The sequence below is a fragment of the Myxococcus guangdongensis genome (assembly GCF_024198255.1).
Lineage (GTDB): Bacteria > Myxococcota > Myxococcia > Myxococcales > Myxococcaceae > Myxococcus > Myxococcus guangdongensis.
Genome location: NZ_JAJVKW010000002.1, coordinates 171,503 through 229,173, shown reverse-complemented (window position 1 = coordinate 229,173; position 57,671 = coordinate 171,503). Strand labels below are relative to the sequence as shown.

General features: G+C 70.3%; 34 protein-coding genes (2 of these 34 running past the window's edge). 14 read left to right on the top strand and 20 right to left on the bottom strand.

Features of this window, described 5'->3' with window-relative positions:
• Positions 1-1,902, top strand: the 3' portion of a protein-coding gene (locus tag LXT21_RS05775) for a c-type cytochrome (protein ID WP_254037085.1). Its footprint begins 93 nt before the window's first position; the window shows 1,902 of its 1,995 coding nt (coding positions 94-1,995); the start codon falls outside the window, past its left edge; its stop codon occupies positions 1,900-1,902.
• A 15-nt stretch (positions 1,903-1,917) separates the two neighbouring features.
• Here LXT21_RS05775 and LXT21_RS05770 read toward each other — a convergent pair whose 3' ends face one another.
• Genes LXT21_RS05770 through LXT21_RS05760 form a run of 3 tightly spaced genes read right to left on the bottom strand, consistent with a single transcriptional unit; the run spans position 1,918 to position 3,439 of the window.
• Positions 1,918-2,295 carry a hypothetical protein gene (locus tag LXT21_RS05770; protein WP_254037084.1) on the bottom strand — a complete coding sequence of 126 codons (378 nt, stop codon included), beginning with the start codon at positions 2,293-2,295 and terminating at the stop codon, positions 1,918-1,920.
• 24 nt (positions 2,296-2,319) lie between these two features.
• Entirely contained in the window at positions 2,320-2,799 is a 480-nt protein-coding gene (locus tag LXT21_RS05765) for a hypothetical protein (RefSeq protein WP_254037083.1), read from the bottom strand.
• A gap of 58 nt (positions 2,800-2,857) precedes the next feature.
• Positions 2,858-3,439: a hypothetical protein gene (locus LXT21_RS05760; protein WP_254037082.1), complete on the bottom strand. Its 582-nt coding sequence runs from the start codon at positions 3,437-3,439 to the stop codon at positions 2,858-2,860.
• 186 nt (positions 3,440-3,625) lie between these two features.
• Between LXT21_RS05760 and LXT21_RS05755 the strand changes: the two genes are divergently transcribed.
• The 3 genes from LXT21_RS05755 to LXT21_RS05745 all read left to right on the top strand — a co-directional run bounded on the left by LXT21_RS05755 (position 3,626) and on the right by LXT21_RS05745 (position 6,932).
• The gene (locus LXT21_RS05755) at positions 3,626-4,585 is read left to right on the top strand and encodes a hypothetical protein (RefSeq protein ID WP_254037081.1); all 960 of its coding nucleotides are present in this window, start codon (positions 3,626-3,628) and stop codon (positions 4,583-4,585) included.
• A 36-nt stretch (positions 4,586-4,621) separates the two neighbouring features.
• Entirely contained in the window at positions 4,622-5,623 is a 1,002-nt protein-coding gene (locus tag LXT21_RS05750) for an NAD(P)H-dependent glycerol-3-phosphate dehydrogenase (protein ID WP_254037080.1), read from the top strand.
• 70 nt (positions 5,624-5,693) lie between these two features.
• Entirely contained in the window at positions 5,694-6,932 is a 1,239-nt protein-coding gene (locus LXT21_RS05745; RefSeq protein WP_323394133.1) for an MFS transporter, read from the top strand.
• A gap of 4 nt (positions 6,933-6,936) precedes the next feature.
• Here LXT21_RS05745 and LXT21_RS05740 read toward each other — a convergent pair whose 3' ends face one another.
• The 8 genes from LXT21_RS05740 to LXT21_RS05705 are packed head-to-tail and all read right to left on the bottom strand — an operon-like array spanning position 6,937 to position 14,380.
• On the bottom strand, positions 6,937-8,010 hold the full coding sequence (locus LXT21_RS05740) for a M20/M25/M40 family metallo-hydrolase (RefSeq protein ID WP_254037079.1): 1,074 nt from the start codon (positions 8,008-8,010) through the stop codon (positions 6,937-6,939).
• Positions 7,997-8,854 carry a [LysW]-aminoadipate kinase gene (locus LXT21_RS05735; RefSeq protein WP_254037078.1) on the bottom strand — a complete coding sequence of 286 codons (858 nt, stop codon included), beginning with the start codon at positions 8,852-8,854 and terminating at the stop codon, positions 7,997-7,999. The genes LXT21_RS05740 and LXT21_RS05735 overlap by 14 nt, the downstream gene beginning before the upstream one ends.
• Complete coding sequence (locus tag LXT21_RS05730) at positions 8,851-9,633, bottom strand: SDR family oxidoreductase (protein WP_254037077.1); 783 nt, start codon at positions 9,631-9,633, stop codon at positions 8,851-8,853. Before LXT21_RS05730 ends, LXT21_RS05735 begins: the two co-directional genes overlap by 4 nt.
• On the bottom strand, positions 9,611-10,609 hold the full coding sequence (locus tag LXT21_RS05725; RefSeq protein WP_254037076.1) for a sulfotransferase: 999 nt from the start codon (positions 10,607-10,609) through the stop codon (positions 9,611-9,613). The genes LXT21_RS05730 and LXT21_RS05725 overlap by 23 nt, the downstream gene beginning before the upstream one ends.
• 45 nt (positions 10,610-10,654) lie before the next feature.
• The gene (argC, locus tag LXT21_RS05720; RefSeq protein ID WP_254037075.1) at positions 10,655-11,695 is read right to left on the bottom strand and encodes an N-acetyl-gamma-glutamyl-phosphate reductase; all 1,041 of its coding nucleotides are present in this window, start codon (positions 11,693-11,695) and stop codon (positions 10,655-10,657) included.
• Positions 11,692-12,543: a RimK family alpha-L-glutamate ligase gene (locus LXT21_RS05715; protein WP_254037074.1), complete on the bottom strand. Its 852-nt coding sequence runs from the start codon at positions 12,541-12,543 to the stop codon at positions 11,692-11,694. The genes argC and LXT21_RS05715 overlap by 4 nt, the downstream gene beginning before the upstream one ends.
• Complete coding sequence (locus tag LXT21_RS05710) at positions 12,540-13,574, bottom strand: transketolase family protein (RefSeq protein ID WP_254037073.1); 1,035 nt, start codon at positions 13,572-13,574, stop codon at positions 12,540-12,542. The genes LXT21_RS05715 and LXT21_RS05710 overlap by 4 nt, the downstream gene beginning before the upstream one ends.
• On the bottom strand, positions 13,571-14,380 hold the full coding sequence (locus LXT21_RS05705; RefSeq protein ID WP_254037072.1) for a 1-deoxy-D-xylulose-5-phosphate synthase N-terminal domain-containing protein: 810 nt from the start codon (positions 14,378-14,380) through the stop codon (positions 13,571-13,573). Before LXT21_RS05705 ends, LXT21_RS05710 begins: the two co-directional genes overlap by 4 nt.
• Before the next feature lie 221 nt (positions 14,381-14,601).
• Here LXT21_RS05705 and LXT21_RS05700 point away from each other — a divergent pair, with 221 nt between their 5' ends.
• From LXT21_RS05700 to LXT21_RS05690, 3 genes are all read left to right on the top strand, one after another.
• On the top strand, positions 14,602-16,290 hold the full coding sequence (locus LXT21_RS05700) for an AMP-binding protein (protein WP_254037071.1): 1,689 nt from the start codon (positions 14,602-14,604) through the stop codon (positions 16,288-16,290).
• A gap of 33 nt (positions 16,291-16,323) precedes the next feature.
• Entirely contained in the window at positions 16,324-16,590 is a 267-nt protein-coding gene (locus tag LXT21_RS05695) for a phosphopantetheine-binding protein (RefSeq protein WP_254037070.1), read from the top strand.
• Positions 16,591-16,706: 116 nt separating this feature from the next.
• A complete protein-coding gene (locus LXT21_RS05690) occupies positions 16,707-31,328 on the top strand; it encodes a non-ribosomal peptide synthase/polyketide synthase (RefSeq protein WP_254037069.1) in 14,622 nt (4,873 codons plus the stop codon).
• Here the strand turns inward: LXT21_RS05690 and LXT21_RS05685 are convergent.
• Positions 31,325-35,053, bottom strand: coding sequence for a type I polyketide synthase (locus tag LXT21_RS05685; protein WP_254037068.1), 3,729 nt, complete (start codon positions 35,051-35,053; stop codon positions 31,325-31,327). The genes LXT21_RS05690 and LXT21_RS05685 overlap by 4 nt on opposite strands.
• 95 nt (positions 35,054-35,148) lie before the next feature.
• Between LXT21_RS05685 and LXT21_RS05680 the strand changes: the two genes are divergently transcribed.
• On the top strand, positions 35,149-39,150 hold the full coding sequence (locus LXT21_RS05680) for a non-ribosomal peptide synthetase (RefSeq protein WP_254037067.1): 4,002 nt from the start codon (positions 35,149-35,151) through the stop codon (positions 39,148-39,150).
• A gap of 6 nt (positions 39,151-39,156) precedes the next feature.
• Here the strand turns inward: LXT21_RS05680 and LXT21_RS05675 are convergent, their stop codons facing one another.
• Positions 39,157-39,597 carry a hypothetical protein gene (locus LXT21_RS05675; protein WP_046711455.1) on the bottom strand — a complete coding sequence of 147 codons (441 nt, stop codon included), beginning with the start codon at positions 39,595-39,597 and terminating at the stop codon, positions 39,157-39,159.
• Between the two features lie 52 nt (positions 39,598-39,649).
• Positions 39,650-41,302: a GTPase HflX gene (gene hflX, locus LXT21_RS05670; RefSeq protein ID WP_254037066.1), complete on the bottom strand. Its 1,653-nt coding sequence runs from the start codon at positions 41,300-41,302 to the stop codon at positions 39,650-39,652.
• A 163-nt stretch (positions 41,303-41,465) separates the two neighbouring features.
• Here hflX and proB point away from each other — a divergent pair, with 163 nt between their 5' ends.
• A complete protein-coding gene (gene proB / locus LXT21_RS05665; protein WP_254037065.1) occupies positions 41,466-42,593 on the top strand; it encodes a glutamate 5-kinase in 1,128 nt (375 codons plus the stop codon).
• 10 nt (positions 42,594-42,603) lie between these two features.
• Here proB and LXT21_RS05660 read toward each other — a convergent pair whose 3' ends face one another.
• Positions 42,604-43,068: a hypothetical protein gene (locus tag LXT21_RS05660; RefSeq protein WP_254037064.1), complete on the bottom strand. Its 465-nt coding sequence runs from the start codon at positions 43,066-43,068 to the stop codon at positions 42,604-42,606.
• 246 nt (positions 43,069-43,314) lie between these two features.
• On the opposite strand from LXT21_RS05660, the gene LXT21_RS05655 reads away from it, so the two are divergent.
• The 5 genes from LXT21_RS05655 (at position 43,315) to acnA (ending at position 51,219) form a co-directional block, all read left to right on the top strand.
• Complete coding sequence (locus tag LXT21_RS05655) at positions 43,315-44,343, top strand: helix-turn-helix transcriptional regulator (protein ID WP_254037063.1); 1,029 nt, start codon at positions 43,315-43,317, stop codon at positions 44,341-44,343.
• A complete protein-coding gene (locus LXT21_RS05650) occupies positions 44,340-45,269 on the top strand; it encodes a helix-turn-helix transcriptional regulator (RefSeq protein ID WP_254037062.1) in 930 nt (309 codons plus the stop codon). The genes LXT21_RS05655 and LXT21_RS05650 overlap by 4 nt, the downstream gene beginning before the upstream one ends.
• 6 nt (positions 45,270-45,275) lie before the next feature.
• A complete protein-coding gene (locus LXT21_RS05645; RefSeq protein WP_254037061.1) occupies positions 45,276-46,883 on the top strand; it encodes an FHA domain-containing protein in 1,608 nt (535 codons plus the stop codon).
• 120 nt (positions 46,884-47,003) lie between these two features.
• Positions 47,004-48,269 carry a phospholipase D-like domain-containing protein gene (locus LXT21_RS05640; RefSeq protein ID WP_323394129.1) on the top strand — a complete coding sequence of 422 codons (1,266 nt, stop codon included), beginning with the start codon at positions 47,004-47,006 and terminating at the stop codon, positions 48,267-48,269.
• A gap of 214 nt (positions 48,270-48,483) precedes the next feature.
• On the top strand, positions 48,484-51,219 hold the full coding sequence (gene acnA / locus LXT21_RS05635; protein WP_254037059.1) for an aconitate hydratase AcnA: 2,736 nt from the start codon (positions 48,484-48,486) through the stop codon (positions 51,217-51,219).
• Between the two features lie 110 nt (positions 51,220-51,329).
• On the opposite strand, the gene LXT21_RS05630 is transcribed toward acnA, so the two are convergent.
• From LXT21_RS05630 to LXT21_RS05610, 5 genes are all read right to left on the bottom strand, one after another.
• Positions 51,330-51,746, bottom strand: a complete 417-nt coding sequence (locus LXT21_RS05630; RefSeq protein ID WP_254037058.1) for an HD domain-containing protein — start codon at positions 51,744-51,746, stop codon at positions 51,330-51,332.
• Between the two features lie 91 nt (positions 51,747-51,837).
• Positions 51,838-52,437 carry a hypothetical protein gene (locus tag LXT21_RS05625; protein WP_254037057.1) on the bottom strand — a complete coding sequence of 200 codons (600 nt, stop codon included), beginning with the start codon at positions 52,435-52,437 and terminating at the stop codon, positions 51,838-51,840.
• A 14-nt stretch (positions 52,438-52,451) separates the two neighbouring features.
• The gene (locus LXT21_RS05620) at positions 52,452-53,528 is read right to left on the bottom strand and encodes a PilW family protein (protein WP_254037056.1); all 1,077 of its coding nucleotides are present in this window, start codon (positions 53,526-53,528) and stop codon (positions 52,452-52,454) included.
• Positions 53,525-54,103: a type II secretion system protein gene (locus tag LXT21_RS05615; protein WP_254037055.1), complete on the bottom strand. Its 579-nt coding sequence runs from the start codon at positions 54,101-54,103 to the stop codon at positions 53,525-53,527. The genes LXT21_RS05620 and LXT21_RS05615 overlap by 4 nt, the downstream gene beginning before the upstream one ends.
• A protein-coding gene (locus LXT21_RS05610) for a pilus assembly protein (protein ID WP_254037054.1) crosses the window boundary here: on the bottom strand, positions 54,100-57,671 show its 3' portion. The gene runs 667 nt beyond the window's last position; the window shows 3,572 of its 4,239 coding nt (coding positions 668-4,239); the start codon falls outside the window, past its right edge; it ends in the stop codon at positions 54,100-54,102. The genes LXT21_RS05615 and LXT21_RS05610 overlap by 4 nt, the downstream gene beginning before the upstream one ends.

Below are 57,671 nucleotides of genomic sequence, written 5' to 3'. Positions count from 1 at the left end.
TCGGGCTCGGTGGCGCTCAGCCGGGATGACGCCTTCCTGTACGTGGTGGACGCGGACACCGGCGTGCTCGCCGTGGTGGAGACCGCGAGCGGACAGAAGGTGGGCGAGGTGAAGGTCGGCACCGGGCCGGAGCGGGTGGTGGTGGGCCCGGACGACACCGTCTACGTCTCCAACCGTGGAGCCCGCAGCGTGTCCGTCATCCGTCGGGGTGACTGGAACGAGGCCGCGCGGGTGGCGGTGGGCGTGGAGCCCATGGGCATGACGGTGTCTCCCAACGGGGACACGCTCTACGTGGTGAACAGCACGGCGCTGGACTCCTCGGTGTACGGCACGTTGATGGCCGTGGACACGCGCACGTTGGAGGTGCGCTGGGAGTTGCCGGTGGGCGAGGAGCCGCGCGGCGTCGCGCTGGTGGACGGTGGGCGCCGGGCGCTCGTCAGTCTGTTCCGGCACGCGGACCTGGTGACGGTGGACCTGTCGGACGCGCACCAGCCGCGCATGCAGCGTGAGGGCACGGACCTGTACACGCGGGCGAATACGCAGCAGGGCATGGCGGCGGATGAGCCGTTTCCCATGCCCTTGTCGAACGCGCTCTTCCGTCCGAGGGGCATGGCGGACGTGGTGGTGTCGCCGGAGGGCGCGCGGGCCTTCGCGCCGACCTTGTGGGCGCGCGAGGACTCGCTCACCAGTGATGGCCGGGGCCCTGGGGGCTCGCTCTACGGTGGAGGTGGGCCGTGCAACACGGCGGGCGTGGTGGCGCCGGGCCTGTTGACGTTCAACACGGAGGACGGCTCGCCCCGGGTGGATGACCTGGACCGGTGTCGGCCGCCGCCGAGCGAGGAGCCGGACTTCCCGCCGTCGACCATCGTCAGCCCGGAGTCGAGTCACCCCATCCAGGGGCCGGTGGCGGCGGTGGTGGACCCGTCGGGGCAGTGGCTGTTCCTGGTGAACCGCGAGACGGACAACGTGGCGGTCCTCCCGACGCAGCGGCGCACGGGGCTGGACTTGACGGGGGAGCGGGCCAGCACGGTGCGGCAGTTGGTGCGAGTGGGCTCGGGGCCCAGCGGCATCGCGATGACGCGGGACGGGCGCAAGGTGTACGTCTACAACGCGTTCGACCACACGGTGACGACGCTGGTGAACGACGGCTCGGGGAACGTGGCGAACGTGCGCACGCAGGGGGCGCCGATTCCGGTGGTGGGGGAGGACGTGCTGACGGCGCAGGAGGCGGCGGGGCGCAAGCTGTTCTACTCGGCGTTGGATTCACGGATGACGAGTGCGGGGGTGGCGGCGTCGTGTGCGTCGTGTCACCTGGACGGGCGGGATGACGGACACGTGTGGGGCTTCCCGGACGGGCCGCGTCAGACGCCGAGCCTGGCGGGGCGGAAGGTGACCGAGACGGGGCCGTTCCACTGGAGCGGAGAGTTCCCCTCGATGAGGGACTTCCTGGACGCGACGGTGCGAGGGCGGATGGGCGGCACGTCGCTGGATGGGGTGATGGTGGCGCAGCTGTCCGCGTTCATCGACGTGATTCCCACGCCGGACAATCCGTATCGGGGCTCGGCGCTGACGGCGGCGCAGGCGCGGGGTGAGCAGGTGTTCAAGAAGGCCGCGTGTGACACGTGTCACGAGGGCGAGCACTTCACGAACAACAAGCAGGCGGACGTGGGGACCTTCATCACCACGGGGCCAATGCGCGACGACGACAACACGCGCAAGCGCGGGTTGAACACGCCGTCGCTGTTGGGTCTGGCGCGCACGGCGCCGTACCTGCACGACGGCAGCGCGCTGTCACTCAAGGGCCGGCTGATGCAGGGACGTGAGTCCAACAAGCACGGCACCACCGCGGACCTCACCGAGACCGAGGTCGACGACCTGGTGGAGTACCTGCGCACGCTGTGAGGTGTGCGCGGCTCGTCAGGGGCGGGGCGTGCCCAGTTCCTCGGGGAGCGGTGTCCGGAGGAATCGCTTTCCCGTGGGGAGGACCACGACCTGGAAGCCCTGTCCCACGATACGCACGAGTTCTCCGTGTGAACCCGCTCCGCTGGCGAGCCATTCATCCGCCAGTGCTCGTGTCGCGAAGTCCTGGGTGACGCGAACCTCGGAGGCCGGGTCCGAGAACTCTGCTCGATACTGGAGGAACGCATCCATCTGATGCGTGTGTCTGAGATAGAGCAGGGCGATGCCAGCCAGTTGGAGGGCCTCGTCCTCCTTGGACCCAGGCTCGTAATGGCCACCGGCCTCGTCGAGGAGGCGCAGCGTCGTCTCCATGTCGAAGTTCTTGGGAGTCGTCATGGTGCGTCTTGCTCTTTTCTAGGGTTAGAGCGCGAGCGGCGCGAGGACCAGCGCGCCACTGCCTCCCGTCGAGATGATGAACGCAACGCCAGCGACGACCACGACGGTGCCGATGAGCACCTCGGTCTTGTGTTCGCCGAGCCAGTCGATGGCGCTCTCCATGCTGGAGAACCGAAGTGTTGTCGGTTGAGGGCGTCTCGCGGACTGCTCCGCTGCCTGGGTACAGTCCATATAGGCCTCGCGGCATTTCTCCGTGCAGTACTCATGATGCTTGCCGGTGCCGGGCTTGATGCTTCTCAGGGGTGGAGTGGAGTTCCAGCATCGGTCGAAGCACGCGACGTGTTCGGCATCGCAGTCACGTGAACCAGAGCCACCAAAGCCCGACCAGTCTTCAGCAATGACGTAGATGCGACGCTCGGGCCGCGGGGCATGAGCGCAGCCTCCAGCCAGCAGGGTCGGGGTCAGTAGAAGTGCAGGCCAGCCGCGAAGGATGAGGCGAAGCATCTTGGCTTCTCCAGGGAGAGGGCCGCATCCAACTGGAAAGCCATGATTTCTTGCCAGATCAATTCGTCCCGGAGTCCAGCTCGGGCTCCGGTGGTGGCGGTGCGCGGAAGGAGTCCGGACGCGTGGCGCCGAGCGCGAGGCGGGCCACGTCCAGCGCCTGCTCCGGCGAGCCCCCGAGCCACGTGACGATGAGCGCGCACGGCGTGTCGTCATCCCACGCCATCACCTGCAACATCCCCTGCGCCGGAGCCCTGCGCGCCGCCGCCTTGCCGAGCGCCGGAATCTCCTCGCCGCCCAGGTTCAACGTCGGCTGCAACAGCGCCTGCGTGTCCGCTTGTGAATAGTGCGGCTTGCAGTCCCACGTCACCGACACCGTGACGTCCTTCTCCGACGCCGAGCGGAACGTGCACAGCGGACCGCACGTCGGACACGCCCGGTCCTCCTTCATCGTGAAGCCCGGCAGCATGGACTCGCGCACGTCCGAGGGCAGCAGCACCTCGCACGCGGGCAGCGTCGCGTTGACCGTCGCCACCCGCGTCCCCGCTCCCGCATCCGCGTCCGCCTCCGTCGTCGCGCGCGAGCGACACGCCAACCCCATGGCCAGTGTCACCCACAACGCCACGCGCCCTCCTGCCCTCATCCCGTAGCTCTCCTCGGTCGCCCACCGTCCGGCGCGCCGCGGATGGTAGACCGGTGCGGCGCCGCCGAGGACACGTTTCCCACCGCCCCCTGCCCACCAGCCAACGGGGCATACCCAGGGTCGCGCTCCGTCCCGCACCCGGCTCGTGTCCCTCCCGCGCCGTGGACTAAGCTTGCGGCCGTCTCCATGCCCTCCGTCCGCTTCCTCCTGGTGCCGCTCGCCCTCACCCTGGGGCATGCCACCTCCTGGGCCCAGGTCCCGGTGGTCCGCACCCCTCCGCCCGAGAAGCGACCGTGGGACCCCTCGGCTCCACAGCCCTCCGAGCAGGTGCCCGCGCCTTCCAGGAACGACGCCCCGGACGCCGCCTGGACCGGCTTCCCCGGCGCCACCTCCGCGCCCACCGGCCCGGACGCCGCGCCGCTGCCTCGCCTGCCCGAGGTCCCACCCCTCGTCCCCGTGCCGGACGACGAGGAGCCCGTCTCCGTCGCCCCCTCGACCCCGCGCCTCCCCGAGCCCCCACCCGGTCCTCCCCCTGTCCCCAACCGCGTCAGCCTCCTGGGCGCGCGCTCCGTGGGCCCGGGTGGCGTGGCCGTGGGCCTGTCACTCGGCTTCCCCGTCGTCTCCGCCCGCGCCGCGCTGGGCGTGCTGCCCCGCGTCGACGTGCTCGCGGGCTTCGACACCCTCTACGGGATGATGAACGAGCCGCGCCTGGGGCTGCGCTGGACGGCGCTGGACGGTGGCCCGCGCTGGAGCCTGGGCGTGGTGGTGGAGGGCAGCCACGCGTTCTTCCTGCGCTCGGCCAGCATGGAGGACCGGGGCGCGCGCTACCTGAGCGGACGCCGTAACTGGAACGTCATGCCCGGCCTCGTCGGCACCTTCCAGATGCGAGGCCCCCGCGCCCCGCGCCTCTTCGCCGACGTGCGTTATCACGTGGCCCTGGACACCGAGCCCATCCAGCGCACGCCCCTGGGCGGACTGCCGCCGGACCTGGTGTCCTCCGGCTCCGTGCCCGTGCGCCTGGGCGCCGAAGTGCCGCTGAGCGAGAAAACGTCCTACTCTGTCTCCCTGGGCGGCGACTTCCGCGGCCGCTCCGAGGACGCGACCTTCATGCCGGTCGTCTCCATCGGCATCGTCACCGGCCTCTAGCGCCGGTGCCCTCCACCCCCTCGAACGAGGTCTTCCATGCGTGGCAGTGTCATCGGCTCAGGCTCCTTCGGTACCGCCCTGGCGAACGTGCTGGCTGCGAACTGCGAGGACGTCCGCCTCTGGGGCCGTGAGCCGACGGTGGTGGACGCCATCAACACGCGGCACGAGAACCCCACCTACCTGCCTGGCATCCCCATCTCCGAGCGCGTGCGCGCCACGCTGGACCTGCAGGATGCGCTCGACGGCGCGGAGTTGGTGGTGCTCGCCACGCCCAGCCACGCCACGCGCCAGGTGCTCGCGCGCGCCAAGGACTTCCTGCCGCGCAACGTGCCCATCATCACCGTGTCCAAGGGCATCGAGAACGAGACGCTCCTGACGATGACGGAGCTGCTCGAGGACTGTCTGCCCGAGGAGTTCCACCCGTACATCGCCGTGCTGTCCGGCCCCAGCTTCGCCAAGGAGCTGGCGCGGCGCATGCCCACGGTGGTCACCATCGCCTCGCACTGGGACAAGGTGGCGGTGCGCTGCCAGAAGGCGCTGCAGACGGAGACCTTCCGCAGCTACACCTCCACCGACGTGGTGGGCGTGCAGTACGGCGGCGCGCTGAAGAACGTCATCGCCATCGCCGCGGGCATGGCGGACGGCCTGGGCATGGGCCACAACGCGCGCGCGGCCATCATCACGCGCGGCCTGGCGGAAATCACCCGGCTGGCGGTGCGCAAGGGCGCCAACCCCCTGACGCTCTCGGGCCTGTCCGGCATGGGCGACCTGGTCCTCACGTGCACCGGCGAGCTCAGCCGCAACCGGCACGTGGGCATGGAGCTGGGCAAGGGCAAGAAGCTGGCGGACATCCTCGGGCAGATGAAGGAGGTCGCCGAGGGCGTGAAGACGGCGCGCAGCGCGCGTGACCTGTCGCTCAAGACGGGCGTGGAGCTGCCCATCTGCCATCAGGTCTACCTGATTGCCTACGAGGACAAGAACGCCAAGATGGCGGTGGTGGACCTGATGACGCGTCAGCCCAAGTCCGAGCTCGTCTGAGGCGTGTCCGCATGTGGGCCCCGCGCGCTGTTCCGGCGCGCGCCGGGGTGCTGTTAGAAACCGGGCTCGCGTGTCCATCTCGAGCCTGGCGTCCCTGCCGTCCTTCCGTGCCTTCCGTCACCGGGAGTTCCTCGCGGTGTGGTCGGGGGCGCTCGTCTCCAACGTGGGCACGTGGATGGAGGTGCTCGCGCTGGGCGTCTTCGTCACGAAGGTGACGGGGCGCGCGGAGTGGACGGGCGGGGTGGCGGCGCTGACGTACCTGCCCTCGCTCATCCTGTCGCCCTTGGGCGGCGCGCTGGCGGACCGGTTCGACCGGCGCAAGTACGTCGCGGTGTGCGCCGCGTCCCAGGCGCTGCTCGCGGCGGTGCTGGCGACGCTGGCCTTCACGGGGAACCTCACCGTGCAGGCGGTGGCGGCAATCTCCCTCCTCAACGGCTGCGTGCACGTGCTGTCGGGGCCGGCGTACACGGCGCTGGTGGCGGGGCTGGTGGCGAAGGAGGACCTGCACAGCGCGATGACGCTGATGTCGGCGCAGTTCAACCTGGGGCGCATCGTGGGGCCGGTGCTGGCGGCGGGGTTGCTCGCGGCGGGCAACGTGGCCTGGGTGATGGTGGCGAACACGCTGTCGTTCTTCGCGGTGTTGTTCGCGGTGGCGCAGGTGCGCGCGGAGCCCAAGGCTTCGCTGCCCGCGTCCTCCCGAGGGCTGTGGGGCGACATCCTGGAGGGCGCGCGGCTGGCGCGGGGTGACTCGGGCATCCGCCTGGCGATGGTGGCGTTGTTCCTGCTCGCGTTGTTCATCTCGCCCTTCATCGCGTTGGTGCCGGTGTTCGCGCTCCAGGTGTTCGGCGCGGATGCGTCCGCCGCGTCGGTGCTCATCGCGGTGCAGGGCGTGGGAGCGCTCGTCGCGTCGGGGCTGGTGGGCGGCTTCGCGGTGCGTTGGGGCAAGGACCGGGTGGTGGACCTGTCCATGATGTTGATGGGGCCGGTGACGATGGCGTACTGGCTGTCGCCCACGCTGCCCGTGGCGATGGGGACGATGTTCTTCCTGGGCGCGGTGTATCTGGTGGTGATGACGGGGCTGAGCACGCGCAACCAGGAGCGCACGCCGCGCGAGCTGCAGGGCCGGGTGAGCAGCCTCGCGATGCTGCTCATCAACGTGGGCTACTCGGTGGGCGTCTGGGCGCAGGGCGCGCTCGCGGACCGGGTGGGCGTGCGCGGAGTCACGGCGACGGCGGCGGCGCTGTTCTTCCTGTCGATGGTGGGGCTGCGTTGGCAGCGCCCTCGCACGGCGGACGTCGCGAGCACCTGACGGTTCAGCCCGGGGTGCTGGCCTTGTTCGGCAGGAGCGCGAGCACGCGGGCCAGCACGGCGACGCCTTCTTCGTACTCGCCCAGTTCGATGTGCTCGTCGGGCGTGTGGTCCAGCGCCGAGTCACCCGGGCCGTAGGCGACGGTGGGCACGGCCCAGGTGTCCGCGACGGTGTTCCAGTCGGAGGTGCCCGTCTTCACGCGAAGGGTGGGGCGCGCGCCGCGCTCGCGGATGGACTGCTTGAAGGCGCGGGTGAGCGGGTCATTGCCCTCGGCGGACACGGCGCCCTTGCGGGACACCGTCTTCACCGAGATGTCGGGCACGCGGGTGAGGCACGCGAGCAGTGCGTCCACGTCGCTGGTGGGGCCGGTGCGGATGTTGATGTTCGCGGTGGCCCACTCGGTGTCGTGGTCGGTGCCCGTGTGGAAGGACAGGAGCGAGGGCAGGTCCTGCTCGAAGAGGGTGCAGCCCGCGTTGCGCTCGTCGCAGCGGCGGCGCAGGGCGTTCCAGGCGTCGACGAGGTGCTCGGCGGGGGCGCGATAGTTGCGGCTGGCGGTGTGCTTGCGCGCGGCGCGGTACTCGAGCTCCAGCCGGACGAGGCCCTTGTAGCCGAGGGTGATGGCGTGAGCGCCGCTGGGCTCGCCGTTGACGACGAAGTCCGGACGGTGGTGCTCGCGAGCGTGGAGCGCGCCTCGGGTGATGGCGACCTCTTCCTCCACACAGCCGAGGAGGAGGAAGCGCTTGCCGGCGCGCTCGGTGTCGTCGAGCAGCTCCGCGGCTTCGATGAACGCGGCCAGCGCGCCCTTGGCGTCCACCGCGCCACGGCCGAACAGGCGTGTACCTTCGAGGCGCACGGGGATGTCGCCGGGCACGGTGTCGATGTGGCCCAGCAGCGCGACGCAGGTGTCGCCGTCACCGAGGCTGGCCACGGTGTTGCCCATCTCGTCGACATGGGCGCGCCAGCCGCGCCGCTCCAGGCGGTCCGCGAGCGCGCGGGAGAAGTCGCGCTCCTGGTGGCTGGGGCTGTAGTGCTCCAGCATCCACCGCAACAGCTCCGAGCTCGCCTCACGCACCCGCATCAGCCACCTTCACACCCGAAGAAGTGAGCTTCGTTCCCGCCTCGCCCGCCAGCGCGGACAGCACGGGGCGAGGCGCCGCCGAGGCCGTGACGTGCGCGGACAGCACGCCTCCCGCGAGCGCACGCCGCGCGGCCTCCAGCTTGTAGCGCATGCGCCCCCGCGCGAAGCCCATGACCCGCTCGACATCCGCACTTTCACGGATGAGCGACGTGGGGTCCGCTGGGTCCTCGAGCAGCCCCGCCACATTGGACAGCATCACCAGCGCGCGAGCCCCCAGCGCGGAGGCGATGGCGGCGGCCACCTGGTCCGCGTCCACGTTCACCAGCGTCCCATCCTCCGTCACCGCCGGAGGACACACGACCGGCGTCTGGCCCGCGTCGAGCAGTACGCCGAGCAGCCGCGTGTTCACCTCGACAATCTCGCCAGCCAGGTGCGTACGGTCGATGCGCGTGCGAGTGCCGTCCTGGAGCTTCAAGGGCGGCCTGCGCCGCGCCACCAGCACCCGCCCATCCGCGCCGCACATCCCCATCGCGGGGACACTGCGCGACAGCAGCGCGAGCACCGCGCGCTTGTTGACGTCCCCCACCCACGCCATCGTCAGCACGCGCAGCGTGGCCTCGTTCGTCAGCCGCACCACGTTGCCGGAGGCCGTCAGCGCCTCCGTGCGCTCCATGCCCAACGAGGCCAGCAGCGAGTCACCGGCCTCCGAACCACCATTCACCACGATGACGCGCTCGCCACGCTGACGCAGCTCCGCCACGTCGGCGCAGACGTTCTCCAGGTCCACGCCCGCGGCGCCGCCAATCTTCACCACCAGCGGCGCGGGCTGGGACACGGTGCTCATCCGATGACGCTCGCGCCGCCGTCGATGAGCTGCACCGTGCCCGTGATGAACGACGCTCGCTCGCTGGCGAGGAACGCGGCCGCCGCGGCGAACTCCTCCGGCTCGCCCACCCGGCGCAGCGGAATGTGCGCGGCCATGGCCCGAAGCCCCGCCTCCACATCGCCCGAGGTGTTGGTCCCCGCCGTGCGCTCCACGGGCGGCGTGCGCGTATAGCCCGGCGCGAGCACGTTGACGGTGACGCCGCAGTCCCCCAGCTCCTGCACCAGCGCGGAAGCGAAGCCCACGATGCCCAGCCGCGCCGTCGCGGACAGGGCGAAGCGCGCCACCGGCCGCACCACCGTCTCCGACGTGATGAGCAAGAGCCGTCCCCACTTCGCGGCCTTCATGTACGGCAGCGAGGCCAGGGCCAGGTTGATGGCCGGCAGCATCACCGTGTCGACGGCCTCCTGGTACGCGGTGATGTCGAACTTCGTCGCCGGCCCCGGCGGAGGCCCCGCGCTGTTCGTCACCACGATGTGGGGACCGCCCAGCCGGCTGGCCACGTCCTCCACCCACGCCTTCGCGGCGCCGTGCTCCTTCAGGTCCACGCGCGTGGCGAGCACCTTGCCGCCGCGCGACAGCGAGCGCAGGTGCGCCTCGGCTCGCGCCAGCCGCTCGGCGTCCCGCGCGCCGATGGCGACATGCGCGCCCTCCTTCACCAGCTCCTCGGCCACCGCCAGCCCCAGTCCACTGGAGCCACCGGCGATGAGCGCGACCTTATGACTGAGTCCCAGTTCCAAGGCTCCCCCTCCCAGTGTCCGACGTGTTCTTGGCGGGCTCGGCTCCAGAGCCGACGTCCACGGGGGCCGGCGGTCCCCGGTACTGGTAGCGCCCCGTCAGCGGCCACGCGAGCGCGGACACCAACGTCTTCACCTTCGCCGGCAGCTCCTTGCGCCACGCATCGTCGCCGGGCCGCAGCAGCGTCGAGCCACTGAGGAACCGGTCCGGGTTGCCGGTGACGGTGTGGTTGCGGCCCAGCACCACCGTGCGCCCCTTCACCGGATTCACCGAGCGGTCCACCTGGATGAGCTCCAGCAGCGAATCGAGGGTGGCCTGCGGCGACGCGATGAAGTCCTCGTAGCGCAGGAACAGCGAGCGCTCCGGGTGACGCCGGGTGACCAGCTCCGAGGCCACGTTGAAGCCCAGCCAGTACGCGGTGCTGCGCGCGGCGGACATCGGGACGACGTACTGCTTCGTCTTCGTCCACGAGTGCGCCACCGCGCGAGGGTCTCGCACCAGGTGCAGGTAGTACGGCGTGATTCCGTCCACGTGCGGAAGCAGCGCCGCCTCGGAGGGGAACTTCCCGCTGTCCACGATGATGTGGCTGCCAGTCGCGTCCGCGATGGTGCGGTACGTCCGCGCGAGCAGCTCCGCGTGCTCGTACAACTCAGGCGAGGGCATCCGCTGACGCAGCACGCGCCAGGTGTGCCGCGTGCGCACCGTGTCCAGCTGTCGGCGCACCACCCGCGCGGCGTGGCCCTGGGGGGACTCACCCGGCGCCACGCCCTGCTCCAGCACCTTGGCCCAGAGGGCGCACTGCACCAGCGGCGTGCCGCAGCCGCACATCGTGTTGGAGCCGTTCCCGTAGGCGTTCTTCCACAGGAAGCTCAGCTCGCCGGTGTGGAAGCAGCCCTCCACCTCGTTGAGCACGTTGCCGATGATGGTGCTGCCGCTGCGGCACCAGCCGGTGATGTAGAGGACGGTCAGCGTGCTCATGGGCGGACACCGAGGGGGAGGTGGCGCATGGGGGAGTCTTTCACGTCAGAGGGGGTGGAGGCCGCGGAAGCCGAGGCCCTCCGTTTCAGGTCTGCCCAGCATCAGGTTCAGCGCATGTACGGCCGTGCCCGCCGCGCCCTTCACCAGGTTGTCCAGCGCCGCGTTCACCACGATGCGCCCGCGCTCGGCGTCCACGTCCACCGACAAGTCACAGTGGTTCGTGCCCGACAGCGGGCCCGGCTCGGGGAACGGTGACGCGCTCGCGTTGGCGCGCAGCACGTTCACGAACGGATGCTCACGGTACGTCGAGGCGAGCGCGCGCAGCGGCTCGTTGGCGTCCTCGAGCGGCCGCGCGGCGAAGGCGTGCACCGTGGCCAGGATGCCCCGGACGCTGGGCACCGCCGTCGCGCTGAAGTGCACGGTGGCGCGCGTGCCGGTGAAGCGCTCCGTCGCGGCCTCGATTTCTCCCGTGTGGCGATGGCCCGTGGGCCGATAGCAGCGCAGGGCCGAGGCCCGCTCGGGGTGATGCGAGGAGCGGTCCGGCGTCGCGCCGCCACCGGACGAGCCCGTCTTCGCGTCCACCACGACCTCAGGGCGCACCAGCCCCGCGCGCACCAGGGGCAACAACCCGAGCAGCGCCGCGTGGGCCATGCACCCGGGCACCGCCACCAGTCGCGCGTCCTTCAAGCGCGCGCCCGCCCACTCCGGCAGGCCGTAGACGAACTCGGGCAGCTCCGCGGAACGCGGCGCGCGCGGATACCAGCGCGCATGTTCGACGGGCCCGAGCCGGAAGTCCGCGCTCAGGTCGATGATGCGCGCGGCGAGCGGGCTCACCTGCGCCCAGCGGCGGATGAGCTCACCGGAGGGCATGCAGGAGACGAGCACGTCGCACGGCTCCAGCGCGTCGTGTGGCGCGAAGCGCAGCGTGCTCGCGCCGCGCAGGTGCGGGTGGGGGAAGTCGAGCCGCTTGCCGGCGTGCTGCTCGGACGTGGCCTGGGCCACCTCCACCGCCGGGTGGGCGAGCAACAACCGCAGCACCTCGCCGCCCGCGTAGCCCCCGGCCCCCAGCACCGCGACGCGTGTCATCGCAACGTCTCCCGCACGTAGTCCGCCATCAGCTCCGGCAGGGGGATGCCGGTGAACTCGATGCTCCGCGCGAACTCCACGCAGTGGTTGATTTCGTTCACCATCACCTCGCCTGCCCGGGTCTCCAGCAGGTCCACCGCCACCATCTCCCCGCCCACGGCGCGGGCCGCCTGCTCGGCGAGCCGGGCGTGGGACTCCGGCACCTCGTAGCGCTCCGGCACCGCGCCCCGGGCGGTGTTCGTCACCCAGTGCTCGGAGCGTCGGCGCATGCCGCCCACCGCCTTGCCGATGACGTACACGCGCAAGTCGTACCCCGGCTTGTCGATGTACTGCTGCACCAGCGCCACGTGGTCCTGCGCGCCGCCCATCTCGAAGCGCATGGACATCATGCCCTCCGCCGCGTGGACGCCATCCACGCGCGCCACCATCCGCCCCCACGAGCCGAGCACGGGCTTGGTCACCACGGGGAAGCCGCGCTCCTGCATCTGCGCGACGCAGGCCTCCTCCTCGAAGCCGACGAAGGCCCAGGGGATGGGCACCTCCGCCTTGGCGAGCGCGAGCGTGGTGAGCGCCTTGTCCCCGCACGTCGAGATGCAGTGCGCGGTGTTGAGCACCCGGGCGCCCTTCACCTCCAGGATGGAGGCCAGGTAGCGCGCCCGGGTGAAGGACATGCTGCGCATCAGCACGGGCCCGCCGTCCTGCCAGCGCTCGCGGCTCAGCGGGAGCACCAGCTGCGAGTCCGCGTGTGTCCGCACCCCGAAGCCCCGCGCGCGCAGCGCGTCCGCGAGCATCCGCTCCTCGGTGCGCAGGCGGGTGTAGACCAGGTGGACCTCGTGGCCTTGCATCATCCCCTCCTGGAGGGTGCCAGCGCCGCCAGCCGGGGGCGGGGCAGGGCGCCGAGAATCGTCTCCACCAGCGCGCCCGCCTCCAGGCCGTGGCGCTGCAGCAGCGACTCGTGGGTGCCGGCCGCCGAGTCGTAGCGGTCCTGGATGCCCGCGCGCACCACGCGCCGGCCCAACCCGTGACTCGCCACGCTCTCGCACACCGCGCCGCCCAGGCCGCCGAGGATGGAGTGCTCCTCCACGGTGACGAGCAGCCGGGTGCGCTCGGCCGTCTCCAGGAGCGCCTCCTCGTCGAAGGGCTTGAGCGTGTGCAGGTTCACCACGCGCGCGGAGATGCCCTGGGTCTCCAGCCGCGCCGCCACGTCCAGCGCCATGCTCACGCCCACTTCTCCGTGCGCGATGATGCCCACGTCGCTGCCCTCGCGCAGGCACATGGCGCGCCCCAGGGCGAAGGCGGGCCGGGCCACGTCCAGCCGCGTGACGCGGTTGCGGCCCAGCCGCAGGTACACCGGGCCCTCCATCTCCAGCACCGCCCGCGTCGCCTGAATCGTCTCCAGCCCGTCCGCGGGCGACACCACCGTCATGTTCGGCATGGCGCGCAGGATGGCCAGGTCCTCGATGGCGTGGTGCGTGGGGCCGAAGAACGCGCCGGACAGGCCGCCGTAGTCGCACACCAGCTTCACGTTGGCGCGCGCATACGCCAGGCCCAACCGCACCTGCTCGCACGCGCGCATCGCCCCGAAGGGCGCGAACGTGTGGGCGAAGACGACGTGGCCGGTGGCCGCCATGCCGCTGGCGATGTCCAGCATCGCCGCCTCGCAGATGCCCAGGTTGAGGAAACGCTCCGGGTGGCGCGCGGCGTACGGGTCTCCACCCCCCGCCAGGTCCGCCTCCAGCAGCACCACGCGCTCATCCTGGTCCGCGAGCCTGGCCAGCGCGTGCCGGAACACGAGCCGGTTCGACAGGCCCGGCTGCTCCGCGAGCCAGTCCGAGGGCGCCGTCAGCAGGTCCGCGCCGCTGGAGGTGGAGCTCGTCACGGCGTCACCTCACCCAGCGACGCGAGCGCCCGCTTGAGCTGCTCCGGGTTGAACGTCGCGTAGTGCGGCCCCTTGCCGCGCAGCATCGGCACCCCCGCGCCCTTCTTCGTGTTCGCCACAATCGCGCGAGGCCCCTCGGCGGGCGCCTCCAACACCCGCGCCAGCGCCTCCATGTCGTGCCCGTCCACCTCCACGGTGCCCAGACCGAACGCGGACAGCCGCTGCACCAGCGCGCCCTGGGAGAGGATGCTCTCCGTGGGCCCGTCGTTCTGTCCGCCGTTGCGGTCCACCAACACGGTGAGTCCGGACAGCTCGTGCTGCGCCGCGATTTGCAGCGCCTCCCAGTTCGAGCCCTCGCCCATCTCCCCGTCTCCACAGACGACGAACACGCGGTTGGCGCGCTGCCGCAGCCGATGCCCCAGCGCCATCCCCACTCCCAGTCCCAGTCCGTGCCCCAGGCTCCCCGTGGGGAACTCCACGCCCGGCACCGCCGCGCTCACGTGTCCGGTATAGGGACTGCCCTCCGCGTTGTAGCGTTGCACCAGTTCTTCAGTATCGATGAAGCCGAACTCGGCCAGGGCGGCGTAGAGCCCGGCGGCGGCGTGGCCCTTGGAGAGGATGAGCGAGTCGCGCTCCTCCCAGCGGGGCTCCTGGGGCCGCACGTTCATCACCCGCCCGAGCAGCACCACGAGCAGCTCCACCATGGAGAGCGAGCCCCCCAGGTGGCAGCCCACGGGCGTGGCGGCGAGCCGGAGAATGGTCCGGCGGATGCGACGGGCGCGCTCCTCGAGGGGTACCTGGACCATGGGTGTCATGCCGGTGGAAGCGGGCCCGTTGTCATCATCCGGTGGGGCGCACATTCCTGGCGATCCATTCCAAAGTAGGAAACCGAGAGCGGCCCCGTCAATGTGAGTGAGGGTCCTTGGGGTGCAGACATGTGAGCTTTCGCAGCCTTGCTGGTTTTACACGCGAATCGGTATGGTTCGCGCGGTCCGGAAAGTCACGCGGTCCATGGAGGATGTGGACGATGGACGCACGGTTCGGAAGCGGCCCCACGCGGGAGCAGTCGGCGCTGTACCGGAGCAGGGGCTGGTGGCGTGACGAGACGGTGCTGGACGACCTGCGTCGAGCCATCCAGAAGCACCCGGACAAGCCGGCCATCGTCGCGGCGCGCTACTTCGCCAAGGACGTCACGCGCATCAGCTACGCGCAGCTGGGACGGTACGCGGAGCGCTTCGCGGGCGCGCTCGTGTCGCTGGGCGTGGCCCGGGGCGAGCTGGTGGCGGTGCAGCTGCCCAACTGGTGGCAGTTCACCGCGCTGGCGCTGGCGTGCGCGCGCATCGGCGCCGTCGTCGCGCCGATTCCCCCGGACTACCGACGCCGCGAGGTGGAGTTCATCCTCGGCAGGACGGAATCCTCCGTCTACATCGGACCGCTGAGCTGGAGCGGGCACTCGCACCGGGACATGCTGCGCGAGGCCGCGTCGTCGCTGCCGGCGCTGAAGCACCGCGTCTTCATCGGAGCGGGCGCGGACGGTGCCACGCAGGAGGGCGAGCTGGCCTTCGAGGCGTACTTCGTCGAGCGGCGCTGGGAGGACGAGGTCGACCAGGCGACGCTGGACGTCAGGTCCGCGCGCGCCGACGACATCTGCAACGTCCTCTACACCTCCGGCACCACGGGCGAGCCCAAGGGCGTCGTCCACTCGCACAACACCAACTTCGGCATCACCCGCGCCATCGCGGACGTCATGGCCCTGGGCGAGGACGACGTGGTGTGCCTGCCGTCGCTGCTCACCGCCTCCAGCGGATTTACTTACCTGTACTTGATGGCGGTGAACCTGGGGGCGACGGCTGTCTACATGGACGTGGGGGACCCGGAGCTCACGCTGCGCTGCATCCAGGAGCACGGCGTCACGTTCATGTATGGGATTCCCACGTATGTGATGAACGTCATCGCGGCGAAGAAGAAGCGCGGCGGTGAAACATCTTCGTTGCGTCGGCTGTCCACCGGCTCCATCCCCGTGCCGCCGCACCTCATCGCCGCGGTCCGCGAGAGTTTTGGCGTGCCACTGCACACGCTGTGGGGGATGACGGAGAACGGCGCGGTGACGATTACGCGACGGGACGACCCGCCGGACTGGCCGTCCCACAGCGACGGGCGACCGGTGGAGTGGATGGAGGTGAGAATCGTCCCCGCGCTGGCCGAGGACGGCTCGCCCTACCCGGAGGGCACCGGAAGGCTGCTCGTCCGGGGCGCGAGCCAGTGCCTGGGCTACTTCAAGCGGGAGGACATCTACCGCGCGAGCGTGGACGCGGAGGGTTGGTTCGACACGGGGGACCTCGCGCGGGACGACGGGCGTGGGGGCATCCGCATCGTCGGGCGGCTCAAGGACGTCATCTTCCGCTACGGCCAGAAGGTGCCGGTGGTGGAGGTGGAGTCGGCGCTGTACTCGCATCCGAAGGTGAAGGAGGTGGCCGTCATCGGGCACTCCGACGACCGCATCGGCGGGGAGCGGGTGTGCGCGGTGGTGGTGGCGCGCGACGAGGCGCCGACGCTGGACGAGCTGCGCGCGCACTTGAAGGGCCTGGGCATGTCCAACCAGTACTGGCCGGACCGGCTGGAGGTGGTGGAGGAGATGCCCAAGACGCCGTCGGGAAAGATTCGAAAGTACCTGCTGCGCGAGCGGCTCCAGGGCCCCACCGCCAAGGTGGGCTGAGACCCTCTCGCCACGTCACCATGAGGAGCACACGTGAGCACTGACACGAGCACCACGCCCCTTCAGCGCCAGCTCGCCGCGTACTGGCGCGAGCTGCTCGGGGCGGAGGTGGTGAGGCCGCAGGACCACTTCCTGGAGGTGGGCGGCAACTCGCTGATGGCGACGATGCTGGCCAACCGCATCGAGGAGGAACTGGGCGTCCAGCTCTCCATGGTGGACCTGTTCGATACGCTGGAGCACGTCACCGCGGTCTGCGAGGAGCAGCTCCGCGAGCAGGGCCGCACCTTCCCCGCGGCTTGAAGTCCCGCCCGGCTTCATCCGGGCACACGCCTCACGCCTTCGCGAAGTGCAGCGACCTGTCCGGGTCGCGGGGCTTCGTGTCTTCGAGATCTGCTTCCTTGAGTTGAGGTGTCGACATGTCCGCGAATGAGTCGAAGCCCGCGAGCCCTCGTGCTCGCAGGCCTCCCCCCGTGGTGCCCGTCCGCCGCGAGGGCGCGCCGCCGCTCTCCTTCGCTCAGCGCCGCATGTGGTTCCTCTCGCGGCTGGACCCCTCGGGCTTCGCCTACAACGCGCCGTTCTTCTCGCGACTGAAGGGCCGGCTGGACGTGGCCGCGCTGGAGCGGGCGCTCACGGAGGTGGTGCGCCGCCACGAGGCGCTGCGGACCACCTTCTCCGAGGTGGCGGGCGAGCCGGTGCAGCACATCGCGCCCGAGGCGACGGTGACGCTGGCGGTGGAGCGCGTGGAGGGTGAAGCCGAGGCGCGTCGGCACGCGGAGGAGGAGGCGAGGCGTCCGTTCGACCTGGGCACCGGGCCGATGCTGCGCGCCCGGCTGCTGCGGCTGGGCGACGACGACCATGTTCTGCTGCTGACCCTGCACCACATCGCGTGCGACGGGTGGTCGCTGTCGCTGCTGGAGCAGGAGCTTCGCGCGCTGTACGGGGCGTTCGTCGAGGGCCGCGAGCCCGCGCTGCCAGCGCTGACGGTGCAGTACGCGGACCATGCGGTGTGGCAGCGGGAGTGGTTGACGGGCGAGGTGTTGGAGACGCAGCTGGCGTGGTGGCGGGAGCATCTGTCAGGAGCCTCGCCCGCGCTGGAGTTGCCCACGGACAGGCCGAGGCCCGCGGTGCAGTCGTCGCGGGGCGCGGTGCTGGGCGTGCCGCTGCCCTCCGAGTTGATGCGGGCGTTGCACGAGCGGTGCAAGCAGGAGTCGGTGACGCCGTTCATGTGGTTGCTCGCGAGCCTGCAGGCATTGCTGTCGCGGCACAGCGGTCAGCCGGACGTGGTGGTGGGCACGCCCATCGCGGGGCGCACGCGGCGCGAGGTGGAGGGGCTCATCGGGTTCTTCGCCAACACGCTCGCGCTGCGCACGGACGTGGACGGGAGCGAGACCTTCAAGTCGCTGCTCGCGCGGGTGCGTCGCTCGTGCCTGGGGGCGTATCAGCACCAGGACGTACCCTTCGAGCGACTGGTGGACGCGCTGCGGCCGGTGCGAGACCTGAGCCGCTCGCCGCTGTTCCAGGTGTTGCTCGTGCTCCAGAGCGCGCCGCCGCTGGTGCGACTGCCGGGGCTGGAGTCGCGTGACGCGGACTTCGAGCCCGGCGTGGCCAAGTTCGACCTCACGCTCTTCGTGCGCGAGACGCCGGACGGTTGGATGGGCCTGTGGGAGTACAGCACCGCGCTCTTCGATGAGGCGACGGTGCGCAGGCTCGCGGGACACTTCGTCCGCTTCCTGCAGTGCGTGGTGGGCGACCCGGAGGCTCGGGTGGGGGCAGTTCCGCTCCTGGATGCCGAGGAGCGACGGACGGTGGTGCAGGAGTGGGACTGGAGGCAGGCGTCCAGGTCTCCGCCCTGGTTGATGCATCGGCGCGTGGAAGCCCAGGTGGCGCGCACGCCGCACGCGGTGGCGGTGACGGATGGACGCGAAACGCTGACGTACGCGCGATTCGAGGCGCGGGCGAATCAGCTCGCGCACCACCTGAAGACGGTGGGCGTGCTCCCGGGTGACGTGGTGGGCCTGTGTCTGGAGCGGGACAGCCTGGACCTGCCCGTGGCGGTGCTCGCGACGTTGAAGGCGGGCGCGGCGTGCATGCCCCTGGATGCGAGCTATCCACGGGAGCGACTGGCCCGGATGCTCGAGGACGTGGGCGCGCCGGTGGTGCTGATGCACTCCTCGCTGGAGGCCGTGCTTCCGCCGGAGAGCGCGTCGCGTCGGGTGCGATTGGATGAGGAGGCCGGGCGAATCGCAGCGGCTTCCACGCTGGCGCCCGCGTGGGTGCTGTCTCCCGCCACGCCCTGTTACGTCCTCTTCACGTCCGGGAGCACGGGGCGCCCCAAGGGCGTGACGATGTCCCACGGCGCGCTGGACACGTTGGTGCGCTGGCAGCTCGAGAACACGGCGGCGCCGCGCGCGCGGACGTTGCAGTTCAGCGCGTTGAGCTTCGATGTGTCGTTCCAGGAGATGCTGTGCACGTGGTGTGAGGGCGGGACGCTGGTGCTCGTCTCGGCCACGACGCGGCAGGACCCGGCCCTGCTGCTCGCGCACATGCGGGAGCACGGCGTGGAGCGGCTCTTCCTGCCGTACGTCGCGCTCCAGTCACTGGCCGAGCGCGCCCGGCACGAGTCCGCGCTCCCTCCGTTGAAGCAGGTGGTGACGGCGGGCGAGCCGCTGCAGGTGACGCCCGCGGTGGTGTCGTTCTTCGAGCGGTTGCCCGGGTGCGTACTGGAGAACCAGTACGGGCCGACGGAGTCGCACGTGGTGACGGCCTGGAGGGCGGAGGGCCCGCCGTCGACGTGGCCCGCGCTCCCTCCGGTGGGCAAGCCCATCACGCTCGCGAAGGTGTTCGTGCTGGACGCGTTCGGCGCACCGTGCCCCATCGGCGTCACGGGCGAGCTGTATCTGGGAGAGCGGAGCCTCGCGCACGGTTACTGGGGGCGTCCAGAGCTGACGGCGGAGCGCTTCGTCCCCAATGCTGTGCAGGGCCACCGAGACGAGAGTCGCCTGTACCGCACGGGGGACCGGGGACGGTGGCTCGCGGATGGGAACCTGGAGCTGCAGGGGCGCTTGGACGAGCAGGTGAAGGTGCGTGGCTTCCGCGTGGAGCCCGGCGAAGTCGAAATCGCCCTGAAGGAAGTGGAGGGCGTGGAGGACGCGGCGGTGGTGGCGCGCGTCTCGGAGCGGGGTGGGAAGCAGTTGGTGGGCTACGTCGTCGCGACGGGCGCCTGGGATGCCGAGGCGCTGAAGCGTCGCCTCGCGAAGCGGCTGCCTGAGTACATGGTGCCCTCGGTGCTGGTGCCGCTGGAGGCCCTGCCGCTGACGCCGAGCGGGAAGGTGAACCGCCGGGCACTGCCCCAACTGGAGTCCTCGCGAGAGGAGCCGGGCACGCGCTACGAGGCGCCGCGCACCGGGATGGAGCAGACGCTCGCGAACGTGTGGCGCGAGGTGTTGGGAGTGCCGCGCGTCGGCGTGCGAGACGACTTCTTCGCGCTGGGGGGGCACTCGCTGCTGGCGACGCGCGTGGTGTCTCGTCTCCGGGATGAGCTGGGGCAGGACGTCCCGGTGCGATTGTTGTTCGAGGCGCCCACGGTGGAGGCGCTGGCCGAGCGACTGGGCACGGCGGTCGGGCGTACGCGGCTGCCCTCCCTGACGCGCGCGGGACGGCCGGTGGACCCGCCGCTGTCATTCGCGCAGCGACGGCTGTGGTTCCTCGCACAGCTGGATGCGGGAGGACACTCGTACAACCTGCCCTTCGTCGTCCGTCTCCACGGCGCGGTGGACGCGCGTGCGTTGGAGCAGGCCCTCGTCCAGGTGGTGCGCAGGCACGAGGCGCTGCGCACGAGCTTCGTGGAGGTGGGCGGAGAGCCCGTGCAGCGCATCGCCCCGGACGCGGCGCTGTCCCTGCGCGTGGCGTCCGTCGAGAACGCTGCCGACATGGAAGCAGCGGTGCGTGAGCAGGTGGTGCACGAGGTCCAGGCGCCCTTCGATGTGACGCGAGGTCCACTGCTCCGAGCGACCCTGTTGAGGACGGGCCGGGACGAGCAGGTGCTGGTGGTGGTGCTGCACCACCTGGTGGCGGATGGCTGGTCGCTCGGCGTGCTCACGCGGGAGCTGGAGTCGCTGTACGTCGCGGCCGCACTGCCCGAGTTGCCGGTGCAGTACGCGGACTATTCGGTGTGGCAGCAGGACTGGTTGAAGGGCGAGGTGGAGTCCGCGCAGCTCGCGTGGTGGGGCGAGGTGCTGAAGGGCGCGCCGCCGGTGTTGGAGTTGCCGACGGACCGACCGAGGCCGCCGGTGCAGGGCTACCGGGGCGCGAGCGTGCCGGTGCGCTTGTCCACCGAACTCAGCGAGTCCCTGCGTCAGCTGGGGCGGCGAGAAGGCGCGACGCTGTACATGACGCTGCTCGCGGGCTTCCAGGTGTTGCTGGCGCGCTACAGCGGACAGTGGGACGTGGTGGTGGGGACGCCGGTGTCAGGCCGCACGGCGAAGGAGACGGAGGGGCTGATGGGCTTCTTCGTCAACACGCTGGCCCTGCGGGCACAGCCGGACTCATCGCGCTCCTTCGAGGTGTTCCTGCGTCAGACGAAGGAGTCGGTGCTCGGGGCGCTCGCGCACCAGGACGTGCCCTTCGAACGGTTGGTGGAGCACCTGCGTCCCGAACGGGACCTGAGCCGCTCGCCGCTGTTCCAGGTGCTCTTCACGCTGCAGGACGCCGCGCCGCTGCTGTCGTTGCCCGGCGTCACCGCGAGCCCCTGGGACTTCGCGAGCACCATCGCCAAGTTCGACCTGGAGTTGCTGCTGGTGGACGCCCCCGGCGCGAGCGTCGAGGGCCAGCTCATCTACAACGCGGACCTCTTCGAGTCGTCCACGGTGCAGCGGCTCGCCGCGTGCTTCCTGGAGCTGTTGTCGAACCTGTCCGCCCGGCCCCAGGCCCGGTTGTCGACGCTGTCCCTGCTGCCCGCGGAGGACCGCGCGCGGCTGTTGGTGGAGTGGAACCAGACGGCGGTCGACTTCCCGCGCGAGGCCTGTGTCCACCACCTCTTCGAGGAGCAGGTGGCGCTGCGCCCCGACGCGGTGGCGCTGGAGTTCGGCGACGAGCGGCTCACCTACCGCGAGCTGGAGTCACGCGCCAACCAGCTCGCCTGGGCACTGCGCGCGCGCGGTGTCGGCGTGGATGTGCTGGTGGCGGTGTGTCTGGACCGCTCGGTGGAGCTCATCGTGTCGCTGTTGGCCATCCTCAAGGCCGGCGGTGCGTACGTGCCGCTCGACTCCAGCTATCCGGCGAAGCGACTGGAGCAGATGCTGGAGGACTCGGCGCCGCGGTTGCTCATCACCACCCGGGTCCTCCTGGAGCAACTGCCTCGCGAGGGACGTCCCGAGCTGATGCTGTTGGAGGAGGAGCGGCTCGACGGACAGCCGACGACGGCGCCGCGCATGCCGGTGTCGGGACGCAATCTGGCGTACGTGGACTTCACGTCCGGGAGCACCGGGCGCCCCAAGGGCGTGGCGGTGGAGCACCGAGGTGTGCTGCGGCTCTTGTACGGCGCGCCCTACGCGAAGCTGGGGCCCGAGGAGACCTTCCTGCTCATCGCGCCCATCTCCTTCGACGCGTCGACGTTGGAGGTCTGGGGCCCCCTGTGTCTTGGTGGAAGACTGGTGGTCTTCCCGCCGCGCTCGCCCAGCGACCTGGACCTCCTGTCCGAGGTGCTCCGTCGACACTCGGTGACGTTGCTGCACCTGACGGCGGGTTTGTTCAGCCAGATGGTGGAGCTGGGGTTGGAGGGGCTGAAGACGGTGCGTCAGCTCCTGACGGGTGGCGACGTGGTGTCCGCGCCGCACGTGAGGCGCTCGTTGGAGGAGCTGCGCATCCCGGTGACGGCCTGCTACGGGCCCACGGAGAGCACGCTCTTCACGTCGACGCATCGGATGACGCGGGTGGAGGACGTGGGGACGTCGGTGCCCATCGGCCGGCCCATCGGCAACACGCAGGTCTACATCCTGGACGAGGGGATGGAGCCGGTGCCCGTGGGTGTGGCGGGAGAGCTGTTCATCGGCGGCGACGGACTGGCCCGTGGTTACCTGCGCCAGCCGGATGTGACGGCGGACCGCTTCATCCCGAACCCCTTCAGCGCGGCGCCGGGAGAGCGCCTCTATCGCACGGGTGACCTGGCGCGGTGGCGCCCGGACGGGGTGCTGGAGTTCCTGGGGCGACGCGACAGTCAGGTGAAGGTGCGGGGCTACCGCATCGAGCTGGCCGAGGTGGAGGCGGCGTTGCTCGCACATCCCTCTGTGAAGGAGGGGCTCGTGGTGGTGCGGGACGGAGCCGGGGGCAAGCGGCTGGTCGCGTACTACGTCGAGCAGCAAGGGCCTGAGACTCTGAAGGTGCGCGACTGGCTGAAGCAGAAGCTGCCCGAGTTCATGGTGCCCTCGGCCTTCGTGCGACTGCAGGCGTTGCCGCTGACGGCGAACGGGAAGGTGGACCGCAGGGCCTTGCCGTCGCCGGACCAGGAGGGGCCGGGGGGCGAGGAGGTGCAGAGTCCTCGGACGGTGATGGAGTCGCTGGTCGCGCGCATCTGGACGCCGCTGCTCGGCGTGGCGCGGGTGGGCGTGAAGGATGACTTCTTCGCGTTGGGTGGGCACTCGTTGCTGGCGACGCGCGTGGTGTCGCGACTGCGGGAGGCGCTGGGGCGCGACGTGCCGGTGCGGTGGTTGTTCGAGGCATCCACGGTGGAGTCCTTGGCGGAGCGACTGGAGGGACTCACGGCGCGAGGTTCCGGCGCGAGCCTCTCCAGGCCGTCACGCGTGCCGAGGCTCGCGGGGATGCCGCTGTCGTTCGCGCAGCAGCGCCTGTGGTTCCTGGGGAAGCTCGACGCGGGGGGCTATTCGTACAACCTGCCGTTCGTCGTGGGCCTGAGTGGCTTGCTGGACGTGGGGCAGTTGGAGCGGGCGTTCGCGGAGGTCGTACGTCGACACGAGTCGCTGAGGACGACGTTCGAGGAGGTGGAGGGACAGCCGGTGCAGCGCATCGCCTCCGAGGCGGCGGTGCGGCTCGCGGTGGTCGCGATGCAGGGCGCACTGCGTGACGAGGTGGAGAAGCTCGCGCGCGAACCGTTCGACCTGGGCACGGGGTCGCTGCTGAGAGTGACGTTGTTGAAGTCGAGCGAGCGTGAGCACGTGCTGGTGCTGGTGGTGCACCACATCGTGGCGGACGGCTGGTCGATGGGCGTGCTCGCGAAGGAGCTGGAGTCGCTCTATGGCGCGTTCGTCAGGAGAGAGGCCGCGGCGCTGCCCGAACTGCCGGTGCAGTACGCGGACTACGCGGTCTGGCAGCGCGAAGGGTTGAAGGGGGAGGTGCTGGAGGAGCAGCTGTCGTGGTGGAGGGCGAGGCTGACGGGAGCACCCGAGGTCTTGGAGGTGCCGACGGACCGCCCGAGGCCCGCGGTGCAGCGCTACCGGGGCGCGACCGTGGCGGTGGGTCTGCCCGCCGCGCTGAGCGAGAAGCTGAAGCGCCTGAGCCGGCAGGAGGGCGCGACGCTGTACATGACGCTGCTGGCGGGCTTCCAGGTGCTGCTGGCGCGCTACAGCGGACAGTGGGACGTGGTGGTGGGCTCTCCGGTGTCGGGCCGCACGGTGAAGGAGGTCGAAGGGCTCATCGGCTTCTTCGTGAACACGCTGGTGGTGAGGACGGAGGCGGCGGGGGAGCTGACGTTCCGCGAGATGTTGGGGCGGGTGAAGGAGTCGGTGCTCGGCGCGTTCGGTCACCAGGAAGTGCCGTTCGAGAAGCTGGTGGAGGCGCTGCAGTCGACGCGTGACACGAGCCGGGCTCCATTGGTCCAGGTGGCCTTCGGCCTGAACGGGCCTGCGCGACTGCCCGCGTTGCCGGGGCTGAGTGCGTCGGAGGTGAAGTACGAGCCGGGGATGGCGAAGTTCGACTTCGCGCTCTCCGTCCGTGAGGACGCGGAGGACCTCACGGGCTTCTGGGAGCTGAACACGGACCTGTTCGATGCCTCCACCGTGGAGCGCATGGCCGCGCACTACCAGCAGGTGCTGGAGTCGGCCGTGGCGGACCCCGAGGCGCGCGTGGGGACGCTGCCCCTGTCGGGACATCGTGAGGTCCCGAAGAAGGTGGATGTGGCGCGCATCCAGGCGCGTCGGCTCGAGCGTGTGGCGCGTGATTCCGTGCCCGAGGGGTTCATCGCGTCTCGGACGGGCTTCGAGGAGCTGGTGGCGGGCGTCTGGGCGCCGCTGCTGGGCGTGAAGCACGTGAGCGCGGAGGCCCACTTCTTCGAGCAGGGTGGTCACTCGCTGCTGGTGATGCAGGTGGCTTCGCGGCTGCGAGACGTGCTCGGGCGAGACGTCCCCGTGCGGATGCTGTTCGAGAACCCCACGGTGTCTTCGCTCGCGAGGAGCCTGGAGACCTTGGTTCGCGGCGGTCCTGGAGCGGAGCGTTCCGCGCTGGTGCCTGTGCCGCGCAGCGGGGCCTTGCCGCAGTCGTTCGCGCAGCAGCGTTTGTGGTTCCTGGACCGCTTGGAGCCCGACAGCCCTCTCTACAACATCCCCCTCGCGCTGCGACTCGAGGGGGCGCTCGATGTCAGTGCGCTGGCGCGAGCATTCGAAGCGCTGGTTCGTCGTCACGAATCCCTGCGGACGACCTTCCAACAGGAAGGGCAGGGCGCGGTTCAGTCCATCCAGGCCTCGGGCCCCGTGGCGCTGCCGGTGGTGGACCTGGGAGGCGTGTCCGTGGTGCGCCGTGAGCAGGAGGCGGTGCGGCTCGCCCTGGAGGAGGGGCGTCGTCCGTTCGACCTGGGCACGGGACCGCTGCTGCGAGCGACGTTGTTGAAGCTGGGCGAGCGCGAGCACGTGTTGGTGCTGGTGGTGCACCACATCGTGGCGGACGGCTGGTCGATGGGCGTGCTCACGAAGGAGCTGGAAGCGCTCTACGGCGCGTACGTGAGCGGTGAAGCCGCGACGTTGCCGGAGCTGCCGGTGCAGTACGCGGACTACGCGGTGTGGCAACGCGAGTGGCTGCAGGGCGAGGTGTTGGAGGAGCAGTTGTCGTGGTGGAGGGCGAGGCTGGCCGGAGCACCGGAAGCGCTGGAGGTGCCGACGGACCGACCGAGGCCGAAGGTGCAGAGCTACCGAGGCGCGAGCGTCCCGGTGCGATTCTCTCGCGAGCTGAGCGAGAAGCTGAAGCGCCTGAGCCGACAGGAAGGCGTGACGCTGTACATGGCGCTGCTGGCGGGCTTCCAGGTGCTGCTGGCGCGCTACAGCGGACAGTGGGACGTGGTGGTGGGCTCACCGGTGTCCGGGCGCACGGTGAAGGAGGTCGAAGGACTCATCGGCTTCTTCGTGAACACGCTGGTGGTGAGGACGGAGGCGGCGGAGGAGCTGACGTTCCGGGAGATGTTGGGACGGGTGAAGGACGCGGTCCTCGGGGCGCTGACGCATCAAGAGGTGCCGTTCGAGAAGCTGGTGGACGCGTTGCAGTTGAGTCGAGACCTGAGCCGCTCGCCGTTGGTGCAGGTGTCCTTCGCGCTCCAGACGGCGCCCGCGGGAGCGCTGTCCTTGCCGGGGCTCACGACGCGCGCGCTGGACCTGGGGACGCGGACCGCCAAGTTCGACCTCGCCCTGGCGCTGAGAGAGGACGAGGAGGGACTGGTCGGCGCCTGGGAGTTCAACACGGACCTGTTCAAGACGGCGACCGTGGAGCGGATGACGGCGCATCTCCTGCGCTTGCTGGACGTGGCGGCGGAGGTGCCCGAGGCGAAGCTGAATGCGCTCCCGATGCCGGGTCATCGCGAGCCGCAGCGGAAGCTCACAGGTGCGCGGATTTCAGCCCGGGGCAAGGCGCAGGGCACGCAGTCGGAGGACTTCATCGCGCCGAGGACGGAGATGGAGACGCGGGTCGCGGAGATCTGGGCGCCCTTGTTGGGCGTGGGGCGCATCGGCGCCGAGGACCACTTCTTCGAGAAGGGCGGACACTCGTTGCTGGTGATGCAGGCGGCGTCCCGTCTGCGTGAGGCGCTGGGGCTCGAGGTCCCGGTGCGGATGCTGTTCGAGTCCCCCACGGTGTCCTCGCTCGCGCAGAGCCTGGAGGTGCTGGTCCGAGGAGGCACGACGCCTCGGAGTCCGGTGCTCGTCCAGTCGACCCGAGACGAAGCCCCGCCGCTCTCCTTCGCCCAGCAACGCCTGTGGTTCCTGGACCGGCTGGAGCCGAACAGTCCGCTCTACAACATCGCCCTCGCGTTGACGTTGGAGGGTGCGCTCGATGTCGGAGCGTTGGAGCGCTCGTTCCAGGAGCTGGTCCGACGGCACGAGTCCCTGCGGACGACCATCCGCCAGGGCGAGCAGGGGGCGGTGCAGCACATCCACTCCGCCGCCTCCGTCCCTGTGTCCCAGGTGGACCTGACAGGTCTGCCCTCGGAAGAGCGAGCACGGGAAGCCCTGCGGCTGGGAACCCAGGAGGAGCAGCGTCCGTTCGACCTCGTCACGGGGCCGCTGCTGCGAGTGACGCTGCTGAAGCTGAGCGAGCGCGAGCACGTGCTGGTGCTGGTGGTGCACCACATCGTGTCCGACGGCTGGTCGATGGGCGTGCTCACGCGGGAGCTGGAAGCGCTCTACAGCGCGTACGTGAGCGGGGACGCAGCGGCGCTGCCAGAGCTGCCGGTGCAGTACGCGGACTACGCGGTCTGGCAGCGCGAGCGACTGAAGGGCGAAGTATTGGAAGAGCAGTTGTCGTGGTGGAAGGAGCGACTGACGGGAGCACCCGAGTACCTGGAGGTCTCGACGGACCGCCCGAGGCCCGCGGTGCAGAGCTTCCGAGGCGCCACCGTCCCAGCGCGGCTCTCCTCGCACTTGAGCGAGAAGTTGAAGCGCTTGGGCCAGGAGGAGGGCACGACGTTGTACATGACGCTGCTGGCGGGCTTCCAGGTGCTGCTGGCGCGCTACAGCGGACAGTGGGACGTGGTGGTGGGCTCGCCGGTATCGGGCCGCACGGTGAAGGAAGTCGAAGGGCTCATCGGCTTCTTCGTGAACACGTTGGTGGTGAGGACGGAGGCGGTGGGGGAGCTCACGTTCCGCGAGATGCTGGGACGGGTGAAGGAGTCGGTGCTCGGCGCGTTCGGTCACCAGGAAGTACCGTTCGAGAAGCTGGTGGACGCGTTGCAGCTGAGTCGTGACCTGAGCCGCTCGCCGTTGGTGCAGGTGTCCTTCGCGCTCCAGACGGCGCCAGTGGGGGAACTGTCCTTGCCGGGGCTCACGCTGCGGCCGCTGGACCTGGGTTCGCAGGTGGCCAAGTTCGATCTCTCCCTGGCGATGCGCGAGGACGCGGAGGGCCTGGCGGGGTACTGGGTCTTCAACACGGACCTGTTCGACAGTGCGCTGGTGGAGCGCATGGCGGACCACTTCCAGCGACTGCTGGAGTCCGCGGTCGATGTGCCGGAGACGAAGCTGAGCGAGCTTGCGATGCCAGGACATCGCGAGGTGCCCGTGAAGCAACCCGCGTCTCTCATCCAGGCCGAGGACTCTTCGAGTCGGGAGTCGCGACAGGTGACGGAGGGCTTCATCGCGCCGAGGACCACGATGGAGGAACTGGTCGCGGAGACGTGGGCGCCCCTGTTGGACGTGAGGCGAATCGGCGCCGAGGACAACTTCTTCGAGCGCGGTGGGCACTCGTTGCTGGTGATGCAGGTGGCCTCGCGCTTGCGCAAGGTGCTGGGGCGGGATGTGCCGGTGCGCCTGCTCTTCGAGGCGCCCACGGTGTCCGCCCTCGCCGCGAAGCTGGAGTCACTGGTGCGCGGCGGAGGCGTGACGGGGCGGCCGGAGCTCGTCCCCGTGACACGTGTCGACGGGATGCCGCAGTCCTTCGCGCAGCAGCGCTTGTGGTTCCTGGACCGCTTGGAGCCTGGGGGTTCGCTCTACAACATCGCCTTCGGGATGCGCTTGGAGGGAGGCCTCGACGTCGCGGCGCTGGAGCGCGCCTTCAACTCCCTCATCCAGCGTCACGAGTCGCTGCGAACCACCTTCCAGCAGGAGACGCGAGGTGCGGTGCAGCACATCCATGCCTCCGCGACGCTGGTGCTGCCGGTGGTGGACCTGAGCGGGCTGACGTCGGAGGCGCGCGAGCAGGAGGCCCTGCGCCTCGGCGCGGAAGACAGCCGTCGTCCGTTCGACCTCGTCACGGGACCGCTGTTGCGCGTGACGCTGTTGAAGCTGAGCGAGCGGGAACACGTGCTGGTGATGGTGGTGCATCACATCGTGTCAGACGCCTGGTCGATGAGCGTGCTCGCGAAGGAGCTGGAGACCCTCTACGGCGCGTACGTGAGGGGAGAGGCCGTGACGCTGCCGGAGTTGCCGGTGCAGTACGCCGACTATTCGGTGTGGCAGCGCGAGTGGTTGAAGGGCGAGGTGTTGGACGCGCAGTTGTCGTGGTGGAAGGAGCGACTGAAGGGCGCGCCCGAGTCCCTGGAGGTGCCGACGGACCGCCCGAGGCCGCCGGTGCAGAGCTACCGGGGCGCGAGCGTCCCAGTGCGATTCTCCCGAGAGCTGAGCGAGAAGGTGAAGCGCTTGAGCCAGCGAGAGGGCACGACGCTCTTCATGACGCTGCTGGCGGGGTTCCAGGTGCTCCTGGCTCGCTACACGGGGCAGTGGGACGTGGTGGTGGGTTCGCCGGTGTCGGGGCGCACGGTGAAGGAGGTCGAAGGGCTCATCGGCTTCTTCGTGAACACGCTGGTGTTGCGCACGGAGGCGACGGGGACGCTGACGTTCCTGGAGATGCTGGGGCGAGTGAAGGAGTCGGTGCTCGGCGCGTTCAGTCACCAGGAGGCGCCGTTCGAGAAGCTGGTGGAGGCGCTGAGCCCGAAGCGGGACATGAGCCGCGCGCCCGTGGTCCAGGTGGTGTTCCACCTGTTGAACACGCCGTCCGGAGACCTGTCACTGGAGGGCCTCACGCAGCGTCCCCTGGACCTGGGGTTGAAGGCCGCGAAGGTCGACCTGTCCCTGGGGCTGCGAGAGACGGCCGATGGAATCGACGGCCTCCTCGAGTTCGGCGCGGACCTGTACGACGTGTCGACCATGGCCCGCTTCTCAGAGCATCTGGTGCGACTGATGGAGCGCGCGGTGGAGGAGCCTCGGACGCGCCTGTGGGACCTCCCGCTCCTTTCCGAGTCCGCGCACGGCGAGCTGCTCACCCGACAGGGGCACGCGGGGTCCTCTGAAGGCGAGTGCCTGCATCGCCTCTTCTCCGCCCAGGCGGCGCGTACTCCCGACGGCGTCGCGGTGGAGATGGATGGACAGCCGATGACGTATGCGGAGCTCGACCGACGCTCGCATGCGTTGGCGGCGCTGCTGCGTCAGCGGGGCGTGAGGCCCGACGTGGTGGTGGGCCTGTGCCTGCGGCCGGGCTTCGAGTGGGTGGTGGCGATGCTCGCCATCCTCAAGGCGGGAGGCGCCTACCTGCCGCTGGACCCCGACCATCCGACGGAGCGGCTCGCGTATCTGTTGAGTGACTCCGGGGTGCGGCTGCTGGTGTCCCGGTCGGAAGAGGCCGCGCGGCTCGACTACTCGGGGGCCACCGTGTTGTTGGACCAGGTGGTGGTGCCCGAGGACAGCGCGAGCACGGGCGAGGTGGCGCCCGAAGTCACGGCGCGAAACCTCGCGTACGTCATCTACACGTCCGGCAGCACGGGCCGACCGAAGGGCACGCTGCTCGAGCATCGCGGCGCGGCCAATCTGGCGGCGTCCTTCCCCGCGGTGCTCGGAGGGTTGGGGCCGGGAGACCGCGTGTTGCAGTTCGCGCCCGTGAGCTTCGATGGCTCGGTGGCGGAGATCATCCCCACGCTGTTGAACGGGGCGACGTTGTGTCTGGCGCGTCGCGAGCAGATGTCACCGGGCAGCCCGTTGACGGAGCTCCTCGCGCGGGAGCGAATCACGGCGACCATCCTGCCGCCCTCGGTGCTCGCGGTGTCACCGGTGACGGAGCTGCCCTCGCTGCGGGTCCTGCTCTCCGCGGGAGAGGCGTGCAACGCGGAGTTGGTGGCGCGCTGGAGTCCGGGACGTCGCTTCGTCAACGGCTATGGCCCCACGGAGGGCACGGTGTGCGGCACCTGGGGCGAGTGCCACGCGGGCGCTCGGCTCACGATTGGCCGACCGCTGCACAACGTGGTGGTGCGGGTGATGGACGAGGCAGGGCACCTGGTGCCGCCCGGTGTCTGGGGTGAGCTGTATCTCGGCGGCATGGGACTCGCGCGAGGTTACCTGGGCCGCCCCGAGCTGACGGCCGAGCGCTTCGTCCCGGACCCGTACGCGGACGGCGGTCGGCTGTATCGCACGGGCGACGTGGTGCGCATGCTGGAGGACGGGCGGCTCGAGTACCTGCGCCGAGCCGACGCGCAGGTGAAGGTGCGCGGCGTGCGCATCGAACCCGGAGAAGCGAACGCGGCGCTCGCGACGTGCCCGGGCGTGCGGTCCTCCGTCGTCATGGGCCGCGCGGACACGCCGGGGGACATGCGGCTGGTGGCCTACGTGGTGCCCGCGGACGACGTCGCCCTGTCGGTGGACGTGCTGCGCGCGTGGATGAAGCGCACGCTCCCGGAGGCGCTCATCCCATCGGCCTTCGTGATGTTGCACGAGCTGCCGCTCACGCCGAACGGGAAGCCGGACTGGAAGGCGCTCCCCGCGCCGGAGTCGAATCGCCCGGAGCTCAGTGGTGGCTACGTGGCGCCTCGGGAGGGATTGGAGGCGGTGCTCGCGCGGCTCATCGCGGAGGTGCTGGGGTTGGACCGCGTGGGCGCGGGAGACAACTTCTTCGACCTGGGTGGCAACTCGCTGCTGTTGCAGACGCTCCAGGTGAAGCTGGAGGCGGAGCTGAACCGCAAGGTGCCGTTGGTGTCCCTGCTCCAGTTCCCCTCCGTGCGCTCGCTGGCGGAGCACCTGTCCCCCGCGCAGGAGTCGGAGACGCCGAAGACCTCGTCGACGGCGGAGAACCGGCGCGAGGGGCTCCAGCGCCTCGCGCGGCAACGACGTCAGCGGCCAGGCTCGGATTAGGGCAGCAGCCGGGCCAGCTTCGCTCCGAGCACCTCGACGTGAGGTGCCTGGAGCATCGTGTAGTGGTCTCCGGGAGTGACGTCCACGCGCGTCGCCGCGCCCAGGTCCAACCATCCCAGCTCGGGGTGTGGAGGGAAGCCCGGGGGCGGACGCTGGGCGCGGAAGTACTGGACCTCTCCTCCCTCCCAGCGTGGTGGCGTGTAGAGGCTCAGGGCCCGGGAGTTCGCTCGCAGCACGTTGAGCTGCCGACGCGCGTCATCGACGGTGGCGAAGGGCGGCGCGAGGCCTTTGTGCTCCGCCTCTTCCTGGAGCATGCGGAACTGCTCCTCCACGGACAGGTCCTTGGGCCACTTCGCGGCGGGGTCGAACATCTCCCCCGCGCGGAAGGCGAGCAGCGATATCCGGTCAGCGAGCTGCGCGGAGAAGAAGGCAGGAGGCGGCGTGTCCAGGAGCGCGCACAGCGGCACGGCCTCGCCTTCGGCGGACAGACGCCGCGCCATCTCGTAGACGATGGTGCCGCCCAGCGACGCGCCGATGAGCAGGTAGGGGCCTCTGGGGCGGACGACTCGGAGCGCGGCGACGTAGTGCTCCGCCATCTGCTCGACGGTGGTGAGGCAGGGCTCGTCACTCTCGAGGCCCACGGCGGAGAACCCGTACACGGACCGGTCGGGCGCGAGCCGTCGGGCCAGCTCCCGATAGAAGAGCACCTGTCCGCCCGCCGCGTGCGCGAAGAACACGGGCGTCTTCGCGGACGTGCCCGTCTGAATCTGCACGAGACAGTCGGGGCTCGTCTTCACGGCCTCGCGAGAACCACTGATGCGCTCGGCGAGTCGCGCCACGGTGGAGGCTTCGAGCACGGCCTTCAGGGACAGCTTCGTACCGAGGCGCTCGTGGATGCGGGCGCTCAGGCGCAGGGCGAGCAGGGAGTCGCCGCCGAGTGAGAAGAAGTCATCGTGGATGCCGATGCCGTCGAGGTGGAACGTGAGACGGAAGCACTCGAGCAGCATGGCCTCCGTGTCGTTGCGGGGAGGCGATGCGCGCGAGCCCTCGGGTCGGGTTGGCGCGGGCCTGGGTTCTTCACGTGGCTCCGCGGAGCGCACGGACGTTGGGGCGGCCGTGACGGGCTCGATCCAGTATCGCTCGCGGTCGAAGCTGTAGCCGGGGAGGGTGACACGGCGACGCTGTTCGCCCGCGCGGAAGCGCCCCCAGTCGATGGAGACGCCCGCGAGCCACGCCTCGCCGAGTGACGCGAGTGGATGCGTCGGTTCCTCGGAGGTGTACGGCAGCGTGGAGACCACGGGCTGGTGGGTGCGGCTCGGGTGTCGTCGGGTGAGCGAGGACAGGGCCGTGCCGGGGCCCACCTCGATGAAGGCTCGCTCCTTGTTCGAGAGCAACAGGTGCAGTGCATCCGAGAAGCGCACCGTCTCACGCAGGTGTCGGCACCAGTAGTCGACGCTGACGGCCTCGCGCTCGGTGAGCCAGTCTCCGGTGAGGCTGGACACGATGGGCAGCTTGGGCGCGCGAGGCTTGATGCGGGACACGACGCGCGCGAAGTCCGCCAGGTGCGGCTCCAGCATGAACGAGTGCGCGGCCTGTCCGAGCCGGAGCCTCCGGGCCTCGAGGCCTCGCGCGGCGAGCTCCGACTCCAGGGCGTCGAGCGCCTCCAGTGAGCCGGCGATGACGCAATCGGAGGGCGTGTTCAACGCGGCCACGGACAGCCGCGGATGCAGCAGCGCCTCTATCTGGGACACGGGCGCGAGGACCGCCGTCATCCCACCGGGTGGGAGTTGCTCCATGATTCTTCCGCGCGCGGTGACGAGCTCCAGCGCCTCCTCGAGCGTGAAGACTCCCGCCACGCACGCCGCCACGTATTCGCCGAGGGAGTGGCCGAGCAGCGCCTCGGGTTGGACGCCTCGGGAGAGCCACAGCTGCGCGAGCGCCCAGTTGCAGGTGAACAGCGCGGCCTGGGTCCAGAGGGGACGTGACAGCTCGCGCACCGCGGTGTCGTAGCGCTCGGCGGAGGCGAACAGCACGTCGCGCACGTCGGCGCCGAGAGGTCCTCGGAGCAGCGCGGCGCAGCGGTCGATGGACTGTCGGAAGGCGGGCTCGCCGAGCAGCTCCTCGCCCATGTTCACCCGCTGGGAGCCCGCGCCGGGGAACAGGAAGACCGCGCCACGCTTCTCCACCGTGTCGTGGCTCGTGCGTGGACGTTGGCCCTCGTCGCGCAGGCGCAGGGCCGCGTCCTTCGCGCTGCTCGCGGTGACGAAGCTCCGGTGCTCGAAGCGGTGACGCCCGACCTGGAGCGTGTGCGCGAGGTCCGCGAGCGAATCCTGGGTGTGCTCCAGGTGCTCGGCCAACTCGGTGCTCATCCGCTCCAGCGCGGCCTCGGAGCGGGCGGAGAGCAACAGCAGCTCCGTCTCACGGGACGAAGGTGACACGGGACGGACGGGGGCTTCCTCGAGCACCACGTGCACGTTGGTGCCGCCCATGCCGAACGAACTCACGCCCGCGCGCCGAGGCCCGGTGGTGTTCCACGGACGCGGCTCGGCCACGACGTAGAAGGGACTGTCGTCAAGGCCCAGGAGCGGATTGGGCCGACGGAAGTGGACGGTGGGCGGGAGCTGGCGGTGCTCCAGCGCCAGCACGGCCTTGATGAGTCCCGCCACGCCGGCCGCCGAGTCGAGGTGGCCCAGGTTGCTCTTCACCGAGCCCAGGCCGATGGAGCCCGGCGCCACGCCCTCGAAGACCTGCTTGAGGGCGGTGACCTCCACCGGGTCGCCGAGGGGTGTGCCCGTGCCGTGTGCTTCGATATAGGAGAGGGAACTCGGCTCCACGCCCGCGAGCGCCAGCGCATCACCGATGGCGGTGACCTGTCCGGAGACGGAGGGCGCGGTGAACCCCGCCTTGCCGCTGCCATCGTTGTTCGCGGCCGAGCCGAGGATGACGGCGCGTATGGGGTCGCCATCCGCGAGCGCGTCCTCCAGCCGCTTGAGCAGCACCACGCCCACGCCGTTGCCCGGCACGGTGCCCGCGGCCTGGGCATCGAAGGCGCGGCAGTGTCCATCGGGCGAGGAGATGCCACCCTCCTGCGTGGGGTACGCGCTCAATTGGGGCGAGCGCACGGCCGCGCCACCCGCGAGCGCCAGCGTGCACTCCCCCGCGAGCAGCGACTGACACGCGAGGTGCACGGCGGTCAGCGAGGTGGAGCACGCCGTCTGCACCGTCATCGCGGGGCCGGTGAGGTTGAGCTTGTAGGCCACGCGCGTCGCCAGGAAGTCGCTGTGCGTGCCGAGGACGCTCTCCGTCCAGTCGCTGGAGCGGCGCTCCATGTTGGGCAGGACGTTCGTCAGCAGATAGCTGCTGAGGGACGCGCCGCCATAGACGCCCACGTGCAGGGGCTTGGAGCGGGCGGTGTATCCCGCGGCCTCGAGCGCGCCCCAGCAGCACTCCATGAAGAGCCGCTGCTGCGGGTCCAGTTGCTCGGCCTCGCGCGGCGAGTAGCCGAAGAAGCGCGCATCGAAGAGGTCCGCGCCCTCGATGACGCCCGCCGCCGCGACCCAGCCCTCCTCGGAGGGGTAGCCGGCCTGCGCCCGCTGCTCGGCGTCCAGCACCGTGACGCTGTCGACACCGGAGATGAGGTTGGACCAGAAACGTCTTGCGTCCGAGGCGCCAGGAAAGCGGAGCGACAGTCCGATGATGGCGATGGCCGACGCGTGCTCACTCATCCCTGAAATAGAGCATGGCCGGCTGCACGAGTTGAGCCCGGATGACTGTGTTACCTGATAAATCTGGAGCAAGTGGGTGACACGGAGGTGCAGCCATGGCCGCGTCCGACGTGAAGCGAAGTGTGGGGAAGGTGCGTCAGCTCCCTCCGCTGGTGCCTGTGTCGAGGGACACGGCTCCTCCGCTGTCCTTCGCCCAGCAGCGCCTGTGGTTCCTCTCGCAGGTGGATGCGGGAGGCTTCTCCTACAACGTGCCGTTCTTCGCGAGGCTGCAGGGGCGCCTGGATGTCTCGGCGCTCGAGCGTGCGTTGTCGGACCTGGTGCGACGACACGAGTCCTTGCGCACCACCTTTGGCGAGGAGGCGGGGCGGCCGGTGCAGCACATCCTGCACGAGGTCGCGGTGACGCTGCGGGTGGTGCAGGTCGCCGACGAGGACGAGGCACGCCGCGAAGCGGAGGCGGAGGCGCGGCGCCCGTTCGACCTGGGCACGGGGCCGATGCTTCGCGCTCGGCTGCTGCGCGTGGCCGAAGACGACCATGTGTTCCTCCTGATGTTGCACCACGTCTCCTGCGATGGGTGGTCGTTGGGCGTGTTGGAGCGTGACCTGCGGGAGCTTTATGCGGCCCACACCGAAGGACGCCCGCCTGTATTGCCCGCGCTGCCCATCCAGTACGCGGACCACGCGGTGTGGCAGCGCGACTGGCTGAAGGGGGAGTTGCTGGAGGAACAGCTCGCGTGGTGGAAGGCGTTGCTGACGGGAGCCTCTCCCGCGCTGGAGCTGCCCCTGGACCGGCCCCGGCCTGCCGTGCAGACCTTCCGGGGCGCCACCGTGGCGGTGCCGCTGTCTGTGTCGCTCTCGCAGGCGGTGAAGGCCCTGGGGCGCGCGGAGAGCGTGACACCGTTCATGCTGTTTCTCGCGTGCTTCCAGGTGTTGATGTCCCGCTACAGCGGACAGCGGGACGTAGTGGTGGGGACGCCCATCTCGGGACGCAATCGGCGCGAGCTGGAGAACCTCATCGGGTTCTTCGTCAACACGCTGGCGCCCCGTGTCGATGTGGACGCGGAGGAGTCCTTCCGCTCGCTGTTGGGGCGGGTGAGGAAGGTGTGTCTGGGCGCCTATTCGCGCCAGGACGTCCCGTTCGAGTCGCTGGTGGAGGCGCTGCGACCGCCGCGTGACTTGAGTCGCTCGCCGCTGTTCCAGGTGATGTTCGTCATCCAGGGGCCGCGCTCGCTGCCGTCGCTGCCGGGGCTGGTGGAGCAGGAGGTGGCCTTCGACTCCGGCATGTCGAAGTTCGACCTCATCTGCTTTCTGCGCGAGACGCCCGAGGGCTGGGTGGGCTTCTGGGAGTACAACACCGCGCTGTTCGACGCGGCGACGGCGCGGAGGATGGCGGGGCACTACGTGACGTTGCTGGAGGGTCTGGTGGCAGACCCGAGCGTGCGCGTCGGTGATGCGCCCTTGCTCACGGACTCGGAGCGACGGGAGTTGCTTCGGGAGTGGAGTGGTCGTGAGACACCGGACGCTGTCGCGGGGCTCATGCACGCGTGGGTCGAGGCCCAGGTGGCGCGCTCACCTGACGCGGTGGCGGTGACAGATGGTGGGGCCTCGCTGACGTACGCGGAGCTGGAGCGGCGCGCGAACCAGCTCGCGCATCACCTGCTCGCGTTGGGGGTGACACCGGGGAGCACGGTGGGCCTGTGCCTGGAGCGGGGCGATTTGGAGATGCCGGTGGCGGTGCTGGCCACACTGAAGGCGGGCGCGGCCTTCCTCCCGTTGGACCCGAGCTATCCGGCCCAGCGCCTGGCGCAGATGCTGGAGGACACGGGCGCGCCCGTGGTGCTGGTGCAGGGAGAACTGGGCCGCGCGCTTCCCGAGCATCCGGGGACGAGGCGGGTGCGTCTGGAGGAGGAGGCCGCGCGAATCCGGACGAGGCCCGTGCAGGCTCCGGCGCTGTCCCTGTCCCCCGAGACGCCTTGCTACTTCGTCTATACGTCGGGGAGCACGGGGCGCCCCAAGGGCATCCTCATGTCCCATCGCGCGGTCGGGAACATGCTGCGGTGGCTGCTCGCGCGCACCGTGGACCCAAGCGCGACGACGTTGCAGTTCGCGTCGCTGAACTTCGATGTGTCGTTCCAGGAGCTGTTCGGCACGTGGTGTCTGGGCGGCACGGTGTTGCTGGTGGGCGAGGCGGAGCGAAGGGACCCGGTGGCGCTGCTCGGGCGCATGGGGGCGCACAAAGTGGGGCGCTTGTACCTGCCCTTCGTGGCGCTCCAGGCGCTGTGCGAGGTGGCACAGCATGAAGCGAAGCTGCCGCCCCTGCGCGAGGTGGTGACGGCGGGGGAGCAGTTGCAGGTGACGCCCGCGCTGGTGTCCTTCTTCGAGCGACTGCCGGGCTGCGTGCTGGAGAACCAGTATGGCCCGTCCGAAGCGCACGTCGTCACGGCGTGGAGGGCGCGAGGACCGCCGTCGACATGGCCCGCGCTGCCGCCCGTGGGCACACCCATCTCCAATGTGAAGGTGTACGTGCTGGACGCGCGGGGCGCTCCGAGCCCCGTGGGGGTGGTGGGAGAGGTATACGTCGGCGGCGCGAGCCTCGCGCACGGGTACTGGGGCAGGGCGGAGCTGACCGCGGAGCACTTCATCCCGGATGCACTGAGCGAAGTGCCGGGGGCGCGGCTGTATCGCACGGGCGACAAGGCGCGGTGGCTCGGAGACGGGAACCTGGAGTTCCTGGGGCGAGTGGACGGACAGGTGAAGGTCCGTGGCTTCCGTGTGGAGCTGGGCGAGGTGGAGGTGGCGCTGAAGGCGCTGCCGGGCGTGAGAGACGCGGTGGTGGTGGCGAGGCAGGAGGAGGGCGGCGAGAAGCGACTGGTGGGCTATGTGGTGCACGATGCGCCGTGCGACGTGGACGTGCTGCGCGAGCGCCTCGAAGCTCGGTTGCCGGAGTACCTGGTGCCGAGCGTGCTGGTGCGCCTGGACACCCTTCCCCTGGCGCCCACGGGCAAGGTGGACCGCAAGGCGCTGCCCGCTCCGGGCTCGTTCCAGCGCGTGTCGCGCGAAGGGCACCAGGAGCCTCGTGACGCCTTGGAGCGCACGCTGGTGGGCGTGTGGGAAGAGGTGCTGGGTGTCCGCCCCGTCGGTGTGACGGAGGACTTCTTCGCGCTGGGGGGACACTCACTGATGGCCATCCGGCTGCTCGCGCGCATCCGTGGCGCGGTGGGCAGGAGCCTTCCGGTGGCCGCGCTCTTCCAGCGCGCGACGGTGGAGCACGTGGCCTCGGTGCTGCGACGTGAGTCGTCGTCCTGGACGCCGCTGGTGCGACTGACCGAGGGACGTGGGCGTCGTCCCTTCTTCTGCGTGCATCCCGTGGGCGGCACGGTGCTGAGCTACGCGGAGCTCGCGAAGCACCTGGGGCCGGAGCAGCCGTTCCACGGGCTCGAATCACGTGGGCTCGATGGTGAAGCGCAGCCCTGCGAGAGCATCCCCGAGATGGCGAGCCTCTACCTCGCGGCGATGCGGGAGGTGCAGCCGCGTGGGCCCTATCTGCTCGGAGGCTGGTCGATGGGCGCCAGCATCGCGTGGGAGATGGCGCACCAGCTCGAGCAGCGAGGAGAGCGGGTGGAGTTGCTCGCGCTCATCGATGGCTTCGTGCGCCCGTACGACGCAGAGGGTGCCGCGCCAGGGCAGGACGAGGCACAGCGCTTCGGTGAGCTGTTCCACCTGGACCTGCTGCGCGCGATGGGACACGGCGAAGCGGCGCAGCGCGGCGAGACACCCGAGGCGCTGTTGCGCATCCTGGAGACGCACTCGCGAGAACAGGGGAGTGGCATCACGCCGTCACTCGGTGCCCTGCGCCGCGTCTTCGAGGTGAACCTGCTGGCCGCGTGGCGCTACGTGCCCCAGCCCTACTCAGGGCCCGTCGTCTCCATCGAGGCCACGGGCACTCGCCGCATCCACGGCTGGGAGCAGGTGGCGACGGGCGCGCTCACCGTGCACGCGATTGCAGGAGACCACTACTCCATCCTGCGCGCTCCCGAAGTCGGACACCTCGCGTCGCTCCTCCGGCGGTACCTGCCGGAGGTCGAGGACGCGGAGTAGGGGACCTCAGTACCGCCGGGCGCTCGCCTCGGGGGCGGCGCCGCGGATGCGCCAGACGGTGAGGCGCTGCGAGTTGGTGTGGCTCACCACCATGCCGTCCTGCTGCATCTGCTCGAGCAGGCGGTGCGTCTTCAGTCGGTCCAGCCCCACGGCCTTCGCCAGCACGTCACCGGGCAGGCCCGTGATGTTGCTGCGCAGCTCGTTGACGATGGCCTTCTTGAACTCGCTCTTCTGCAGGCCGTCCAGGTCCTGCGTCCTCCACGCCTGGAGGATGCCCGCGGCGATGAGCACCAGCGTCAGCACCGCCACCAGCGGGTAGATGATGTGGCTGTTCTGCTCCAAAATCTCGAAGTACTTCGGAGACATGGAGGAGACAGGACGGGTGTAGTCCGGCACCGCCTGGGCGAGCAGGACCGACGACAAAGTGGACGCGAGTGAGATGGACACGGCCCCCCGACTCTAGGGGGAGCCATGCCCACCTCGCAACCCGCACGCCGCGTCAGACGATGCCCATCGACTCGGACGCCCCTTCGGCGAACAGCGTGGTGTCCGCCTTCGCCAGGAGCGTCTGCAGCCCGTCGCGCGTCTGGGCGCTGATGGCCACCCCGCCCCGCGAGCGGAGCAGCGACTCCACTTCCTCCTCGGAGAGCAGGTCCGCCTTGTTCCACACCATCAACCGGGGCTTCTCCATCAACCCCAGCGACGACAGGATTTTCTCCACCGCCTCCACCTGGTCGTCGCGAGCAGGGTCGCCCGCGTCCACCACGTGCAACAGGAGGCTCGCGTCGTACAGCTCCTCCAGCGTCGCGCGGAAGGCCGCCACCAGGTCCTTGGGCAGGTCCCGGATGAACCCCACCGTGTCGGTGATGATGACCTCGCGCTCCTGCGGGAAGCGCAGCCTGCGGCTCGTCGGGTCCAACGTGGCGAACAGCTTGTTCTCCGCCAGCACCTGCGCGTTGGTAATCGCGTTGAGCAGCGTGGACTTGCCCGCGTTGGTGTAGCCGACGATGGAGATGACCGGCAGCTCGCGGCGGTTTCGCTGCGCCCGCCGCACGCTGCGCTCCCGGCCAATCGTGTCGATGCGCTTCTCCAGATGCGTGATTCGCTCGCGCACCCGGCGTCGGTCGATTTCCAGCTTCGTCTCACCCGGGCCGCGTCCGCCGATGCCACCCGCGAGCCGGCTGAGCGAGTCATCGCTCTGCACCAGCCGCGGCAGCCGGTACTTCAGCTGCGCCAGCTCCACCTGGAGCTTGCCCTCGGCGCTCTGCGCGCGCTGCGCGAAGATGTCGAGGATGAGCTGGGTGCGGTCCAGGACCTTCAGGCTGGTGGCCTCGCCGATGTGGCGCCCCTGCGAGGGGGTGAGGTCCTTGTCGAAGATGAGCAGGTCCACCATGGACTGCATCGAGCGCAGGTTCAGGTCCTCCAGCTTGCCCCGCCCGATGAGGTAGCGAGGGTCCGCCTCGCGCTTCACCTGGAGCACGCTGTCCACCACCTCCACGCCCGCGGTGCGCGCCAGCTCCCGGAGCTCCGCGAGGCTCGCCTCCGCCTGCGCCCGGTTGCCGTCCAGACACACCGCGACGAGGATGGCCTTCTCCCGCCCACCCACCGCGCGCGCCGCGGCCTTGCGGCTGAACTCCTCCTCCAGCGCGCTCAGCGTGTCCGTGAGGTCCGGCTGCTCCAGGTGCACGGAGGGCAGGGTGGTGACCTGCCAGAACTCACCCGTGCCGTTCTCCGGCACCAGGTGGGCGTAGTGCAGCACGCCCGGCAGACCCTCCTGTCCCACGCCCACCGCGGCCACGCAGTCCAGGCGCAGCAGCGCGAGGTCCGTCAGGTCGTCCTTGGTGAGCGGCTCGCTCTTGAGGTGCGTGTGCACCAGCCGCAGGCCACGCAGACGCACCTGGCCCGCACGCGCGCGGCCGATGTCCGGCAGCTCCAGCTTGTGGGCATTGCCCACCACCACGTGCTCGATTTCCCCCTTGCGGTTGATGAGCACGCCCACCTGTCGATTCGTCTCGTGGGACAGCTCGGTGAGGTGGCGGGCGAGCTCCGGCGACACGATTTCGTGCGGAGACACGCGCCGGCGGAAGGTGTTCCGCAGCCGGTGTTGCTCGTTCGCCTTGAGGCCCAGGGTGTTGCCGAAGATTTCCTTCAAACGCTTGCTCTCCTGACGGAAGCCGGCTGCCCCCGTCCTTCCCGGCACTTTATACGGCGCCCCAACGATGTGGCTGACACGCCCCTCCGGCCCGGGTTGCCGGAACCGTAGTGAACACACGGCCCTTGCGCCCTGTTTCCTTTTCCGTCCTACGCTCGTGCACGTGAATCACTCGGGACGTAACGCCCTGCGCGCCGCGAAGCGCGTGGTGGTGAAGATCGGCACCAACGCCCTCACGCACGCCACCGGCCGCTTCAACCGCGAGCACTTCGTGGCGCTGGGGGAGGACCTGTTGTGGGCGGCCCAGGGCCGCGAGCTGGTGGTGGTGTCCAGCGGCGCCATCGCCCTGGGCATGGAGCGGCTGGGCCTGGGCTCGCGCCCTCGCGACATCCCGGGCAAGCAGGCGTGCGCCGCGGTGGGACAGAGCCGCCTCATGCAGGCCTACGAGGACGTCTTCGGAAGCCAGAGGCAGGCGGTGGCGCAGGTGCTGCTCACCCACGAGGACATGCGCGACAGGCGGCGCTACCTCAACGTGAAGCACACCCTGGAGCGCCTGTTGGCCGCGTCCGTGGTGCCCGTCATCAACGAGAACGACACCGTCTCCGTGGACGAGCTGAAGTTCGGCGACAACGACACGCTCGCGGGCCTGGTGGCCGGCGTGGTGGAGGCCGACGCGCTGGTGCTGCTCTCCGACGTGGAGGGCCTGTTCACCGCGGACCCCCGCCGCGACGCGGGCGCGCGCTTGTTGGACACCGTGGAGGAGGTCACCCCGGACGTCCTCGCGCTCGCGGGGGGCACCTCCAGCGGGGTGGGCACCGGCGGCATGGCGACCAAGGTCCGTGCCGCCGCGAGCGCCGCCGAGCAGGGCATCCGCGGCGTCATCACCTCGGGCGCCTTGCCCGGCCGCCTGCGCGCCGTGCTGGAGGGCGAGCCCGTGGGCACCCTCTTCGAGCCCACCGGCGCGCGCCGGGGCTCACGCGCCGCGTGGATTGCCCATGCGCTGCGGCCCCTGGGCACACTCACCGTGGACGCCGGCGCGCGCGAGGCCATCGTGAACGGCAAGCGCAGCCTCTTGCCCAGCGGCGTGAAGCTGGTGACGGGCGACTTCGACCGGGGAGACCCGGTGGACCTGGCGGACGCGTCCGGCGAGGTGTTCGCGCGCGGGCTCGCGTCCTACGGCGCGGACGAGCTGCGACGCATCGCTGGAAGGCGCACGTCGGACATCGAGTCCGTGTTGGGCTACCGCTACCTGGATGAGGCCGTGCACCGCGACGACCTGGCGGTGCTGTAGCCGGCGTGGATCAGATGGAGCAGGCGGTGCCGCTCTTGCCGCCGTCGGTGCCCAGCTGCATGAGGGCTCGGAACTCGGGCGAGTCCACCTTCATCAGGAGCAGCGACACTTCCAGCTCGCCCGGCACGCGGCCGAGCTGCAGCTTGCGCTGCTGACCGTGGAGCAGCGCCAGCTCCGAGTGGCCCTTGGCCTCCGGCAGGAGCAGGTCCAGCTGGAGGAGGAAGGACTCGCCCTCGGCGCGCGGCATCAGCACCAGCCGGTAGTCCGCCGTGGGCGCACCCGGGCGGCGGCGCTCGGCGCGCAGCGTGCGGCCCGTCTCTCCGAGCAGCTTGGGCTGGGCCACCAGTCGCCCGTCGCGCCAGACCTCGACGGCGAAATAGAGGGGCTCGGCTTCAGCGGACGCAGGCATCATCCCGCACAACATCCCCACCAGCAGTGCCAGCCCGGCGACCATGTTACGGAAGGTGCGGTTCATGGAGAGGTCCCTTCTGAAGCTGGCGCAGGAATATCCCAAGTCGCGCCCATAGTGCGAGCCCTCCTTGGCGGGTTCAACCTTCCCACCTGTGTTGCAACTATCACACAATTAATTACCTGCTTGCCTGTTCAGTCCGGGCTGGCTATCTGCCTGGACGCGTGCGGGCCGGGCCGTTGTTTTCCTCCTGTCACGTGCCCCTTCCTTGACCCCCTGGGGTCCGCCCGGCATCGTCGCCGACCTTCCCGAATGGACCGCACCGAACGCATCCTCGACCTCGTGGCCCTCTTGCTCGACGCGCGCGAGCCCATCTCCTGGGCCGAGCTGCGCGAGCACTTCCCCGCTGATTACGGAGGCTCGGACGACGCCGCCGAGCGCAAGTTCGAGCGCGACAAGGCGGAGCTGGTGGAGCTGGGCTTCCCGCTCACCTACGTCCAGGGAGATGACGAGCGCCGCGACGGCTACATCGTCGACCGCGACGCCTACTATCTGCCGGAGGCGGACCTCACCAAGGAGGAGTTGGCCGTGCTCTACGCCGCCGGCTCCGCCGCGCTCACGTCCGGCGCCTTCCCCGGCCGCGATGACCTGGCGCACGCCTTGCGCAAGATTGGCTTCTTCGCCGGCCAGTCGCTGCCCACCCCCCGGGTCCGCATGGAGCTGGGCGCTGTCCAGGAGGGCCAGGAGAAGGAGATCTCCGCCCGCCTGGAGCAGCTCTGGGACGCGTGCGCCGCGCGCAAGTGGGTGGAGATTTCCTACGCCAGCCCCAAGCACCCCAACGCCACCCAGCGCCGCGTGGACCCGTATGGGCTCGCGCTCCGCCGCGGTGTGTGGACGCTGGTGGGCCACTGCCAGCTGAGAGGCGGCCTGCGCACCTTCCACGTCCACCGCGTGCGCGAGCTGAAGGTGAACACCGCGCGCCCGCGCACCCCGGACTTCCAGGTGCCGGAGGACTTCTCGCTCGACAACCACGTGGCGTACTTCCCGTGGCAGCACCGCTTCCACGAGCCGCTGGAGGTGGTGCTGCGGCTGTCGGGCGCGCTGGCCTCGCGCGCCTCGGCCCTGTTCCCCGGCGCCGTGCTGGAGCAGGTGGCCGAGGGGGGCATCACCCGGGCCCGCCTCAAGGTGAGCTTCCTGGATGGACTGGTGCGCTTCTGCCTGTCGCTGGGAGCGGACTGCGTAGTGGAGGGACCGGAGAGCGCCTGTGGCCGCCTGCGGGAGATGGCCGCGCGCGTGGCCAACCGCCACGCGGACGCGCAGGAAGACAAGGTGAGCGCATGAGCAACGTCCACGAGCGGCTCCGCCGCCTGCTGTTCCTGGTCCCCTACGTCTCCAAGAACCCCGGCGTCACGGTGGAGGCGCTGGCGCGCGCCCTCAACATCAGCCGGGAGGACCTGCTGGAGGAGCTGGACCTGCTCACGTGCGTGGGCCGGCCGCCCTTCAACCCGGACGACTACATCGACATCTACGTGGACAACGACCGCGTCTATGTGGACCTGGACCAGCGCCTGTTCGCCCCGCCCCGGCTGACGGCGGGGGAGGCCGCGGCCCTGGCCGCCGCGGCGGAGCTGCTCCGGCCGGCCTCCGGGGACGCGCTGCAGAGCGCCCTCCAGAAGCTGGAGCGCGTGCTGCCGCCCCAGGTGCGCGAGCGCTACCGCGAGATGTACCGGAAGATTGACGCCTCCACCGAGGCGCCCCAGGCCCTGGGCCCGCTCACCCGTGCGATTCTCGAGCGGCGAGAAGTCACCTTCGGGTATGCCAGCCCCGGACGCCCCGCCGAGCCCCGCAGGGTGCGCCCGTATGAGCTGCTCAGCCACCGGGGGCAGTGGTATCTGCAGGGCTTCTGCCACACCCGGCAGGACGCCCGACTGTTCCGGCTGGACCGGATGGAGGACCTGGCCGTCACCGACACCCCCTTCCTCCCCCCGCCCGATGCCCGGGCGGATGTCCCCAATCCCGCCCGGAGCCGCTCCGAGGCGTCCGTCCGCGTGCGGTTCTCGCCCGTGGCGGCGCCCTACGTGAAGGAGCGCTTCGGACAGGACGCCCGCCCGCTCTCAGACGGGGGCGTGGAGGTCCTGGTGGCCGGCGACAGCGAGCGCTGGCTCACGCAGTGGGTGCTGTCCTTCGGGGGCGAGGCGGAGGTGATGGAACCCGTCTCCGCGCGAGCCGCCGTTGCCCGAGCGGCGCGAGCCTCGATAGGATTGTAGAGCCCCATGCCTTTCCAGCTGACGATCTCCGAGGGAAAAGACGCCGGCAAGGAGTTCGTCTTCGACCAGGACTCCGTGCTCATCGGTCGTACGTCCGAATGCGACGTCGTGCTGTACGACCCAGGTGTCTCCCGCCGCCACTGCCGCCTGTTCCTCGATGGTGACGCCTACAGCGTCGAGGACCAGGGCAGCGCCAATGGCACCCTGCTCAATGGCACCTCCGTTCAGACGCAGGCCCTGGAGGACGGCGACAAGCTGACCCTGGGGCCGGTGACGTTCGTCTTCACGCTGATGACGGCCGACGCCGCCACCGGCGAGGAGGAGATACCCGCCGGCGCCGAGGAGGGCGCGAACAGCACGCGCATCGTGTCCGTGGACGCGCTCAAGCGTCAGCGCAACAAGGGCGTGGCCCTGGCCCCCGAGGGCGCCGACGAGCACTCCCTCGCGGAGATGCGCCAGGGCGCCACGCGCAACAACCTCCGGGCGCTGCGTCCGGCCGGCCAGAGTGGCGCGCGCGCCGCGCTGCCCGCGTCGGCGTCCGCGGCGGCGGAGGCCCCCGCGGCCATCGAGCGCGCCGCGTCCTCCGCCCCCGCGCGCGCCCGTCCCGGCACGGGGGGTTCCGCGCCCGTGCGCTCGAGGCCGACCTCCAACGCGGGGGCCGGCAGCGGCCTGTCCGCCGCCGAGCGCGCCCGCATCCGCCGCGAGTCGCCGGGCCTGGTCGCCAGCGCGAAGCTGTTCTGGGCGGACGCCACCAACATGGTGCGCGGCGGCATCATCGGCGGCGCCGTGGCGCTGGTGCTGGGCATCTTCGGCCTCCTGTACTGGCTGGTGCTCAGCGGCGTGGACACGGGGCCGGTGGGCGAGGAGCCCGCCATGCTCACCGGGCAGCCCATCCGCGACTCGTTCGGCCTGGGGCCGGACGTGACGTGGAGCCGCCCTGACATGAAGATCTTCGAGTGGGAGTACACCGCCGCCACCCGCGCGGTGGTCATCCTCCACTACCAGGCGCAGGGCATCTCCAAGGACGAGGTGATGGTGAGCGTCAACGGCGTGGACGTGGGCAAGGTGCCCCCAGACACGCTCGCCAGCCAGGACCGCTCCCTGGAGCTGATGATTCCCGCCCAGCACCTGAAGAAGGGCGAGCCCAACCGCATCGTCTTCGACAACACGAAGAACCCGCCGGGCGAGGACCCCTGGCGCATCTGGAACGTGTGGGTGGAGCGCGCGCTCCTGCCGGACCTGCTCCCCGAGGAGCTGGTGCGTCAGGCCAGCGAGTCCTACAAGCGCGGCCGCAAGAACAGCGACACGCCGGACATCGGCGCCCGCAACCGCTACGAGGCCTGGAAGGGCTTCCGCGAGGCGTGGCTGATGCTGGAGGCCCACCCGGAGCCCAAGCCGGACCTCTACTACGAGGCCCGCGAGCGCATGCAGACCGCGCAGCAGGAGCTGGACCGCACCTGCGCCAAGCTCCTGCTGGAGGTGGAGAAGTACTACAACCAGGGCAACTACAAGGCGGCCTCCGCCACCCTGGACCACGTGAAGCAGTACTTCCCCGAGTACGACCAGCCGTGTGCCACCCGCGCCGAGAACAAGCGCGGCGAGTACGGGCTGTAGTCGGCGCGGGTTTCCGCCGGGATGCACCGTCCTCTGTCGGACGGTGCATCACCCCGAGGGGCCGTCCGCGCGCCCCTTCGGGTTGCCGGCGCGAGGGGCCGTCCTCACCGTAAGGTCGCCATGCGCGACCTGGAGGTCTTGAGCGAGAGGACGGGTGTCTCGGGCGAGGAGCCGCCCGAGGCCGGTTGTTCGCAGGGCCCCCTGCCGGAGCATGCGCCTGTCTGGAGCCCTGGTGTCTCCAGCCTGCTGCTGGCGCGCTACTACCTGCCGCGCGGCCACTCGGTGGTCCGGGGCAATGCGTGCGAGCTGCTTCGCGACGGCGTGGAGGCCTATCCGGCGATGCTGGACGCCATCCGCCGGGCCCGACGCTACATCCGCCTGGAGACGTACATGTTCATCACCGACGCCGTCGGTGAGCTGTTCGGCCAGGCGCTCGCGGAGGCCGCCGAGCGGGGCGTGCACGTGAAGGTGCTCTACGACGCGGTGGGCTCGTGGACCAGCCGCAAGTCGTACTTCGACTCCCTGCGCCAGCGTGGCGTGGACATCCGCCCCTTCAAGCCCTTCAACCTGTCGCGCGGCTGGCGGCACCTGCTGCGCCGGGACCACCGGAAGATTCTCATCGTCGACGGGGAGGTGGCCTTCACCGGGGGCGTCAACATCTCCGCGCACTGGGCGCCGGCGGGGGAGGGCGGCGGCTGGCGCGATGACGTGCTGCGAATCGAGGGGCCCGCGGTGCACGCGCTGGAGCGCCGCTTCCTCGCCACGTGGCGGATGATGTTCCAGGACCGCTTCCACCGCTGGGCCACGGGCCTGGGGCGGCTGCGGCGCAGGCGGGGCGGGGGTGCTCGGGGGCAGGTGGGGCTGGCGGTGCTGTCCAGCCGCCGCAGCATCCACCGGGCGTACCTGCATGCCATCCAGCGCTCGCGAAAGAGCGTGCTCATCGCCGCGGCCTACTTCGTGCCGGACCGGCGGCTCGTCACGGCGCTGCGCGACGCGGCCCGGCGGGGCGTGGAGGTGAGCCTGCTGCTCAACGCCCGCTCGGACCACCCGATTCTGGAGTTCGTCACCCGCGCCTTCTACGAGAAGCTGCTGGGCGCGGGGGTCCGCATCTTCGAGTGGCAGCGCGGCGTGCTCCACGCGAAGACGGCCGTCGTGGACGGGGCCTGGGGCACCCTGGGCTCGTTCAACCTGGAGCGGCTGAGCCTGGCCTTCAACCACGAGGTCAACGCCGTCTTCGCCGACCCGCGCCTGGGCCGGCAACTCGAGGAGTCCTTCCGGACGGACTGCGGCGACTGCCGCGAGGTGACGCTGGCGGAGTTCCGCCGCCGGCCCCTGTGGCGAAAGCTCCTGGAGCGTGCCCTGTACGCCCTGCGCAAGGTGCTCTGAGGGCCGTCCCCGGGGTCGTCCGGGGGACACCCCGCCGTGACGCGAGAGGTGTCGCGGACGACATTCCCCCAGCGGGACGCATGGTTCCGATGAGCGGGGCTGGACCCTTGCTGGGTCAACCGTCCATCGCCGGATGCGTGTGCAGGAACCCTTTGCAACGCGTCAAAGGCGAGCCTAGAAGTCCCCACATCCTGCGCACGGAAGGGCACCGCACATGACCGACAGTTTCGGCACGAAGTCCAAGCTCCAGGTGGGCTCGGCCACCTATGACTACTTCAGCCTGAGCAAGCTGGCCAAGGCCCACCCGTCGGTGGATCGCCTGCCCTTCTCGCTGAAGGTGCTGCTGGAGAACCTGCTGCGCAACGAGGACGGCCGCGTCGTCAAGCGCGAGCACGTCGAGAAGATGCTCGCGTGGGACCCCAAGGCCACCCCGGACGTCGAAATCTCGTTCCACCCCGCGCGCGTGCTGCTCCAGGACTTCACCGGCGTGCCCGCCGTCGTGGACCTGGCCGCCATGCGTGAGGCGCTCGCCTCCATGGGCGGCGACCCCGCCAAAATCAACCCGCGCAACCCCGCCGACCTGGTCATCGACCACTCGGTGCAGATCGACTCCTTCGCCACCACGGCGGCCTTCAAGGAGAACGCGGAGCTGGAGTTCGAGCGCAACCGGGAGCGCTACGCGTTCCTGCGCTGGGGCCAGAGCGCGTTCAAGGGCTTTGGCGTCGTCCCGCCGGACATCGGCATCTGCCACCAGGTCAACCTCGAGTTCCTGGCGCAGGTGACGTTCCGCCAGGGCAGCACCGTGTACCCGGACACGCTGGTGGGCACCGACAGCCACACCACGATGATCAACGGCCTGGGCGTGGTGGGCTGGGGCGTGGGCGGCATCGAGGCGGAGGCCGCGCTGCTCGGCCAGCCGATTACCATGCTCATCCCCCAGGTGGTGGGCTTCAAGCTCTTCGGCCAGCTGCCCGCGGGCGCCACGGCCACGGACCTGGTCCTCACCGTCACGCAGATGCTCCGCAAGAAGGGCGTGGTCGGCAAGTTCGTGGAGTTCTACGGCCCGGGCCTCAAGGGCCTGTCCCTGCCGGACCGCGCGACCATCGCCAACATGGCGCCCGAGTACGGCGCCACCATCGGCTTCTTCCCGGTGGACGAGGAGAGCCTCAACTACCTGCGCTTCACCGGCCGCCCCGAGGCCGTCGTGGCCCTCACGGAGGCGTACGCGAAGGAGCAGGGCCTGTGGCTCAAGGCCGACGCGCAGGACCCCGTCTTCAGCGACACGCTGGAGCTGGACCTGTCCACCGTGGTGCCCAGCCTCGCCGGCCCCAAGCGCCCGCAGGACCGCGTGCCCCTCAAGGACATGAAGTCCGGCTACGAGAAGTCGCTCGTGGAGATGCTCTCCGCCGGCAAGAGCAAGGGCGAGGATGACGAGGGCGGCGGCAAGGCCAAGGCGGCCCCCGCGGCCGAGGTCCCCGCCGAGCGGCTGGCGCAGACAGTCACGGTGAAGCAGGGCCGTCAGAGCTACCAGCTGGGCCACGGCGCGGTGGTGATTGCGTCGATTACGTCCTGCACCAACACGTCCAACCCGGCGGTGCTGGTGGGCGCGGGCATCCTGGCCAAGAAGGCCGTGGAGAAGGGCCTCAACCCCAAGCCCTGGGTGAAGACGAGCCTGGCGCCGGGCAGCCGCGTCGTCACCGAGTACCTGCGTGACTCGGGCCTGCTGCCGTACCTGGAGGCCGTGGGCTTCCACGTGGTGGGCTACGGCTGCACCACCTGCATCGGCAACTCGGGGCCGCTGACGGAGCCCGTCGCCAACGCCGTCGTCGAGGGTGACCTCGTGGTGGCCGCGGTGCTCTCCGGCAACCGCAACTTCGAGGGCCGCATCAACCCGCACGTGCGCATGAACTACCTGGCGAGCCCCCCGCTCGTGGTGGCGTACGCGCTGGCGGGCGAGGTGGGGTTGGACCTGGACACGCAGCCGCTCGGCGTGGACCCGAACGGCCGCGAGGTGTTCCTCAAGGACATCTGGCCCACCAACGACGAAATCAAGGCGGTCATCCGCGCGTCGGTGAAGCCCGAGCAGTTCCGCAGCCAGTACGCCAACGCCATGGAGGGCGACGCGCTCTGGCAGCAGCTGCCCGTGGGCAAGGGCTCCACGTTCCAGTGGGATGAGAAGTCCACCTACGTGCGCAAGCCGCCCTTCTTCGAGAACCTGCCGAAGGAGCCCAAGGCCACGCAGGACATCAAGGGCGCGCGCGTGCTGGCGCTCCTGGGTGACTCCGTGACGACGGACCACATCTCGCCCGCGGGCAACATCGCCAAGACGAGCCCGGCGGCCAAGTACCTCATGGCCGAGGGCGTGGAGCCCAAGGACTTCAACTCCTACGGCGCGCGCCGCGGCAACCACGAGGTGATGGTGCGCGGCACCTTCGCCAACATCCGCCTGAAGAACCTGCTGGTGCCCGGCGTGGAGGGTGGCGTCACCGTGCACATCCCCACCCGCGAGCGGATGAGCATCTACGACGCGTCCATGAAGTACCAGGCGGACGGCATCCCCCTCGTGGTGCTCGCCGGCGCCGAGTACGGCACGGGCTCCAGCCGTGACTGGGCCGCCAAGGGCACGCAGCTCTTGGGCGTGAAGGCCGTCATCTCCAAGAGCTTCGAGCGCATCCACCGCTCCAACCTCGTCGGCATGGGCGTGCTGCCCCTGCAGTTCGAGGCGGGCCAGGACGCGCAGTCGCTCGGCCTCACCGGCCACGAGACGTTCGAAATCACCGGCATCGCGCAGGACCTGGCGCCGCAGAAGAAGCTCACCGTGAAGGCCACGGGCGAGGGTGGCGAGAAGAGCTTCACGGTGGTGTGCCGCATCGACACCCCCAACGAGCTCGACTACTACCGCCACGGCGGCATCCTGCAGTACGTGCTGCGCCAGCTGGCGAAGGCGTAGCGCCCGGGAAGACGAGAGACGAGACGGGCCCCGCTTTCCTCGGCGGGGTCCCGGCTCATGCGACGGCCCGGAGTGCCCACGCGGCGCTCCGGGCCGTGGTGTCTTCAGCGCTACTTCAGGCGGGCCCAGGCGGCGCGGTAGCGCGCCAGCCGGTCCATGTCCTTCGCCGTCACCTGGGTGAGCCGGCGCACGTCCATGTTGTCCTCCAGGTCCGCCAGCTTCACCCGGCGCGCCAGCGGGTCCGGACGCAGCCGCTCGATGAAGGCCTCGTAGGACTCCTCCTGGCGACGGGTGAGGCCGTCCAGCGCGCGCAGGATGGGCTCCGCGTAGCCCTGCTCGCGCAGGCGCTCAATCGTCCAGGGCGTGTCCTCCACCACGTCGTGGAGGATGGCGACGGTGCGCTCCTCGTCCGTCTCCAGCTTCAGCATCAACCGCAGCGGGTGCAGGATGTAGGGCTGTCCGGCCTTGTCCCGCTGCCCGCGGTGCGCCTCCACCGCGAGGGCAATCGCGTCTTCGAGCGTGCGCATTCCAGGTGTCCTCCGTGGCGGAGCACCCAGGCTTGTCGCCGCGGGAGGCTTGGGCGTCGCGCGAGGAGTGTTCCCCTCACGCGGCGCGTCGTCAGTTGCAGTTGCCGGAGCCCGAGCCCGCGGTGCCCTGGGCGCAGTTGGTGCCGCCTCCGCCGTTGTAGCTGAGCAGGCCCTCGAGTGCGAGCTGGGTGGGCATCTGGGCGCCGTCCGCGCGGCGGGGGCGCATCGTCTCGGAGATGCAGATGGCGCCCACCAGCGCCACCTGGTCGTTGTCGCGGCGCCAGTTGGCGGAGAGGGGCGCGAACTCGTCCTCGTTGTCGCGGATGTAGATGTAGACGTCGGGCTTGCCGTCGCCGTCCACGTCCGCGAAGAGCTCCGGGTGGTTGGTGCGCAGGCCCGCGTCGGCGGGGTTGGCCGGCGTCAGGTTGAAGCTGGAGCGCACCGGGTCATAGACGGACGGCTGGGACAGGTAGGTGTTCCAGCTGGGGTAGTTGCGTCCGAAGTAGCTGCGCGCGAGCTGCAGGCCGCTGTCCGCGCAGCTCTGGCGCTGGCTGGCGCGGCTGCTGGCCACGGCGCGGATGCGCTCGCCGCCCGCGTACATCATCAGGCTGGCCACCAGGCCCAGGAGCACGGTGACGAGCAGGACCACCACGAGCAGCGTGGCCCCGCGGGCAGAGGGAGAGGTGCGCATGGGAATCCTCGGGCTCACAGGTTGGCGGCCGCCAGGTTGGGCAGCTCCATGCGACGGGTGAAGAGGCTGCGGTAGTAGCCGTCCGCGACCACGGTGGCCGCCCGGACGTTGTTCTCCACGGTGACGGGCTTGTCGCCCGCGAGCACCGCGGAGCTCTGGCTGTTGCGGCGCGGGTTGCGGCCCGTGGCCACCACGCTGATGCGCAGCGTGCGCAGGCCCGCCTCGTGGTTGGCGCCCTGGCCGTGCCTCCAGGTGTACTGCGCCGGGTCATCCATGCCCGTGGTGTCGAACCCGAAGGCCACCTGGAAGTCCTCCACGTTCTCCTGCACGACGAAGGGCGCCGCGCCGGCCACGTCGGAGAAGGGGCGGCCCAGCGCGTCCGCCACCAGCCGTCCCTCCGTGCGCAGGAGCGACGGGCGCTGGGAGACCGGATGCGGGCCGATGAAGAAGTGCACCAGCCGCACCGGGTACACCAGGTCCCCCTTCTGGTAGCCGCCCTTCTCCGGCGCGTTGGAGAAGCCCGACGTGCCGGACTCGGCGTAGTTCACCCTGCCCGGCACGCCCGGCGTGGACGGGACGACGTTCAGCGCGGAGATGAGCGCCGCGGACGTCATGTTGCTGACCAGGTGGAGCTGGGTGGGCTTGAGGCTCTGGGTGCAGTTGACCTCGAGCTCGCCGGTGCCGGGGCGCACCACGGACGCGGCGGCGCCCGGCGTGACGCAGGGCTCGCCCAGGTAGTCCCGGTCCGGGATGACGAGCCACAGGTCGTCGCTGCCGTCGGCCGTGGTGACGTTGCCGGAGGTGCCCACGCCGGTGGTGCCGTCGCGTCCGAAGAAGGCGCTGGTGCGCACCGGGACGCCGTTGCGGCGCACCCAGATGCCGTTGGGCGCGCCCGCGCCCGCCTGCCGCACCATGCTCATGATGGCCTCGCCCGCCAGGCGCGCCGAGTCGTGGCTGTCCGTCGTGTGCTCCGTGTTGTGGACCACGCGGCTGCCGGCCACCATCAGCGCCGCGGCCGCCGCGATGATGATGCTGGTGAGCGCCAGCGCCACCATCGTCTCCAGCAGGGTCATTCCTCGCGGTGTCTTCATTGGACGAACACCTCGTTGTGCGCCTGCGCGCGGTTGGCGGTGTCACCCTTGCGCACGATGCGGGCCCAGACCGTCACTGGTTGGGCGCCCGGTGGGAGCACCGCCGCGGCGGAGGGGTCCCTGGGCAGCCCCTTGGTCACCAGCATCTCCCGGCAATACGTCCCTTCCGGCAGCACGGCGGCGTTGCACGGCGTGCCGACGGGGATGCCCGCCAGCGGCTCCACGGTGCCGTCGGCGGACAGCTTGAAGTAGGCGCCGGAGGAGGGGTCCCCCGCCACGTGGATGCTCGCGTCCGCCTTCCACGGCGCCGTGCCCGGAGCCAGGTCCGTGGGGAAGGTGGTGGGGCGTTGCACGGCGTCGATGACGAGCTTCGCCTTCGAGGCCAGCCGCAGCCGCTGCATGCTGGCGTCGAGCATCATCCGCTTGGCCTGCAGGAGCTGTCCGTCGTGGACGTCGCGGGAGGCGAACACCATGCCGCCCACCGCGCCCGCGGCGGCCAGGGCCAGCACGCCCATGGACACGAGCACCTCGACGAGACTGGCGCCGCGGCGCGCGGCGAGACGTTGCGAGCTCATTCGAAGAACCTCTGGCTCCAGTTGAGCAGCCGGAAGACGAAGCCGTTCTGTCCGTTGACGCGCATCTGCTCGTTCTCCTGGGCGGTGTTCGTCCCGGTCGGGTTGTTCACCGTGTGGCGGGCAATCTTGCTCACGCCCAGGCCGATGACGTGGCTCTGGGACGACGAGCCGCTGCCCTGCTGGAACACCGCCACGCCGCCGAAGTTGGCCACCGTCATGGAGGACAGGCTGCTGACGGCGCCCGTCCCCGACGTCGCCGTGTTGCCCAGGTCCAGCGCCCACGTCTTGCCGCTGATGTTGCCCTCGACGGACATCAGGTCGGAGCCAATCTTCCCGTTGGCCGTGGAGAAGTACGCGGTGCGCCCCGCGACGGTGATGGTGCCGTACACGTGCTGGGGGCCGTTGAACGTCAGCGGGAAGGGCGCGGGCTCCTGGAGGATGCCCTGCGCGGTGGCGAGCGCCTTCGCGTCCGTCGCGCTGATGTTGGTGCCGTTGAGCCTCAGGCCTGCGACGCCCAGCGGCAGCCGGCGCGAGGGGCCCAGGAGCGCCAGGTGCAACTGGCCCGCGTCTTCCGGCGGCACCCAGTCCACGCCGCCCGTGCCGACCAGGGCCACCAGCTCACCCTCGTAGTTCTTCAGGGCGCTGCCCGCGGTGATGTTCTGGGGCAGGCGCGCCAGCGCCACGTTGGTGGAGAGCGGCCGGCGCTCACCGGTGACGGACTTCGCGTCCACCCCGGTGAACTTGCAGGGCGTGGCGCACGGCGGGTTGACGCGCGCCACGTTGACGTTCTGCCCGGTGGCGCCGTCCAGCTCCCACAGCTTGCCCTCCATGTCACCCGTGTACACGCGCGCCGCGCCGCCCGTGTCCGTCAGGACGGTGGGCGCATGGGGCGGCGTGTTGTCCACCCAGGCCTGGGTGTAGCCGCGCTCCCACTGCCACAGCTTCTGGCCGGTGGCGATGTCGATGGCGAACACCTGCATGCCGAAGGTGGGCGAGCCCTGCGCGCCCGAGCTGCTGGAGCCGACGAAGACGGTGTACGTGGGCTCCAGGCCCTGGCGCACCACGCCCACGGACAGGCCCCGGGTGCCGCCCATCTCCGTGTAGTTGTAGAGGCCCGTGGGGTTGCGGCCCGGGTCGCTCAGGGGCGCCATGACGAAGTGGGCCGTCTCCTCGCGCCACTTCACCGCCCACTGGGTGCCGCCCGTGTCGCGGTCCGCCAGCTCCACCGGCGCGTGCGGAGGGAAGCTGCCCGCCTGGAAGTGGCTGCCCACCAGGTGCCACAGGAGCACGGGCTTGAGCGGGTTGGTGATGTCGAGCGCGAACAAGTCGCGCCCCTTCTGGCCCGCGTTGGCCACCAGCACCGTGTGCCACTCGCGCCTGCCGCTGCCCACGAAGTCCGCGAAGACGTCCAGCACCACCGGCGCGCTGTTGACGGCGGCCGCGTTGCTGCGCAGCCACGGCAGCTGGGTGGCCGGCAGGAAGCTCCACAGCTCCGTGCCCGGCTCGGGCGTGGAGCCGCTCTGGAAGCTCGCGCTCCAGTTCTTGGGGAAGGCGGTGTCCGCGGCGCTGACGTTGGGGAAGGACAAGGTCTCCGAGGGGCCCGCGTAGCGCGCGCCGCCGGACACGTAGAAGGCGTGTAGCTGACCGTCCAGGCCCGCGGCGTACGCCACGGTGGGCCGGGGCGCGCCCTTGTCCGGGATGTACCCGCTGGGCTTCACCACCGCGGGCGAGGAGTGCACGAAGCCGCCCACGTGCGGGCGGTTGTCCGCGTCCTCGTTGTTGCACTGGTTGTCGGTGGGCTCGAGGATGGGGGTGCCCGAACCGTCGCTGCCGGTGGAGGTGGCGAAGCAGAAGCCGCGAACGCGCTGGAGCATCTGCGCCACCGCGTTGAAGTCGTTGGCGAGCCGGGTCTTGTTGACGAGAGCGGTGCTCTGGCCGAAGTCGGTGCCCGCGAGCTGGTCGGTGAACTGGACCGCCTGCTGCAAATCACACACGCCGTCTCCCGTGGGCGTGGTGACGAAGTCGAAGCGGGAGGTGCCGTCGGGGTTCTTGACCTCGCCCAGCTTCAGCACGTCCACGCAGCGGGAGTTGGGGCTGGAGCCGTAGTTGGAGTTGATGGCGGTGCCGGCCACGCTCTGGGGCTTCCAGCCCACCTGGAGCACGCCGCGCGGCGCGCGCAGGCCGGTGCCCAGCGAGGGGTTCTCCTTCACCTGTCCACCGAAGTAGGTGAACAGGTTGCGCTCGCGAGGGTGGGGCATGACGGTGTCCGCGTCCCACAGCGTGGCGTCGTCCAGCGCGCTCTCGCCCGTGGAGAGCGCGTTGCCGCCGATGAGCGAGTGGGCGCGCAGGTGGCCCGGGTAGTAGGGGAACACCCAGTGGGAGCCTTGGATGGGGAGGTACGTGTCCGCGCCGGGCGGGTAGCCCCTCACCGCGTCGTAGGTGGCCGCCATCACCAGCGCGCGCGAGCCGTCGCCGTCGCTGCCGTTGGGGTCCTCGAACGCCACGGGCGCGGACAGGGCGCGCTCGTTGCTCAGGGGCTCCGAGCCCAGGTTGAGCAGCGTGTTGAGCACGATGCGCGTGCCGGGGACGCTCGTCTTGAAGTCGTGGCCCGCGAGGTAGACGATGGTCGCCTTCTTCGGGTCATTGTCCTTCTGGTTGAAGGTGAAGAAGTCGTGCCCGCGGCGGGCGTCCTGGTTGACGTGGACCGCGTTGTCGTAGATGTGCTCGTCGCGGTGGCCGAACCAGCTCACGGCCAGCCGCCGCACGCCGTCCTTGTAGACCGCGCGGTAGTTCTCCGTGTGGCCCACCGTGTTGTTGAAGCGGAAGTCACCCATCTGGGAGAACGGGTCTCCGGCGTTGGGGTAGATGACGCACTGGCCGCGGTTGCGCTCCGTCTGCGCCATGTAGTCCGGGTCCGTGCAGTTGCGGCCGTCCCAGTTCCTGCCGCCGCTCAGCTGGTTGATCTGGAAGGTGGACTGCCCCTGGAATCGCGAGGTGAGCACGGGCGAGCGGTCCGGCCTCAGCGTCGTCTCGTAGGACCAGATGCTCGCGCACTCGGCGAACAGGCCGTTGCCGCGCTGGTCGGTGAAGTACTCGACGTTGTTGAGGGCGTTCTCGCGTTGGGTGGTGGCGCCGTCGCCGTTGGCCACGTACTCGCGGCGGGTGATGTTGCCGATTTCCCAGTGGGGCGCCCAGAACACCTTGTAGCGGGGCTTCTTGGTGACGGGGTCCACCGCGTTGAGCAGCCCGTTCTTGAAGGTGGAGGTGGAGACCAGGTCCGCGTTGGCGTGGAGCGCGTCGTAGATGAGGCCGGGCTTCTTGCCGTTGAGCGTGCAGCCGGACGTGGTGCCCTCGGGGCAGCCGCCCGCGCCCGGGAAGTCCAGGCCGGCGTTGCGCAGGTAGTCGTCCAGCATGCCGCCCTTCACCAGCGGGTCGCCGGAGCTGTTGTAGCCGTCCGACAGGTCCAGCAGGGCAATCTTGGGCGGGACGCGGTTGATGCGGCGGGCCACCGGCGCGGTGAACTCGATGGTGGCCTGGTGCATGCGCACGTGGTGGCAGCCGCTGTTGT

What these genes read in the sequence shown, in the direction of transcription:
- LXT21_RS05770 (WP_254037084.1), bottom strand. Translation starts at nt 2,295, where the DNA reads ATGACGACTCCCAAGAACTTCGACATGGAGACGACGCTGCGCCTCCTC.
- LXT21_RS05765 (WP_254037083.1), bottom strand. Translation starts at nt 2,799, where the DNA reads ATGCTTCGCCTCATCCTTCGCGGCTGGCCTGCACTTCTACTGACCCCG.
- LXT21_RS05760 (WP_254037082.1), bottom strand. Translation starts at nt 3,439, where the DNA reads ATGAGGGCAGGAGGGCGCGTGGCGTTGTGGGTGACACTGGCCATGGGG.
- LXT21_RS05755 (WP_254037081.1), top strand. Translation starts at nt 3,626, where the DNA reads ATGCCCTCCGTCCGCTTCCTCCTGGTGCCGCTCGCCCTCACCCTGGGG.
- LXT21_RS05750 (WP_254037080.1), top strand. Translation starts at nt 4,622, where the DNA reads ATGCGTGGCAGTGTCATCGGCTCAGGCTCCTTCGGTACCGCCCTGGCG.
- LXT21_RS05740 (WP_254037079.1), bottom strand. Translation starts at nt 8,010, where the DNA reads ATGCGGGTGCGTGAGGCGAGCTCGGAGCTGTTGCGGTGGATGCTGGAG.
- LXT21_RS05735 (WP_254037078.1), bottom strand. Translation starts at nt 8,854, where the DNA reads ATGAGCACCGTGTCCCAGCCCGCGCCGCTGGTGGTGAAGATTGGCGGC.
- LXT21_RS05725 (WP_254037076.1), bottom strand. Translation starts at nt 10,609, where the DNA reads ATGAGCACGCTGACCGTCCTCTACATCACCGGCTGGTGCCGCAGCGGC.
- argC (WP_254037075.1), bottom strand. Translation starts at nt 11,695, where the DNA reads ATGACACGCGTCGCGGTGCTGGGGGCCGGGGGCTACGCGGGCGGCGAG.
- LXT21_RS05715 (WP_254037074.1), bottom strand. Translation starts at nt 12,543, where the DNA reads ATGATGCAAGGCCACGAGGTCCACCTGGTCTACACCCGCCTGCGCACC.
- LXT21_RS05705 (WP_254037072.1), bottom strand. Translation starts at nt 14,380, where the DNA reads ATGGTCCAGGTACCCCTCGAGGAGCGCGCCCGTCGCATCCGCCGGACC.
- LXT21_RS05700 (WP_254037071.1), top strand. Translation starts at nt 14,602, where the DNA reads ATGGACGCACGGTTCGGAAGCGGCCCCACGCGGGAGCAGTCGGCGCTG.
- LXT21_RS05690 (WP_254037069.1), top strand. Translation starts at nt 16,707, where the DNA reads ATGTCCGCGAATGAGTCGAAGCCCGCGAGCCCTCGTGCTCGCAGGCCT.
- LXT21_RS05685 (WP_254037068.1), bottom strand. Translation starts at nt 35,053, where the DNA reads ATGAGTGAGCACGCGTCGGCCATCGCCATCATCGGACTGTCGCTCCGC.
- LXT21_RS05680 (WP_254037067.1), top strand. Translation starts at nt 35,149, where the DNA reads ATGGCCGCGTCCGACGTGAAGCGAAGTGTGGGGAAGGTGCGTCAGCTC.
- LXT21_RS05660 (WP_254037064.1), bottom strand. Translation starts at nt 43,068, where the DNA reads ATGAACCGCACCTTCCGTAACATGGTCGCCGGGCTGGCACTGCTGGTG.
- LXT21_RS05655 (WP_254037063.1), top strand. Translation starts at nt 43,315, where the DNA reads ATGGACCGCACCGAACGCATCCTCGACCTCGTGGCCCTCTTGCTCGAC.
- LXT21_RS05650 (WP_254037062.1), top strand. Translation starts at nt 44,340, where the DNA reads ATGAGCAACGTCCACGAGCGGCTCCGCCGCCTGCTGTTCCTGGTCCCC.
- LXT21_RS05645 (WP_254037061.1), top strand. Translation starts at nt 45,276, where the DNA reads ATGCCTTTCCAGCTGACGATCTCCGAGGGAAAAGACGCCGGCAAGGAG.
- LXT21_RS05640 (WP_323394129.1), top strand. Translation starts at nt 47,004, where the DNA reads ATGCGCGACCTGGAGGTCTTGAGCGAGAGGACGGGTGTCTCGGGCGAG.
- acnA (WP_254037059.1), top strand. Translation starts at nt 48,484, where the DNA reads ATGACCGACAGTTTCGGCACGAAGTCCAAGCTCCAGGTGGGCTCGGCC.
- LXT21_RS05630 (WP_254037058.1), bottom strand. Translation starts at nt 51,746, where the DNA reads ATGCGCACGCTCGAAGACGCGATTGCCCTCGCGGTGGAGGCGCACCGC.
- LXT21_RS05625 (WP_254037057.1), bottom strand. Translation starts at nt 52,437, where the DNA reads ATGCGCACCTCTCCCTCTGCCCGCGGGGCCACGCTGCTCGTGGTGGTC.
- LXT21_RS05620 (WP_254037056.1), bottom strand. Translation starts at nt 53,528, where the DNA reads ATGAAGACACCGCGAGGAATGACCCTGCTGGAGACGATGGTGGCGCTG.
- LXT21_RS05615 (WP_254037055.1), bottom strand. Translation starts at nt 54,103, where the DNA reads ATGAGCTCGCAACGTCTCGCCGCGCGCCGCGGCGCCAGTCTCGTCGAG.